This window comes from Verrucomicrobiota bacterium, assembly GCA_019247695.1.
Lineage (GTDB): Bacteria > Verrucomicrobiota > Verrucomicrobiia > Chthoniobacterales > JAFAMB01 > JAFBAP01.
This window is the reverse complement of the sequence record JAFBAP010000130.1, coordinates 1-41,037: the sequence shown is the minus strand read 5'-3', so window position 1 is coordinate 41,037 and position 41,037 is coordinate 1. Positions and strand designations below refer to the sequence as shown.

Here is a 41,037-nt window from a genome sequence, read left to right as displayed (position 1 = left end):
ACCGTATATACGGTCTGGGAGGTGTAACGCCGGCAGGGCGCTGGGAAGGAAGACGAAATTTTACCTTCATGGCCGCCGAAATGCTGTAACCGCTCCGAACCCAACACGGGGCCGCCATCATCGGTGCACCCTTATCGTGACAGATCTTCACGGACGGCGCCAACCGTCAAGTCAGGACGTGCTTCCGGCCGCACTCGCTCAAGGTACTCCGGCGCGGCTTGAAGGAAGCGAGTCAGGTGAGAGGAGGACACGATCGCCGCTTCATTCACTTCAAGCACAACGGCGTCTGCACGCGCAAAATCGCGCTCCCAGGGGATCTGTGCAACCTCCGGTCTTTGGACGAGCGATTGCTCGGGCCAATGCTCGACGAACGTATCAAAATAATTGTAGTAAGCAACGTGACCGGCGGCCCTGGAACGCTCGATTACCTCGATGATTTCATGGGTGAAACTGCCGCCGACAAACGTCAGCGAATGCGGACGGGCGGCCTGCTCGTCGCTGACCCTGAAGTCCGCATGGAGGTAGGATTCCTTTGGCCTTTCCAGAAGGTTTAACAGCGAGAAAAGGTCCTGGTCAACCCCTTCAGGCGAGTGATCAACCCGCAGGTTTCTCTGCTCGATCGAAGCGTACCGCGTTCCTTTCAACCGGCCAAGTTCATCCAAAACTGCCTGGACGGTGAAACAGGCAAGCGGGTAGGTCCAGTGGATCCCCGTTTTCGCAAATCCACGACCCGGAAGCTCGTGCACGCGTTGCAGGCTCAGCGCCCGTCCATCAACCAGCGGAACGCCTTTTTGCTGTAGAAGCGCGGCCAGACGACGATAGCCGGCCGGAGTCGCGGCATCCTTACCTGGATGCGCCCGAAACCGATCAGGTACATCCTCCGGATAAAGGCTGGTCTTGCTTGGGGTGATCATAACGATGATCTCAGAACCCAGCCGCCGGAAACGTTGCCGGGCCGCAACGATGTCGTCAGTAAGGTGTTGCAGGTATCCCTCCGAAGCGCTCGGGGCGAGGTGTCCGAAGTAAGCGAGGTAATGCAGTTGGAATAAGTCGCGGTGGTTGCCGACGATCAGCGTCTCGCCGCTCATGTACGATTTGCGGAACCCTCGATAGAGCACCTCATTCAGACTTCGGATCAGCATGTCGCGTCCGAAAAACGTTTCACTCGCTTTTTTCGTGGCGAATTCCTGAAACGCCGTCCGGAACCAGCTTTTCGAAGTAAGGCGGGTGGGCTTAAGCTCTTGCCGGACCCCTGCCAGGCTACCGTTTTGCAGCCACCTCCATTCCAGGGGCAGGCCGGGTATGCTGCTGAACGCCAATCCCAGGATGCCGGGGATTCCGAGCAGTACCAGAAACAGCGTCACAAGGATTTTCTCGATTAAACGCATTTCACGCGGGCCGGTTAAAACCTGAAGTAAATGAAACTCTGAAACGAACTCACTGAGACTTTGGCGAGTGCAATGAGAAACACCGGAAAGCACGCCAGGAGTTCGGCCAGCGGCCTCCACCGAAGAGCGCCATAGACGTTCTGCAACTGCATAAATCGCGGCAGCAGCGGCGCAAACGAAATCAGCAATCCCATCGTGAGCATAAGCGCGATATCCGGGCTCACCCAGACCAGGTTCGGAGCACTCCTGCCGGGAACAAACAGGGCGATGAAGTAGTTTTCAGCCTGACGGAACGAGTCGCAGCGAAAAACGACCCAGCTCATCATGACCAGGAAAAACGTTATGGCCACATTGGCCGGCCTCGGCACGTGCCGCTGAAGATCCCTCCAAAATAACCGGTCGGCCATAAGCATCATTCCGTGAAACGCGCCCCAGATGACAAAATGCCAGGCGGCGCCGTGCCAGAGCCCCGAAAGCACGAAACACGTGCAGAGATTTATATACGTCCGGGTCGAACCTTTTCGGTTTCCGCCGAGAGGAATATACAGATACTCACGAATCCAGTTCGACAGGCTGATGTGCCAGCGGCGCCAGAAGTCAGTAAAATTTTCGGCGATGTAGGGGTTGCAGAAGTTTTCCCTGAGGCGGAAACCAAGCATGCGACCGAGGCCGATCGCCATGTCGGAATAGCCGGAAAAGTCGAAATAAATCTGGATGGTGAAGCAAAGAACACCCAGCCAGGCCGTGCAGGTGTCGAGTTGCTCCGGCTGAAGCTGGAAGGCTTGATCACTGATTCGACTGACATAATCGGCAATCAATACTTTTTTGCCCATGCCCAGCACGAAGCGGGCAATGCCTGAACGCATCGATTCCCAGGAAATCGCCCGCGTGTGGAACTGGGGCTCGATGTCGTGATAACGAATGATCGGTCCGGCCAGCAGCTTGGGAAAAAAGAACACGTAGGTCAGATAGCTGAAGATATCGTTGGCCGGATTGGCCACCCTACGGTACACATCAACCAGGTAGGTGATCTTCTCAAAAACGATAAATGAGATCGCGATAGGCAGCGCAATGTGGGCCAGCGGCGGTGGGCCGATGCCGGCCCTGGCGCACATTGCCAGCAAACTCCCGTAGAGGAAATTGGCATACTTAAACCACAAAAGCAGGGCTAAATTAGCGGTGATGCCCGTCGTCAGCCAGGCACGTTTGGCGCTTTGGCGGGGTGCACCCGCGATCAGGCGGCTTAGCCACCAATCCAGCACCGCGGAGCTAAGCACCCAAAAAATAAACCGCGGTTCAGCCCAGGCGTAGAAAAACAGGCTGCCGGCCAGTATCACCGCGTTTCGTCGGCCGCGCAGCGCGAAGTAAAGTGCCAGGAACGCCGGCAGAAAGAAAAACAGGAAAACAGGTGCGGTGAACAGCATAACCAACCGAAAACCGGCCCCAGTGATCGCACAGCCCGTCTTCGCTGTCCAGAGTACAAGCACAACCACAATCTGCCGGCAAGCATCGGCGCAAACAGGTCGCCAAATTCAGGCTTTACAGGAACGGTTTTTGAAGGGTACATCGCCTCTGTACGCCTGCGAAAAGTTATGAGTCCAGTACCCGAGTGTCCCCGGATTTCCATCGACGAACGACGTCCTTCGATGGCGTCCTGGCCCAATGACAAATGAGCGTTCGAAAGCCGACTTATGTTGTCGATGCCGGCAGCCTGCTCAGCAGTCATCCGAGGGAGTTATGGAATTACCGCGAGTTGTTCATCCTCCTCGTCAAACGGGATTTTGTGGCGGCATACAAGCAAACCGTGCTGGGTCCGCTCTGGTTTTTCTTCCAGCCGTTCCTTGCGGCCCTGGTTTACGTCGTGGTTTTCGGCCAGATCGCCCGGCTCCCCACGAGCGACTTGCCGCCGCTCGTCTTCTACATGTCCGGGATTATCGCCTGGAGCTTTTTCGCAAACAGTTTGTCGCAGGTTGCCTATACCTTTCTCGGCAGCGGTGGCCTCTTCCGGAAGATTTATTTCCCGCGGTTGGTGATCCCGTTAAGCCAGATCAGCATGAATCTACTGAATTTCCTGGCTCAGTTGCTGACCCTTTTGCTGGTCGTTGCCGCCTGTAAACTCGGCGGCGCCAAGGTCGACCTCAGCCCCCGGATTGCGTTGCTTCCGCTCTGGCTCCTGGAAATGGCCGGCTTGGCCCTCGGCCTGGGCTGTCTGATCGCGTCGGCGACGGTCAGGTACCGGGACTTGAACATCATCGTTGGATACACGCTGCAACTCTGGATGTACGGCAGCCTGGTGATTTATCCACGGTCGTCGGTTCCGGACCACCTGCAAGGTTTACTCCTGCTGAACCCGATGGCAAGCGTGGTCGAGTGTTACCGGTCGAGCCTTTTCGGGACGGAACACGCCCCCGCCCAGCCCGCCTTGATCGCCGCGCTGATTATCCTCATAATTTTGGCGGCGGGACTCTGGCGTTTCATGCGGGCCGAAGGCACCTTCACCGACTCGATTTGATGCCTGCCATTATCGAGGCTTCTCACCTTTCGAAATGCTTTTTCCTGGGGGAGCGCAACCAGAAGGCGTTTTTTGAGGATATTACCTTGGACGCGATGCACAGACTCCGCCGGTTGCTTCATCCGAGCCAAATGATCGGCGACGTGAACCCGAAGCGCCACTTCTGGGCGCTTCGGGATGTCTCGTTCCAGGTCTCGCAGGGACAAACCCTGGCGATCATCGGTGAGAACGGTGCCGGTAAGTCGACGTTAGTAAAGATCCTGTCCAGGATCACCCAACCGACCATTGGCACCGTGAAAGTTTATGGCCGGGTGGCCAGTCTCCTTGAGGTGGGAACCGGGTTTCACCCTGAATTTTCGGGTCGGGATAACATTTATCTCAACGGCGCAATGCTCGGGCTTTCCCGAAAAGAGATCCGCGCCCGATTTGATCCAATCGTCGAGTTTTCCGGAATTCGCGAGTTCATCGACGTCCCGGTTAAGAACTACTCGAGCGGTATGTACGTGCGACTGGCGTTTTCGGTCGCAGCGCATCTCAACCCGGAGATCGTGATTTTAGATGAAGTTCTCGCCGTGGGAGATGCCGCATTTCAACAAAAATGTTTCAAGCGCATCGAGGAAATCATCAACGAGGGTCACGCGGCGATCGTGGTTAGTCATGGATTGGGGCACGTCCGGCGGATGAGCCAGGTGTGCCTTTGGCTGAAGCGCGGCCGCATCGAAATGTTCGGTCCGACCCCGGAGGTTGTCTCCGCTTATGAAAAGGAAACTACCCGTGCAACCGGGTCCCGGCAGGACGCTGCACGGGTTGACGATACTTGAAGAAACGAACATGAGAGACGTGATGATCGGGCGTTTGGGCGAAGAACTCACCAGTCAGTCCAGAATGATGCGGCGCCTCTTTCAGAGACTTCGAGTCGCCGGTGATCAACTCACCGGGGGCGGGCTACGGGCCCTGGGAAGGCGGGTATTAGTGAACCATCCGCCGCTTGCCGCTCTCGTGCCCAGGTTCGTGCGGTTATCCCCGAACACGGCCGCCTCTCTTCACGACGTCATTCCGGGCACGGCAATGCCTGCGGCCGGTGATGTTTCTGCCGATGATGACCACCCGTCCGAGGCCCGCTCTGCCGCCTCCAGCCGCACCGGCGGCGCGGGGCCGAATACCGGGATGGACGCCGATATCTCAGCGGTTTTGCCGGCCTCGGCGCGTCCGATCTTTCGCAGGTTAGAGGCTGCCGTGACCAGGAGCAAGGAGGTCAACTGATATCCGGTGAGAATTGTTCTGGACCTGCAAGGCGCACAAAGTGATAGCCGCTTTCGCGGAATCGGCCGATACTCGCTGGCCCTGGCGCAAGCCATCGTCGCCGGAGCAGGGCGGCACGAAGTCTGGCTGGCCCTGAGCGGCCGCTTCCCGGAGTCCCTTGATCCGCTCCGTGACGCCTTTGCCGGATTGGTTCCTCCGGAGCGAATTCGCATTTTCGAATTGCCTGGGCCGGTCGCTGAACTTGACCCCGCAAACGCTTGGCGCGCGCACGCGGCAGAACTGGTGCGCGAAAATTTTCTGGCCGGCTTGCGTCCCGACATCGTGCATGCCTCAACGTTATTCGAGGGATTTCACAACGAGGTTGTCGCCTCGATCGGCCGGTTGCACGCCGGGGTGCCTACCGCCGTAACCTTGTACGATCTAATCCCTTTGCTGAACCCGCAAAAATACCTGCAGAGCCCCGCCTTCAGGGCCATTTACGCGCGGCGTATGCAGTCGCTCAGGCGGGCCGATTTGATCCTGACGATCTCTGAGGCGTCGCGCAACGAGGCGATTGAAGCACTGCAAATCCCAGATGAACGCATCGTCAACATTTCGGCTGGCGTGTCTCCGTTTTTCAAACGAGTTGAAGTCTCCACCGAAGACAAAGCATCGTTGATGGCGGCTTTTGGCTTGCAGCGGCCGTTTCTCCTATACGCGGGAGGCCTCGAACCTCGCAAAAACCTGGAGGGACTTCTCGAAGCATATTCGTCATTGCCAAAATGCGTGAGAGCGGCTTGCCAGTTGGCGCTCATCGGCGACCTCCAACCCGACGAGGTCCGGCGCCTTGCCTTTTTGAAACGTAAGAGAGAATTGGCGCACGATGAAGTAATCAGCGTCGGGTACGTGTCAGACCAACAACTCCTTTTGCTTTATAGCACCTGCATCGCTTTTGTGTTGCCGTCGCTTCATGAAGGATTCGGACTTCCCGCGGTTGAAGCCATGGCTTGTGGAGCCCCGGTGATCGGCTCCAACCTTACGAGCGTCTCGGAGATCATCAACCGTGAGGATGCGTTGTTTGACCCGCACCGGCCGAAACAGATTGCAACCCGGCTCAATGAAGTTTTAACGGATAGCAAATTCCGGCAAAGCCTCTCCCTTTGGGGCTTAGATAGGGCCAGGGCGTTTACCTGGAACGCCAGCGCCGCCACCGCCCTGCAGTCGTTCGAAGCGCTGGCGGCAAAGTCGCAGGCGCAACGTGGGTCGAGAGTCTCATTTGCCGATGGAAAATGTCCCCTTCGATTGGCCTTCCTTTCGCCTTTACCTCCGGTCCGGAGCGGGATTGCCGGTTACGCCGCCCGCTTATTGCCGTACCTTGCCCGCCACTATGAAATCACCTGTATCGTGGATCAGGCCGAAGTCACCGACCCATGGGTCGTGGCCGGATTCGCCATTCGCGACATCCGATGGTTTGAACTGAACGCGGGTAAGTTTGATCGCGTGCTCTACCACTTCGGGAACTCGCCGGCGCACAAACACATGTTCGATCTGCTGGCCCGGCACCCTGGCGTGGTGACGCTGCACGACTTTTACCTGAGTTCGCTGTTAAAGTGGATGGAGGAGACCGGCTACGCCGGAAATGCCTTCGTCAACGCGCTCTATGCAGCGCATGGATTCTCATGCTTCGACCACCTGAAAGAGAATCCGGCCGAAACGGTTAACGCCTACCCGTGCAACGCGCAGGTCTTGCAGGAGAGCGTCGGCGTGATCGTTCACTCGCAACACGCCATTGACTACGCCCGGCAGTGTTATGGAGAGCAAATGGCCACGCGTTTCCGCCGGGTAGACTTCCTGCCTTTTCCTCCTGAGGCCTGCCAACGTAAAGCCGCGCGTGCGAGGTTGGGTTTACCGGACAGCGCCTTCCTCGTTTGCAGCTTCGGCTGGATCGCACCGTGCAAACTCAACGATCGATTGCTCAACGCCTGGCTTGACTCACCGCTTGCAGCGGACGAGACGTCTCGATTGATTTTCGTCGGCGGTAACGAGGGCGGCGACTATGGTAAACGGCTCTTGGAGCGGATTGCGCAGTGTGAGGCAGGTTCGCGGATCACGATCACAGATTACGTGGACGAGGATCGATACCGCGATTACCTGGCTTCCGCCGACATCGCCGTACAACTTCGAACCGGCAGCAGGGGCGAGACCTCGGCCGCTATCTTCGACTGTTTACGCGGCGGCGTGCCGCTCGTGGTTAACGCGCACGGCGCGGTACCGGAGCTTCCTGACGAAGTGGTCCTGAAGCTTCCGGACCAGTTCAGTGATGCCCGGTTATCCGACGCGCTGGTTTTGATGAAATCCGATCCCTACCTCCGGCAGAAACTCGTCGTCGAGGGTCAGCTGTACGTGCGCAGGACGCATCACCCGGAACGCGTGGCCGACCTTTACCGGGAGGCAATCGAGCACTTCTACGCAGACAGTCCCTCGGCGCGGGAGCAATCGCTGGTGGAGGCGATCGGGCATTATCTCGCGCCGATTCGGCCGGCCGCCACGGACCTGGCGGCAACCGCCGTCGCAATTGCGGGCAACCGGGAGCGGCTTGGGCGGCCCCAGATCCTGATCGACGTGACGCACGTTGCGGCGTCGGATCTCCGGACCGGCATCCAGCGCGTGACTCGAGCCATGGCGATGGCCATCATCGCAAACCCGCCGGACAAGTATCGGGTCGAGCCGGTTCGAGCGGTTGCTGATCAATACCTTTACGCTCGCCGGTTCACATCCCGGTGCCTTGATCTACCCGACGCGGGCCTGGAGGACGATCCGGTGGAGGTGGGCTCAGGCGATCTGTTCCTTGGAATCGATTGGTGCCCTGACGTCTTACCTACCTTGAAAGGCTGGTTTTCGAAGCAGCGCCACCGGGGATTACGAACCGTGTTCATGGTCTATGACATTCTACCTCTGCTTCGGCCGGAGGTCTTTCTTCCAGCCGTCGGGCCGCTGATGGCTAACTGGCTCAGCGCGCTGGTCGAAATCGCGGACGGGATCGTGTGTGACTCGCGCACCGTTGCCGACGAACTTTATGACTGGCTGGCTCGCGCGGACTCACCGCCCGTCCGCCGGTTCCCGATCGGCTTTTCTCATCTGGGCGGGGACCTGCGCGCCAGTCTGCCCAGCACGGAACTTCCGCCGGATGCGCCGGCGCTTTTTTCCAGGATTGCACGTTATCCCGCCTTTTTGATGGTAGGCACTTTGGAGCCGCGCAAAGGTCACCGTCAGGCCCTTCGGGCTATGGAGCGCCTGTGGGCAGACGGCGTCGAGGCAAGTTTGGTAATCGTCGGCAACCAGGGATGGATGATCGAGGACCTTGCGGCGGAAATCCGTGTGCACCCCCAACACGGCACGCGCCTGTTCTGGCTCCAGGCAGCAAGCGATGAGTTGCTCGAACAGATCTACCGCCGTGCTCGCGGACTGCTCGCCGCCTCAGAGGGGGAAGGCTTCGGCCTGCCGCTGATTGAAGCCGCCTGCTACGGGCTGCCAATTATTGCTCGGGCAATCCCGGTTTTTCAGGAAGTAGCCGGTGAACACGCGTACTATTTCCATGGCCGCGAGCCGGACAGGCTTGCCGATGCCCTGCGCACCTGGCTGGCTCTCGGCGAACGGATCCCCAAGCCTCACGGAATCAAATGGCTGACCTGGTGCGAGAGCAGCCGTCAGCTGATTAAAATGGTGCTCGACGCTCGATGGTACAAGTGGTGGCCTGGCGCGGACCACATGCCCCGGCCATGAGTCAGGTCCGGGCCAAATGGGCGGGCCTCGAACTTCGCGCAAAGCGCATTTCAAGGTAGATACGACCCCTTGATTGCGCACCCGCCTCGCACGGCACTGCGTTTTCGGCATCGGCGCTTGCGCCGTTACCATGCCCGTCAGGGTTTCACGCATTGATAATACTGCAAGTAAGAGTCTTCGACCTCATCAGCAATCGGATTTCCAAAAATGAAGTCTTCATACGAGAATTGTCCGGACCGCAACGTGCGCACCATGTGACAGAGGCCTTTCTCGACGGCGATGTCGAAGCCGCAGGCTTTTAGCATGCGACGGAGATCGGATGGCCCGTACTCGATCTTATGGTCGGGGTGAATCATCCTTTTCCCGGCGGTGGCTGCATGCATCGACGAGAGTAAGCCGTTTGGCGTATCGAGGCAAAAGGATCCACCACGACGCAGCACTCGAAAGACGTGCTGACTCATGCGGCGGCCGGTCTCAGGCGACAAATGCTCAATCACTTGACCGGCCCAAACCAGGTCGACGCTGCCATCGTCGATGCCTGAAAGTTCGCTCATATCGGCGTATAAGATCGAAATCTCGCCTCCGCGGCTGTGGCGTTCGAGTTCAACCCTTCTGAATTCCTGGTGCCGTCGTTCCGGAGGAAGATCAATCAGCACAAGTTTCTTGAACGGGTGAGGGTAACCCATCCGGTACAAAGGTGAATAGGCACCCCCTAAATCAAGGATGACATCCCCGGGTGGAAGCAACGTGCGAACGACTTTAAGGCGAGCGTTGTGAATAAAATGGAGATGAAGTTCAAGACTGAGATTGCAACAGCGTTCCAGTCCTTCTGCACTCAACAGGAGTTTCCAGGCGACGTTTTCGGGACTATCGCCGGAGAATTGTTGCAAAGCCTCTCGAGTCACCCAACGACCTCGCAACAGGCGGTACAGGAGGGCAGTCCTTGTATATGCGATCAGTCCTGTTAACATGGATTCGCTGCTTAGCGGACGGTTCAGCCCGTGGGGGAGCCCCGGTTTTTCGGCTTTGCCAGATCACGGACCGCCGCTAATACCACCACCAAGGCATAAATCAAGTCAAACCCAACCAGGAAAATCTGGCGAATTACACATCCGCCCGGGTGGCCGGCGGGTGCATCCGAAGCCTGTCTGAACGCATCCGCCAACGTTTGCACCTCCGACCGCCAGACAAACCGGGCCAATTGCCGCTGACCGCAGTGAGCCAGGCGTTGTCGCAGATCTGCGTCGCACGAAATCCGCCGCATCGCCCCGGCGAGTTCTTCAACACTGTCAACGTCAACATAAAGCGCTGCCGCACCCGCAACTTCCGTTTGGCTGCCGCCGCGACCGCAGATGATCGGCAGGCCAAAATGCATGGCTTCGAGTAACGGAATCCCAAATCCTTCGTAATACGATGGAAACACCAGGGCTGCAGCGCTTCGATAGTAACCGGCCAGTTGCTCTTCATTGACGTCTCCGGTAAAATCCACGTGGTCGCTCAGTTCCAACTCAGCGGCCAGTCGTTTGAGGTTAGCCGCACGTTGATCGTCGCCTGCAATCAACACCAGACGCCACGCATCGGTCCCGGCCCGTTCCCGATAAAGCCGAAAAGCGCGCAGGAGGGTTTGCTGGTTCTTGTGCTTCCACGGCCTTGCAGGGTAGAAAAAGAATGGCGCGGCTTGAAATCTCCGTCCGGGGCCAAGCCGCTCATGGATCAGCAAGTACGTCCGGAAGGTTCGTGCGTACGGAATCCGGTATACAGCCTTGAGACGTTGCCGGGTGAACTCGGACGGTACCTGAAACCGGGCGCGGCTGAAAGCTAATTTCCTGAGGTTCAATCGGCGCCAAAAACGATCCTTCCAGGTAAGACTTTTCGGGTAGTCTTCATGCAGCAGGTCCATAATCAAGGCAACCAGGCAGACGTTCGCCGGAACCGGCAGATGACGGCCGAACGGGGAATAAAGCACATCGAGTTTCTCGCGCCTCGCGAGTCGCCGGATGATCGACTGGCTTCGGACCTCCCGGCAAGCTTCCCGCAAGAGAGAACCCCGTCGTCGCCCGGCGCGAGTGCAGTGAAACCCCGTGCGGTTTTCAAAACGCGCCGCAAGTTCCTGGCGGGTGATTTCGGGCACAAACAGCGTAAGCCGGATCTGATCGCGATAACGCTCCAGCAGACCTTCCAGAAGTTGCAGAATTGCGAATTTAATGCCCCCGTTGGCCGCGCCGGGGAGCATTGGGGTTAGGTCAACGCCCACCCGTACGGGCCGATCCCGGCCGCATGAATGGCAAGGTTTACCTGGAAACGGTTCCACACGCATTGACTCTCCTCTTAACAAAGAAGGATTGATGATTGCCAAGCCAGCAATTCGCGCCCGGACTCAGACAGCATCACTTTCTTCGATCCTATAAGCGATCCGCGTTGATGTTTCCTTCCATATTGCGCTTATTTGCATTGTTGATTACCTAGCGTTGTATGAAACGGGCCTTGATCACCGGTATCTCCGGCCAGGATGGTGCCTATCTGGCGAAACTGCTTCTGGACAAAGGTTACTGGGTTTGCGGCGCGTCGCGTGATGCCCAGGTTGCCACTTTCCATAACCTTCATCGGCTGGGAATCCGGGACCGAATCCAATATGCCTCCGTTGCTTTGAACGATTTTCGCAGTGTGCTCCAAGTTCTGTTCAAGTTTGAACCGGAGGAGGTATATCATTTGGCGGGCCAATCGTCAGTTGCGTTATCATTTGAACAGCCGGTCGAAACGCAGGAAAGCATTTACGGCGCGACCCTCACCCTCCTGGAAGCCATCCGCTTTACCGGGAAACCAATTCGTTTCTACAACGCAGGCTCCGGCGAGTGTTTCGGGGATTTACACGGACAGGCGGCAGACGAAAATACACCGTTTCATCCCCGAAGTCCGTACGCGGTTGCCAGATCCGCCGCCTACTGGCAAGTGGCCAATTATCGGGAAGCGTACGGGCTCTTTGCCTGCTCGGGAATCCTCTTTAACCATGAGTCCCCATTCCGGCCGGAGCGGTTCGTCACCAAGAAAATTGTAGCGGCGGCCACCCGGATCGCCGCGGGCCGGCAAAAATCCCTCGTCCTGGGAAACGTCGAAATCCGACGGGATTGGGGCTGGGCGCCTGAGTACGTCGATGCCATGCATCGGATGCTCCAGATCGACACACCGCAGGATTTCGTAATTGCGACCGGCCAAAGTGAAAAGCTCGAGACGTTTGCCAGGGTGGCCTTTGAGCACGCCGGCCTGAAACTGGAGGATCACCTCGTCATTAACGGCGACCTTTATCGTCCCACGGAACTCATGTTTGGACGAGGCGACGCCGGCAAAGCCGCCGCCATCCTGAACTGGCGGCCGAGGTACCGGATGGCGGACGTTGCCCGAATGATGGTAGACGCCGTCCGGGCCGAACTGCAGGAAGCGGAGGGTGCCTCGCCCAACTGAGTAGTTAAGCTAGTCGCGGGCTCGGCTCTTCCGCGTGTTACCGGCTTTTGCGCGGCGGCCGGTCGGCGCGGTGCTCAATTCACGAGGACCCCGGTTTAACGCCTATCGGGGAACTCGAGGTTGGCTCTTGAATCCAGAGTCAAAGAAGTGAAGCGGTGACGCCATTTTGACCTTCCCCTGGAACCGCCCTCACGACTATGGTTTGTGTCAGGCATCAAACCACAACGACTGCCATGCCTGTTTCCGCTGCCCTTGTCATCGCGCATCCGGGTCACGAACTTCGTGCGTTCGGATTTTTGCGACGTTATCATCCCAAGGTTGCAATCTTGACGGACGGGTCCGGCAGCCAAGGCGAACCCCGGATCGCGAGAACGCAACAAATTCTGCGGGAGAATGACTGCCGGGAGGGTTGCTGGATGGGAGAGATTTCGGATACGGCAATTTACGGAATAATTTTGGCCGGGGAAGTCACACCCTTTGTCGAATGGACGATCCGCCTGGCGGCGATGCTGCGGGAGAATTTTGTCACGCTGGTCGCGGGAGATGCCCTGGAAGGGTTCAGCCCGAGCCACGATCTCTGTCGCTTCATGCTCGACGCGGCCACAGACCTGCTCGCGCGGGAGACCGGCAGACGAATTGTAAATCACGGATTCTTCCTCGATGGCCCCCCTGGGGTCGTTCCGTTCGCGAGGAAAGACGACGCTGTGGTGATGAATCTGGACGACGCGGAGTTCGCCGCCAAAAAAGCGGCGGCACATGGGTACGAGGAATTGCGAAACGAGTTGCAACGCGCGCTGGACAGGTTCGGCGAGGCTCCGTTTCGTCGCGAGGTCTATTTCCCCGCGCCCTGCCGGTTGCCGCTGGAAGCTATGTTCCGGCAACCTCCTGATTATGAGGTGCTCGGCGAACAGCGTGTGCGCGAGGGGGTATTTCCCGACGTAATTCGTTTCCACCGTCATGTTCGACCGCTCGTGGAACGACTCAGGGCGAGTCTAGGCCTTAAGCAAGCGTGATCTGAACGCCCGGCGGGAAGAAAAAAGTTCGAAATGCCTGAACCGCGGTGCAAAGCGCCGCAGCCCATCCGAAAAAGGCGGTCGCTGGCTAAGCCGGTCGGGCTTCGAGCCCCCGCTTTGCCGCGGCCTCCCGCTCCGTCTTTGTCAAGAGATTGTTACAATCGCCGCGTTGCCTTCCAACGCACGGTTTGGTCCAGTCAGCCAGAAACTTCCCCCCGGAAATGGCTAACGCGCGCCGTCAACCAAAGGAGCGGATCAGCACCACCGGACGGCTCGGGTCGAGACATGACGACAGGAAAAATAAAAAGATTCCTATGAAAACCGAATCGCCTACCAATCGGTCAAACGATGCAAATAAGACCTGCGCATTCTCCCGTCCGCGACCCCAAAAACTCCGGTGCACACCCGCGATGCTCGCTGCCGCCGTTGCCGGCATTGTGTGGGTAGGTCCGGCGGTGGCCGGCGGTTATGGCGACGGCGGCAACCGCGGAAGGGTCGATCACGTGCTGCTGGTGTCGGTCGACGGAATGCATCAGTCCGACCTGGCTTGGTACGTCCAGACCCACCCTAAATCCACGATGGCAGCGTTGATGGCGCAGGGCGTCGACTACTCCAACGCGAGCACGCCCTTTCCCTCGGACTCCTTCCCGGGAATGGTCGGCCAAGTGACGGGAGGCAATCCTTCTAGCTCCGGCATCTACTATGACGATACCTGGAACCATGCGCTGCTCCCACCAGGGACCACGGACTGCGCCGGGATCGCGCCGGGCACCGAGGTCACCTACTTCGAGGCCATCGACAAAAATCAAGGCGCCCTCGACGCGGGTCAGGGCATCGTGCCGGCCCCGGGCAATGATCCTTGGGCCAACATTCTGCAGATGACCCGCAACCCCGTGAACGTGATTGATCCCTCGAAGCTGCCCGTCGATCCCTCGACTTGCCAGCCGCTCTACCCCAACCAATACCTGCAGGTGAACACGATTTTCGAGGTGGCCCACCGGCACCATTTGCGGACCGCGTGGTCCGACAAGCACCCCGCCTACCTGATCCTGTCCGGTCCGTCCGGGAAAGGGGTTGATGATTACTTTACTCCCGAAATCAACAGCAGCGCCAACCCGGCCGCTCCGACCGACGCGAGTCAGCCGGATTGGACCACCGACAACCTCGCGACCCAGCAGTACGACAACTACAAGGTTCAGGCCGTCCTTAACTGGATCACTGGTCACAACCACGATGGTTCCGGCGACCCGGGGACTCCGGCGATCTTTGGCATGAACTTCCAGAGCGTCTCGACGGCCCAGAAGCTGCCTACTTCCAGGACGGAGGGTGATTTGTCGGGAACCGCTACAGGCGGCTACCTCGCCGATGGCGCGACCCCCGGGCCGGTCTTGAGCAACGCGCTCGACTTCGTCGATCAATCCCTGGGAAGCATGATGAGCGCCCTCGCGCGGCGCGGCATTCTCGAGCGCACCGCGATCATCGTGTCGGCCAAGCACGGCCAGTCGCCGATGAACCCCGCGGCCCTCAACCGGATCAAAGACGGCCAGATCATCGCCGCCCTCAACGCTGCGTGGAACAGCTCCAGCCAGGGCGGGAATTCGAGCGCCGCACCACTGGTAGCTTTGGGGACCGATGACGACGGCATGCTCCTCTGGCTCAACGACCGGTCCGAGGCCGCCACCGACTTCGCGCGCCAGTTCCTCCTAAACTACAATGATTCGTCCGCAAGCATCGACGGCAAGCCCGTCACGTCTGCCGGTCTTTTACAGGTCTACGCCGGCGCCGCTGCGGCGCAGCTTATCGGCGTCGATCGGAGTGATCCTCGGGTGCCCGACGTGATCGGCATCGCGCAGTATGGGGTCGTCTACACCAGCCACCAGAGCAAGATCGCCGAGCACGGCGGTGATCACCTCGACGATCGGAATGTGCCCATCCTGGTCGCCTGGCCCGGGGCGGCTGGCGGTACGGCCGTTACGGCGCCCGTCGAAACGACGCAGATAGCCCCAACCATCCTGGAGTTGCTCGGTCTCGACCCCAACGAGCTCCAGGCGGTCCGTATCGAGGGCACGCCGCCCCTCTTCTAAGCCGGCTCTACGGCCCTGCATGTCGCAGCATCCCGCGGGGGTGACTTGGCGGTCGCCCGCTGGAGGGCGGCCGCAAGCGAAAGCCTCGGCCGACCGAAACCCGACTGAACCACTCACAGGCCAAACGCCCCCGCTTCAGTCGGGTTAAGCCCCGCCCATGTCGAACTCCGCCGCGGACGCAGGCCGCGGAGTCGAAACGCGTTTGTTTTAGGTCCAGGACTGCCAAACCAGTGAGGGGGCTTCGACGACGAAAACCTCTCGTCTGACCGGAAATTGAGGCGCAAGGCCATCAAACCACACCAAACGTTCCTGTAGAAGCGTGAACTCCAGGGTGTAGGTGCCGGGTCTCTCCGGAGCGATGACCGTCATGCTGAAAGGCAGCGTGTATCCGGGCGGCACCGGCATCGACAAGAGGGCCCGAGGATTCTCGAACACCGCCATATGGTCCGTGCGCGTCTCCCGCCAATGGTAGCTGAACGCCACCGGGTTTCCGCCCATGCTGGAGAGAACGTGCGCGGTGCCGTTGTGCAAATGGCCTCGCACGGTGAAGCGGCCTGCGCACCCGACCTCGGCCGGAGTGGCATCAAGCACGACGCGGAGCTTCTCCACATCAGAGGCCTGAAGCACGACCATCGGCGAAGAGCTCGCTGCTCTGTCCCGCTGTTGCTGGCGCGATTGCAGTTGCAGCCGGAGACGCTCCGGCCAGGAAAGATTTTCAGGCTGAGCTTGCACGGCCTCGCCGTACAGATTGAGGTATGCTCGGAGCGCGCTCTCCAGTCCCGCGGTCTCACGGATGAACTGCGAAACGTCGGCGCCGTCGTCAGGGTCATACCGGTGAATTTCCTCGCGGATGCTTTCGACGAGTAATGAGCGCGTCATCAAGCGCGCGCCGAGATTCCAATCCCGCCAGGCTCGCACGTTTTTTGTCGTCACCAGGCCGGCAAGTCCGCGAGAATCACAGATCACGACCGAGCAACCAGTGGCAAGGGCCTCCAACGCACACCGCCCTTTGCCGAAAACCAAGTCATATTTTCCCAGAACCTCCTCCGGAACATGCGTTCCGCGGTTCGTTCCGGAGCCGATCACATCGACTGCAAGCGATTCTTGGGTGCAGGCTGCCTGCACGGTATCCAGCCAACCGCCCGGTTCAGCATAGTTACTGAAGACCAGCGCACGCGCCGGCTTTTTCGGTAATGGAGTGCGCGAGCGGAACCGCGCGAGATCCACCACGTTAGGAATGATTCGTACGCATTCCTCGCCGATGAATGCTTCCTCTACCAATCGCTCGCGACAGTTAAAATCTACCGCCACATAAGTCCGCAGGCGCGGATGTACGGGAGGGTAGTCATGCCAGGCAGTCCGATCGTGGCAGACGAAAATTGCGGGAGCCGTTGGAAAGGCGTGCAAGGCCATGAGGGTCTCGACGTGGTGATGCCCGTGGATAATCTGGGGCACCGCCGGCAGGTCGGTTAACCGGTCGACGACGGGGATTCCGGCGCCGGCGATCTCTTCCGCGATGGCTCCGAGAGAGGGACTGTAAACCATCGGTTGCTTACCGAGCGACTGAAATCCCCTGGCGAGATCCCGAGTTACGATCTCTGTGCCGGTTCGCATGCAAAGCTGAATGTTCGTGATCAAAATATGCTTCACGTCGGACATTTCGGGAACCATAACCGGCGGGAGTTATCAAACAATGAATTTGTGGGGACCCGGGGATAAGCGCGTTCCCGCTTGGAAAGGTGGTAATGTTTGGGAGCGGTCTGTTAAGATAGGAGACAGGTCCTATGAATACACCGAAAATCCTCATTGACCCCCAGCCGCGCACGATGGACATGATTTTCGATGCGGAGGCCCGGCGCAAGCTGTCGACGGTGGCCGAACTCACGGTCTTTGACGCCGGTCCCATGCCCGTCGAGATGCTTGAAAAGGCCCTGCCCGAAACCGAGATCCTGATCGGCCAGACCGACCTGCCCCGGGAACGGCTGGAACGTGCCCCCAGGCTGCGGGCCATCTTTAACGTGGAAGGTAACTTCCTGCCTAATATCGACTATGATTACTGTTTCACGCACGGCATCCGGGTCCTCGTCGCGAGCCCGGCCTTTGCGGTCCCGGTCGCCGAAATGGCCCTCGCTTTCGGCCTTGACCTGGCGCGCGACGTCAGCCGGAACGACCGCGCCTTTCGCGAACGCCACGAAGTTTATGGACTGCAAAGCAACCGGGATTCGTTCCTCTTTACCGGCTGCCGCGTGGGCATCATCGGCTTCGGCGACCTGGCCCGCGCCTTCCGGCCGCTGGTGCGCCCGTTCCGTTGCCCGGTGAAAGTCTATGACCCGTGGCTGCCGGAGCGCGAGATCCTGCTCCACGACTGCACGCCGGCGAGCCTGGACGAGGTGCTGTCTTCTTCCGACGCGGTGTTTGTCTTCGCGAGCGTTACGACGGAAAACCAGGGTTTTCTAGGCGAGCGTGAATTCGGGCTGATTCGGCCCGGCGGCCTCTTTATCCTGATGAGCCGGGCGGGGGTGGTGGACTTTGAGGCATTAACAGCCGCCGCCCGTTCAGGGCGGCTGAAGGTGGCGACGGACGTGTTTCCCGACGAGCCGTTCGTGAAAGACCACCCGATTCGCGATCTGCCCAACGTGCTCCTCTCAGCCCACCGGTCCGGCGGCATCCGGGAAGCTTTCCATGAAATCGGACGCCTGGTGCTTGCCGACTTAGAATTGCTGGCGCGCGGCCTGCCGCCGATAAGCTGCCGGGTCGCCCAGCCGGAGACGGTCAGCCGGTTCCGGAGCAAGGCCGTCAAGGTGTCGTGACGCCGCCTCATGGTCGCGCCGGTCTTTTTGCCGCTCCGGAGCGCGAAGGCCAGGTTAACCGGTTACAACCTGATCCCGGCGCGGGTGAACCCCGTTGCACCTCGTGCCGATCATGGCCGCCGGAAAATCGAAGCAGCCTTGACCGAAAATCCCGGTAGCAAGGAAGTGGTAAGTGTGTCATGCGGGTACAACACCCCCACGGGATCCGTTTGGTTTTGCACAAACCGGTGAATGGCGATGGTACCGGGTTCGGGATCAATGATCCAGAGTTCCTTTACGCCGAGCCGAGCATAAACCCGCTTTTTGTTGACCAGATCGAGTTGCCGGGTCTTCGGCGACAGGATCTCAACCACCAGATCCGGCGGCCCTTCCGCACCGGCATCGGTCAGGATGGATCGATTCGGGTTAAGGACGACCAGCAGGTCCGGCTGAAAAACATCCGTGTTCGTCAGGTAGACATCGAACGGAGCATTGTAAAAAACGCCGATCGGATTCGCTTCCAGATAACGATCAAGCGCACCCTGGAGGTTGCGCGAAACGTCCTGGTGAAAACGATTCGGTGCCGGTGCCATGTAAAGGTCTCCTTCGATCAACTGGTAACGAGGCCCGGTCTCCGGTAGGTTCTTGTACTCCTCGACGGTCAGAGGCGGCGCATGAGGTCGGACAACCATGCGTCAATTTTAACGAAAGTTGAGAGACGGACAAGAACTACGAATGCAGGCTCATCGCTCGACCATTTGGTTGCGGCGTTCCGCCAAGGCAGACCGGCCGACAATCTGACCGCCATTATCCGGCGGGCGCGCCGCGCGCGATTAACCGCGCGGACCATCGTTCGCCAGACGCGAGATGACATTTTCAATCTCCTGTTCCGGCAGCAGCGGTGGCTCCCCGACTGCGAGGCACGTTTGCTCCGGCTCAAAAGCGCAGTGACAGATCTCCTGACCTCGCGATAAAGGTTTTCAGGAGATTCCTCTGTACATGACTACTTCTCAAGCAACCCAACGCTCCCTCTGGCTTGCGCCGGACGGCTGGTCGGTGGAAATCATCGACCAGACAAAACTGCCTCACGAAGTGCGCATTGCGCGCCTGCGCTCGGTCGAGGACGCCGTGCGGTCCATCAAGACCATGCAGGTGCGCGGTGCGCCCCTTATCGGGGTTACCGCAGCTTATGGGCTGGCCCTCGCGCTTCGGGCCGATGCATCCGATCACGCTTTAGCCGCGGCTGACGCGTTGCTGCGTAGCACGCGCCCTACGGCCGTCAACCTTGGATGGGCCCTCGATGAAGTGCGGGCGCGAGTGTTGCCCCTGAGCCCGTCCGAGCGCGCCGCCGCGGCCTACGCCCGGGCGGCAGAGTTGGTCGAGGAGGATGTCGCGACCAATCGCGCCATCGGTGAGCACGGACTGGGGCTGTTCCGCTCGTTGGCCGGTGCGAAACCTTCCGGCGAACCGCTGCAGATCCTGACGCACTGCAACGCGGGGCGCCTTGCAACCGTGGCCCTGGGTACGGCGACGGCACCGGTGTATCTGGCCCGCGAAAATGGTTTGCCGATCCACGTGTGGGTAAGCGAGACCCGGCCCCGGAACCAGGGCGCCGCCCTGACGGCCTGGGAGCTCGGTCAGTCCGGCGTGCCGCTGACCGTGATCGCGGACAACGCCGCGGGGCACCTGATTCAGCGCGGCATGGTAGACGTTGTGATCGTGGGCGCCGACCGTGCCACCGCGCGCGGCGACGTGGCGAACAAAATCGGCACTTACCTCAAGGCGTTGGCTGCCCGCGCGCACGGGGTGCCGTTCTACGTCGCGCTGCCGGCCAGCACGATCGATTGGGCCATCGAGGACGGCATTGCGGAAATTCCGATAGAACGGCGTGATGCCCGTGAAATCACGCACTTGATCGGCGCAACCGGGTCGGGCAGGTGTGAAGAGGTGCGCCTCACGCCGGCGGAGATTTCTGCTCGAAACGACGCCTTTGACGTCACGCCCGCCGCCCTCGTGACCGGCCTCATCACTGAGCGCGGCGTCTGCGCGGCGTCTGCGTTGGGATTGAAGCGATTGTTCCCTGAGTCGGCTGAAGCATAGCGGAGCGGACCCGAGAACCGTACAAGTGTGCCGTCTTAGGAGACGGCACAGCGGCCCACGCCTGGTTGTCTGCGTCGCCGGCATTTTACCGGTTGTGGCGCGTCGCCGGCTCCGCACCCCGACCTCCGACCTCCGACCTCCGACCCCCGAACTCCGAACTCCGAACTCCGAACCCCGAACTCTTTCCCCCCTCTTCCCGCCGTGTTCGCCGTGGCCCGCCGTATGACCGTGTGAACTCTTACGTTGTGCCCGCCAACCCCGCTGTGCCCGCCGTGTGACCAAGCTCCGACTACCCACCAAAGCATTGACAGCGCCGGCCCGCGCCGATTTTAATCTACGGCCTGCATGTGCGTCCCACCTGATCTCCCCACCATCGCCGAGGCTGCGTCGCAGCCGCGCACCCTGGTTATTATGCCGGGCGAAGGCAAAACGCTGGCTGCCTACGGCGACACGGCGCAGATAAAGCTCAGCGGCGAGCAGACGAACGGATCGATGTCCGTCGTCGTCACCGCCACTCCGCCGGGCGGCGGTCCGCCGCCTCACCGCCATCACAATGAAGACGAGATGTTTCTGGTCCTGGAAGGCAGCGTCCGATTCCTGGCTAACGGCGAATGGACCGAACCACTGGCCCCGGGCAGCATCGTTTATACTCCCCGAGGCGCGGTTCACACGTTCCAGAACGCCGGTCGAACGCCTTGCCGCCAGTTGATCATCATCACCCCGAGCGCGTTCGAACAGTTCTTTGCCCGGAGTGCCGAAATTTTCGCGGAGGCGGGCGTGGGCGGGACTCCCGATCTGGCACGGCTCCTGGCGATCAGCAACGAGTACCGGATTGAGTTCGTTCCACCCCTCGGTATACCGGCCTGACGGCTCATCCTGCCTTGCTCAAAAACCACTTCCGGCACGATCCTGGACCGGACCAAGCCGCTTGACCGTCGCGCCGCTCAATCAATGCACACCCGGCCGCGCGGCCTCTCGGACCCGCGCGCGTACGCACGAACCTGCCGGCCGAGGCTGCGGCCCCGGCTCTGATACGTTGCGGAATCGGCTAAACCTGCCGCCTAACGCGCCGTTTAAATGCCTTTAGGGTACATTCCTGGTATTTCCCACTAACAGCGTATTTCCAATAAACAAGCGTACCCTGTCGAACACATCACGGTGAACAGGCATTCGAAAAAATTGCAGGCGGTGAGCCGCCTTCTCAGTAAGGCCGGTGCGGAGTTCGCGGGCGTTTTGCGGCGTGACGTGGAGTGCTGCATCGAGCGTGCACGGCTCGCCAAAGATTTAGGGTCGGCGTGGAGCGTGACCGAAGCGATGGATACCGGCCATGACGTCATTATCCGCTTTGACCAGGCGCTCGATATCCAGGACTGGGCCGGGTTCATCGTCCGGGTCAACAAAGTGACCGGCCAGATCTCGGCGAAGGCGGCTTGACCCTTTATTGACCCTTAAATTTCAGCCGCTCCGGGAGAGACCGGTCGCCGCCGGGTCCGGCACGGCTACTGGCTGATCAGGACGGCGCGCTTTGATCAGCATACGAAACGGCGACGGCCCTGACGTCAGGCCACGACGCACCGGCCAGACGGGCCGGTCATCAGCCTGCGCCAGCTCAAATCCCGACAGGATGGTGCTGAGTACCACTTTCATTTCGAACTGAGCAAACGCCATCCCGATGCAACGCCGCACACCCCCGCCGAACGGCAGATACTCAAAAGGGGAATAGCGTCGCTCCAGGAAGCGTTCAGGCCTGAATTCGTCCGGATCTGAATAAGTCTCCCGGCGGCGATGAGCCAGGTAGATGCAACCGAGAACGATGGCGCCCGGTTCAAGAGAGCACCCTTCCAGTTCGACGGGCGACCTCGCGACCCGCGCGAATGTGAGCATGGCCACCGGATAAATCCGCAGCGTTTCAGAACAGACGGCATTGAGGTAGGGCAGTCGAAATAGGGCGGCCTCATCCGCCGCGCCGTCAACGCCTTGAAGTTCACCCAACAGTTGTTTCCGGACTGCCGGAAGTTTGTGAATCCAGTATAACGCCCAGGTGAGAGCGGTGGCCGTGGTTTCATGACCGGCCACCAGCAGGGTCATCACTTCGTCGCGGAGTTCCGTCTCCGTCAGCGCGTCGCCGTTCTCATCGCGCGCCGACATGAGCAGAGAAAGGATGTCGTCGCGGGGAACGCCGGGATCCTTTCGGCGTTCAGCGATTTCCGCATAGAGAAGGTCATCGACCTGGCGCCGGAGGCGGACGAAACGACCCCAGGGACTCCACGGGCCGAAGTCCTGGCGCAGAATCGGGAAGAAAAGCAGGCTTACACCGACCGGACTACCCATCGCGTCGAGCATCGATCCGAGGAGCCGCTCGAACTGCCGATAACGGATGCCCTCATGCAGACCAAAGACGGCCCGCAGGATCACGCGCAGCGAGAGGGTCTGCATGACCTTCCGGACGGGAAAGCGTTTCCCGATTCCCTGCTGTTTGATGACTTCTTCCGTGATCGCTCGAATGAGTTGTCCGTAAGAACGCATCCGTTCTCCGTGCAAAGGCGGCATCAGCAACTGCCGCATCCGCCGGTGGCGATCGCCGCTTAATCCCATCAGCGACTGCGTGCCCAGGAGAGGTTCAAGGATCGCGTTCAACTCGCCGGGTGAATCGAACTGTCCGGAATTATCGTTCGCCAAAAGAACCTGCAATGCCTTCGGATGGCTCAACAAGACAATCGGAGGGAACCTCCGGCTCAGGCTTACCGTGAAGCAATCGCCGTAGCGATCCCGGCAGCGTCGCATCAGGGAAAATGGCGCGGCGATCCATTGGAGCATTTGCCAGGTTCGGGGCGACTTCGGTCCATCGGGAAGCGGCATAAGGGGTTCCTGCTTTGCAGTCAGTGTCCTTGCCACGAAATGCCTCGAACGGCAACTCGGCTCCCTCCGCGCCAAATCAAGGGTAAATCGTACCGGCCAGGGTCGGCAGGGTCGAGGCCGGACCGGAAACAAGGCGGACGGATCCGGCGCTCAGCAAGGCCGATACCCCTTCCGGGTACCTTAAACTCGCGGCTGTTGGCAGATGACCTCAAAGTGGTAACGTTTACCCTGCATAAATCTTTTCCATGAGAGCCCGGTCTTACGCTTATGCCATTGCAACGCTTATCCTCGCCTTTGAGTTGGAGGCCGCCGGCCAGCAACCGGCGCCTTCTCCAACCCCGGTAGGCACGGGCGTGGAGACGATCGTTTGCTTGCGGCACGGCGAAAAACCACCCCGGGGCCTGGGCCAGTTGACGTGTCAAGGCCTGAACCGCGCGCTCGCGTTGCCCGCGGTGCTGCTGGGCAAATTCGGAACGCCGGACTACATCTTTGCCCCGGACCCGGCGGTGAAGGTGTTCGACGGAACGGTTACCGGCTACGACTACGTGCGGCCCTTGGCCACGATCGAGCCGACGGCTATCCGCGTTGGCCTCCCGGTCGATACCGATTTCGGATTTCTGGCCATCAATCGTCTGGAACGGGAACTGACCCGCCCGCGTTATAATGGCAAAACCATCTTTGTCGCCTGGGAACACCGGATGCTGGACGAAATGGTCAAGCGACTCATGATCAGGTTCGGGGGCAATGGCGCAGAGGTGCCTCCATGGCCGGCTGACGATTACGACAGCCTTTACGTGCTGCGGATTGACCGGCATAACGCTGCCAACCCGATCTCGTTTACCCATGATCACGAAGGGCTCGACGGTTTAAGCGCCGACTGCCCCGAGTCGAAACGCCCGTAGGCGGTCGCGTTCGGAGTTCGGTCACACGGCAGGCACAGCGGGTTTGGCGGGCGCAACGTAAGAGTTCACACGGCGAACACGGCGGGAAGAGGACAGAGTTCGGGGTTCGGCACTTGGAGTTCGGGGGCGTCGTAGAACCGGGTCCGATCTTTCCACCGGCCACGCGGGCAAAGGAGAGACCGGTCCATAAACCCGAAGCCCGACGCCGGAAGGAGGTCCCTGGGATGCCGGTCCGAACCCCGAATGCGGAACGCCGGACTCCGAACGCTGCTACCAAGGTAGATCGTCCAGATCCACGTTACCGCCGGTCAGGATGATTCCCACCCTCGCGCGGTCAACCGGCATCGCGATTTTTCCTTCCATCAGCGCGGCGATCGGCACTGCGGCGCTCGGTTCAATGATGATCTTCAGGGTTTGCCACGTCATGCGCATCGCCTTGATGATGCTCTCCTCGGCAACGGTGACTACATCATCCACCAGCGCGCGGAGGATGATAAAAGTCTTATCGCCCAACGCTGTTAACAGCCCGTCGGCGATGCTTTTCGGCCCGAACGCAGGCTGAAGCACGCCGGCGGTGAAGCCGCGCGCAGCGTCGTCAACTGCCTCGGGCTCGCAACCGATGACCCGTGTCCCCGGACTGAGCGCCTTGACCGCGACCGCGACGCCTGCCAGCAACCCTCCGCCACCTACCGGTGCGAGCAGCACGTCGAGGCCGGCCGGGCCCGCTTGCTCCAGAAATTCCAACGCACAAGTGCCTTGGCCGGCGATGATGCGTTCGTCGTTGTAAGGCGGGATCAGCGCCGCGCCCGTGGCTTGGCGGATGGCCTCGGCCGTGCTTTCCCGGGCCGCCTGCGTCGGTTCGCATTCGACAATGTGCCCGCCGTAGGCAGCCACCGCTGCCTTTTTTACCCGGTTGGCGGTGCGGGGCATGACGATGTGCGCCGGTATCCCGCGACGGCCCGCAGCCAGAGCAACCGCGGCCGCGTGATTTCCTGAGGAATGGGTCACCACTCCTCGGACGGCTTCTGCGTCGGCCAACTGAAAAATCGCGTTCTGCGCGCCTCGCGCCTTGAACGCACCGACCTTTTGGAAGTTTTCGCACTTGAAAAGAAGGTGCGCGCCACCGCCGATCCCCGCGTCGAGCGTTTCACTGGTAAGCACCGGGGTACGATGGATAAATCGATAAATGCGTCGGTGGGCAGCCCGCACGTCGGCAAGCGTCGCAATTGTCGCGGCAGCCCCCGGTTCAGGTCGAAGGACGGAACTCACCTGGGACAATGCCACAAATGGAAGAGAGTGTCGGGTGTCGGGTAGAGTTCGGAGTTCGGAGTTCGGTCACACGGCGGGCACAGCGGGTATGGCGGGCACCACGTAAGAGTTCACACGGCGAACACGGCGGGCCACGGCGACCACGGCGGGAAGAGGAGGGAGTTCGGAGTTCGGTCACACGGCGAACACGACGGGTATGGCGGGCACAACGTAAGAGTTCACACGGCGAACACGGCGGGCCACGGCGAACACGGCGGGAAGATTAAATCATCCGCAGAGCACGCAGAACACGCAGAAAAGGGAAAGCATCCACAGATTACACAGATCAAGAGGACCCGGCGGCGACTCCAAGGTTGACGCTCGCACCCATCCCCAGGATGCCGCTCCGAACTCCGAACTCTTTCCCCCTCTTCCCGCCGTGGTCGCCGTGGCTCGCCGTGTTCGCCGTGTGAACTCTTACGTCATGCCCGCTCGATCGCCGCGCCCGCCGTGTGACCTTAATCTGTGTCAATCTGTGTAATCTGTGGATGCTTTCTCTTTTCTGCGTCCGTCTGCGTGTTCTGCGGATGATTCTGTCTTCCCGCCGGGGGCCGCGGAAAGATTGGATCCAGTTACCGGACGCCTCCGAACGCCGAGCGCTTTCCTCGTCGTCGACGCAGTCCGGAATCCCTCAACTCTGCGCCTGGGGACGGTCACGCCGGGGGGTGGGCATCGCGCCAGGCTTGTTAGCCGCCACGCTCTTGCCCCCGCGATCCGGCCGCTGGCGTGCCGTCAGTTGCTCCAGAAAATAGGCCTGCGCGTTAAAACGTTCCTCGCCCGCGCCGGTCAGCCGGTCATAGGTAAGGCCCTCTCCCTGCTGCCGGGCCTTGACGTTGTCCCTCCAGTAAACCTCAAATAAATCCTCCAGCCGCGCCCTGAGGACTGGCTCGTCCACCGGAAAGCAGGTCTCCACCCGGCGGAAAAAGTTGCGCGGCATCCAGTCGGCGCTCGCCAGGTAAAGTTCCGGCTGGCCCCCATTCTCAAATCGGTAAATGCGGCTGTGCTCGAGAAAACGGCCGACAATGCTTCGCACGGTGATCCGGTCACTGACGCCAGGGATTCGGCTGCGCAGGCCGCACACCCCCCGCACCAGGAGCCTGATGTCCACGCCGGCTTGCGAGGCCGCGTACAGCGCCTGAATGACATCCGGGTCCACCAGGGAATTGATCTTGGCGAAAATCGACGCCGGCCGTCCGGCTTTGGCGTGTTCGGCTTCCCGATGGATGCCTTCAAGCACAAAATCGTGGAGGGCTTCAGGCGCAGCCTTGATCTTCTGAAGCTCTGGAAAAACCGAGACCCCGGTAATCCAGTTAAATAGCTCGGCACAATCATTGGTCAGGACCGGGTCACACGTCAGCAGACCCAGATCCGTGTAAAGCCGGGCCGTGGACGGGTGATAGTTCCCGGTCCCGAGATGCAGGTACCGCCGAATCCCATCCTCGTCCTTACGCACGACCAGGGCCAGCTTGGCGTGGGTCTTGAGGCCCACGAGCCCGAACACCACATGCACGCCGGCCTCCTGCAGCGTACGTGACCATTTGATGTTCGCCGCTTCGTCGAACCGCGCTTTCAGTTCGATTACCGCCGTGACCTGCTTGCCGCCCTGAGCGGCATCGGCCAACGCCGCCGCGATCGGCGAGTCGCCGCTAGTGCGGTACAGCGTTTGTTTGATGGCCAGCACGTTTGGGTCTTCGGCCGCCTCCTTGATAAAGTCGAGCACGCCCTGGAAGCTTTCGTAGGGGTGATGAAACAGAACCGGCCGGCGGCGGATCTGGGTAAATATGTCCTCGTCATGCGCGGGCGCCGTGACGGCCCGCGGCACAAAGGGCCGGTACTTGAGGTCCGGGCGGTCAAAGCCGCTGATGACGGGCATGAGCCGCATGAAGTTGATCGGGCCGTTTACCCGGAACAGCTCGGCCTCGCTTAAACCGAAGGTTTGCAACAGCTGGTCGGTAATGTGTTGCGGGCAGTCTTGCTGGACCTCGAGTCGCACCGCGTCGCCGCGGCTGCGTTTCCGCAGCTCGGTTTCAATCGTCTTGAGGAGATTGGCGATTTCTTCCTCGTCCAGGTAAAGGTCGCTATTCCGGGTGACTCGAAACGGGTATGCCCCCCGGACCGTGACGCCGTGAAATAGACGGTGCACGTGGGCCTGGATGAGGTTGCCGATAAAGATGTACCGGTAAGTACCGCTCTCGGCCGCACGGTACGGCAGCAATCGCGGCAGAATCCGCGGCACCTGGACGACCGCCAGATTGGTGGTCAGTTCCTCGCCTTCGAGTTCCACCGCAACGTTAAGGCTCTTGTTCAGGAGTTGCGGAAAGGGGTGCACCGGATCGACCGCCAGCGGCGTCAGCACCGGATACACCGAACTTTGAAAGTAGCCGGTGTAATACTCCTTTTCCTCCTTGGTCAACTCGTCCCACTGCAGGAAAAAAATGTTTTCGCGTTCAAGCGCCGGCAATAAGTCCTCGTTCCAGAGCCGGTACTGGTCGGCGACCATTTTTTCGGCCCGCTGCGAGATGGCCCGGAGTTGTTCGCCGGGGCTCAACCCGTCCGGGCCGGTTTCGCTGATATTGTGCGACCGTTGCTGGCGCAAGCCCGCCACGCGCACCTCGAAAAATTCGTCAAGGTTGGAACTGACGATGCAAAGGAATTTGACCCGTTCCAACAGGGGATTGGTAGCGTCCAGGGCTTCTTCGAGCACGCGCTGGTTGAATTCCAGCCAGCTGAGTTCGCGGTTGACGTAATGCGCGGGGTCACGATTGGAAGGCTGCATGGTCGTCGGGCGTAGCCTTTCACCAGGGGGGAGGGATACCCTCCTCGTGATGCGGCCAGCATGCGGGAACTCTAGTGCCCGCTTATAACCCCGGTCAACACCCTTGCCTCCGGTGAACGCCCCGGCGGCCCGGCTGTTACGACAGCGGGGAGAGATAGCGGATCGCCATCGACGACAGGAGTTCCGGGTTGATCAAGCCGGTGATCTGCAGCCCGTGGTCCTGCTGGTACTCACGGATTGCGCGCCGGGTCTCCGCATTGATCATCCCGTCCATCGGACCATCGTAGTACGCCTGGCGCGTCAATCTGGTTTGGACCGCGGTTACCAGCCCGGCGCCGGTCGCCACCGGCGGCACCGCAGCCGCATCTACAGCCGGGTACCCGTACCCGGGAGGGCCGATGTAGGCATCGTAGTTGCCCGCAGAAGGATAGTTGTCGGCGTAACCATAGCCGTACGGCGCGTCTGCGTAGCCGTACGGGGCCGCATAACCATAGTACCCGGAGTCGTTCGGGTAACCATCCCGGCCCCGGTCGAATCTATCACGGTAATTCCAGTGACCGTTACGGGATTGATAGGCATACGGGCCGAACCTCACCCCATTGAGGAAGGGGCCCACGCGAGTGGCGTCACGGATGAGTGCGGTCCGGCCCAACGCGGCGGTCCGGCTGGAAATCGTAGCATCACGAACGAGGGGGTTGCTGCGAAAGGCAGGAGCGATACGCACGTTGCCTCTGGTAAAAACTACACCTCGATACGCTCGTCCCGGATTCGCCACGGCCGAAGACGCCAACCAGACGCCGAACAAGACTAGTCCGGCCCACGTGTAAGCCCGTTTCATGGAGAAACTACTAACATAGGAGCGGCAGTTTTACCAGTGTCCCCGGGCCCGTTGCGCACAAAGTTAGGCGAAACGAATGCTAACCGTCCTGGCGCGCCTTACGATTGGTAATTGCCGTAACTCTTGCGACATTTGGAAGTGGTCCGGAACCGCGGCCCATCCGCGGAGGGCGGGCCTCCTGGTTTCCGGCTGCACCGCTTGACAACGGTGAATGCCTCACGACGTTTATGGCGCAGTGATGCCGCATCGCTTCCGGTGGTTAATCGATTGATGAAAACACCTTTCCTTGTTGCCGGCGTGCTGGTCACCGGTATGTCCGTCCTTTTGGGTGAAGCCCGCGCGGGCCCTTTTGGTGGCGGCTTCCGAGGCGGGGGCCGGGCCGTTGCGAGGCGGGGGTTTGGTCTTTCGAGCCGCAGCCGTTTCATCGGCCGGCATCGCCGGTACCCGGTGTTTCCGGTGCTTGGCTACAACACCTTTGCCTTACCCTGGGTATATCCCCCGACGGACGGGTACCTGTACGATTACCCGGGCGGGGACTACGCCGCGGTCGATGCAGGCCCTCGAGTGAACCCGGTTCCGGTGGTGGTGCCACAGGGGCCGGTCCCGGGCGCATATTCCCCGAATCCGGTTTACATCATAATTAACCCCCCTGGCGCCGCGCCCGCAGCCCCACCCGATGGCGGTCCCGGTACAACCGCCGCCTATCGTGCCGGCGGTTCGATCCCCGACCAGACCGGGCGCTCACCCGAAGTCCAGGCGCCGGCCGTGCCGGTTCCGGATCATCCGGCGCCTTTACCATCACCGACCCCGGGCCCGCCGGCGGGCATCTTTGATAACCTGGCTCTAGTCAGTTGGTCCAACGCGAATGGCAAGGACACGGTTCTGCTTGAAAATACCGAGACGAAGGCGGTCCGGCAAATAACCTCGGAACCGGACAGAGACAACCTGCGCGTCGTCGAGGTGCGCCCCAGCGTAAATCCGAATCTCTCCGAGGTGGTGATCTCCAACGGCACGGACCAGCGGGCGATCAGGTTCCGTTCTCGAGGCGGACCGTAACGCCCTGTCCGGGGTTGACAAGATCATCCGCAGAACACGCAGAAAAGAGGAAAGCATCCACAGGTTACACAGATTGACACAGATTAAAAGGACCCGGCAGGAACAGGAACTTTAGAATTGATATGGGCATCTCGCACCCATGATGCCGCTCCGAACTCCGAACGCCGAACTCTTTCCCCTTCTCCCTCTTCCCGCCGTGGTCGCCGTGGTCGCCGTGTGAACTCTGTCATTGTGCCCGCCCGATCGCAGTGCCCGCCGTGTGACGTTAATCTGTGTAATCTGTGGATGTTTTCTCTTTTCTGCGTCCTTCTGCGTCCTTCTGCGTGTTCTGCGGATGATTTTGATGCCGGCACAATTGCGCCGGTGGCCGAGTTGGGCTAAGCGAGTGCATACGAGTAATTTTGTGGTTCAGAACCGGGACATCGGGTTTTTCGACGAGTCGTCCGCTGTTCGACGGCGTGGAACACTCCGGCCAGGCAGTTTTCGAAGCGGCAGGTTGAAGCGGCTCTTTTGCGGTTTGGCGTGCTTTCTCGTGGCCGGCTGCGCGGTTGGCGGCTACCGCGTGGACGATCGGAACTTTGCCATCGATACTTACCGTCCGAAATCGAACGAGTTACGGCTGGCTGAGGCGCGCGTCAGGAGTTACCAGGGCCGGAACCCGGCCGGTTCGAAATCTGCGCCCCCTTACCTGGCGGTCGCGGCAGGCACGATCCTCCCGAGTGAAGTTCAGAACCTTTGGCCCAAGCTCATCAGCGCCGAAACTTCGGCGGGCGTGCTTGCGCATGGGGGTGAGGACCTTGCCTATCACGATTTCCTGCTCCACGGCGTCCTGATTTTCGACGCCAGAACCGGTCGTCTGGCAAATGATTTCGGTTACGTTACGGCAGAGACTCCGCAGCTTGGCCGGATCGCGCGCTTCGGAACCTGCTATGCAAGGTTCATCGGGACCGGCCACTGACCCTATGATGGGCGGAGTGCCCGCGCAAAGCCGCACAGCCCGTGAACGATTCACCTCATGCCGTCCGGACCTTTGCGGGCACGCAGCCCGGTGCGCGCGGGGCCGATTGCCGCGGCGACGATCGCTGGCTGCTGCTGTGGGCGGCGTTGATCGGCGTCGCCGGTGCGCTGGCTACGGTGGCATTCCATGAGGGCATGACGTTCACCGAGCGTCTCGCCACCGGCCATCCCGGCAGTCTCGTGACCGCGGCGGATGCGCTCGCGCCGTGGCGTCGCACCATTACTCCGGCGCTCGGTGGGGTCGCGGCCGGTGTGTTCCTGTGGTGGGCGCAGCGGATCACCCAGGGCAAAAAGCGGTCCGATTACCTTGAGGCCATCGCGGTCGGCGACGGCCGCCAGGACGTGCGCGGCACCCTGGTGCGTTGCGCCTCGTCCCTTTGCACCATTGCGTCCGGCGGCTCGATCGGACGGGAAGGCGCAATGGTACAACTGGCGGCGGCCACCGGTTCCTGGATCGGGCGGTTGGGCCGCTTCCCCCGCGATGATCTGCGCCTGCTGCTGGCCTGCGGCGCGGCAGCGGGCTTTGCTTCTGCATACGACGCCGCACTCTCCGGCGCGATTTTCATCGCGGAGATCGTTTACGGTACATTGGTGATACGCCGGTTGGGACCCCTGATGGTGGCCTCCGTGACGGCCAATGCCACGGTTCACCAGGTGCTGGGCTACGAGCCGGTGTACAAAATCCCGCCGCTGCACGTCACTTCGCTCTGGGAACTGCCGCTTTTCCTGCTAATGGGGTTGCTGTTGGGCGCGCTGGCCCCCCTGTTCATGGGCGTACTGGATGGCGCGCGCCGGTTGGCCAAACGTCTCCCGCTGGCCCTCCCTCTGAAGCTCGCGCTGGGCGGGTTGCTGGTCGGCGCAATCTCGGCTTGGCGGCCTGAGGTCTGGGGCAACGGCTACAGCGTGGTTAACGGTGCGCTGCATACGCCCGGGCCGCTGTCGTTGATTCTGTTGATCTTGATCGCCAAGGTCCTCGCCACTGCCGCCACCGCCGGATCAGGCGCCGTCGGTGGGGTGTTCACGCCGACCATTTTCGTCGGCGCCATGCTCGGCCTGCTCACCGGCAGCGCCGCCCATGCGCTTTGGCCCGGTTCATCGCTGCCCACCGTCTATTCGGTGATCGGGATGGGCACGTTTCTGGCCGCCACCACGCACGCGCCGCTGATGTCCTTCCTCATCGTGTTCGAGATGACCCTGGAGTATCAACTGGTGCCGGCGCTGATGCTGGCCTGCCTCGCCGCCTACCATGTCTCGCGCGCGCTCCGGCCTGAGTCGATCTACTACGACGTTCTGCATCGCGGCACCGCGATCGAGGAGGATACCTCCACCGAGGCTGCCGCCCAGCCGCGGGCGCCATGATTGAGCCCTGAAGAGGCGGTAGAACGCCGGAGGCCGCCTTCTGCGACGCCATGGCGTAGAAAAGAAAACGTTGTCTTTTTTGCAAATCGTACTTACGACTCACTTGCCTGATGAAAAAAACATCCTTCTTCGCGCTTGGCTTTCTGACCGTGGTGCCACTCTTGACGTTAACGGCATGCTCCGGCTCTAACGGCCGGATAACCCAGAGATCCGGTGGAGCTGACGTTAACTCAGTGGCCAGCGGAACGCCGCCGCCATACAATGCCGGCGCGCAAAACCCGGTCCGCCAGGCGCCGTACGGACCACAGCGCAACAACACCGGCGGCCGCTAGATCAAAGGGCCGCCCCAGGCGCACGCCCCGGACGCCCGAACAACCAATGCCACCCGCCCAGATCAGGGTCGGGTCTGCCGGCACCAGAGCTCCGCGTCCGCGGGTGTAAAAACTTAGAAGTTCACCAGGAAATCTACCTGCAGCACGTCAACGTGGTTAAACGGCGCGATGCTGTTATTGATGGTCGAAGCGGGAATGGTGCCGGTGGCTGCACCGCCAAAGAGGTTGCGGGTCAAAGCCCAGGAGTGGTACCAGGTTACGGCGAACGTCGCGTAGTCGGTGACATTGTAGGCCAGACCTAACCGAATCCCTTGAGTGTTAAGGCTGCTCAAGGCGAAGTCGGGCGTATTTAGGTTCGGGTCGACCGACGTCAGGCCAACTTGCCGCCAATCACCAAAGATCGCAAAATCGCCCTGCTTTTTGTTCTCACCGATTTTGACTCCGACCTCATAGGCAAAGTTGTCGGAGAACGAAGGTCCGATGCGATTTGCTGCGGGAAAACCCGTGATTGCGGTCCCGGCCCGGTTGAAGGTTACGTTGCTGTACAGCGGGCCGTATTCGTTATTCCAGCGGTCGTCGCCGCTGAAGTTGTAGGCCAGGTCCCAGTAGGCCTTGACGGGGATCTTGCCGATCAGGAAACTCACGTCGCCGGGGGCCAGGAGGATGAGTTGGTCACGGGTCGGTCCCTGGAAAGGCTGCGTGTTCTGCAACGCAATGGGTGGGTTGCCGGCCAGGCCCGCCACCGAATCGTTGGTGACAAACAGGGCGGGAGCCACCGTGATGGCGAGCGCTTTGCCGAGCTTCAGCCGGGTCAGCAACTGGGTTTCGAACAGGTAGGCGTCCTGATTAACGCGGCCCGTGCCGCTCGTGACCAGGTTAGACTCGTTATTGTCGAAAAAAATGAACTGACCGGCGATCAAACTGACTTCGAGCGCGTTGGCCGGTTTCTCAGGTGGCGGCGCGGCCGGTGCCTTACCGTCTTTGGCGTAACTCGATTCACCGAAGCTCAAATTAAAAAGTTTGTGAAAGTCGATGCGCTCGACCAGCCCTTGGGGGTTAACGTTCGGATCCCAAACCATTTCGGTGGTGTAAAAGGGATTTGGCTGCTTGCCGCCGACGAAGGTTAAACCATCCGCCGGTGCCCATCCAAGGAACGCGCGGGTGATGTAGATGCTATAATTGTCGAAGCCTTGTCCCAGGGTCTGATTGGAGGAATCGGTCGCGCCGTTTTGGGAAGTGCTCAACTGGACACCGCCGAAAAAGTTGCCCTTGAGCTTGAAGTCGGCATTCAGGCGCAGGCGGAAGCGCCACCGGTCGCGCTGCGAGTGGTTGGTATAGGTGGTCTGCCGGGGCGCCTTCGGCAGTTGGGGAGTGCTGTCGTCCCACTGGTTGCGGAGGCGAATTTCGCCGGAAAGTCTCAATTCGTCGACCCAGTCGCCGATTTTGATTTTGTTCTGTGGAGGCGCAGGGGTTTGATCGGCCTCCTTTTCGACTTCGGCCTGGATCTGCTCAGCCTCCTTTTGGGAAAGGATCCCCTTGCGGACAAGCGCATCGATCAACGCTTGATCCTGTTGGGCGTGCAGGGGAGGGGCTGTCAGGGAGAGCAGGGCCAACAGCGCCCATGCAGGGATACTCTTTCGGGTCATCGGTTTTCTTCTCTCGTTGGTTCAGGCGCCGCGGCGTCCGGCGCCTGCGGGACGGGTAAACACCGCCGGCGCCTTCAGAAATGGCTACTGAACCAGTAGAGTATCGGAGCCGTGCGGGTCAACGCGAAAATGTTTCCCGCCCCGCCTGCGCAAGACGAATGAATCAGATTGCGCCGATCCGACGAATATGCGATGAAGCATCCCGGCGACCCATTTCGGGATCGACCTGCAAACGGCAACCGGCTTAGATTCGTTCGGACGTCTTCGCATGAAACCACTCACGCTTCCGGCAGCGATCCTTTTGGTCTTCACGCTGGGCTTGTCAGGGGGTTGCGCCAACCGTTCCGGCACCTATCCGAGTGCGGCGACCAGCCCGGAGGCGTCAAGCACGCCACGTCCCTATAGCGCGCCGCTTCGGGAGTTTCAGGACCCGAGCGCCGCGAGGTAGCCGCACCCGCGCGCTTGCCATGCCATGCCATGCTGTGCTCAGGTGTCCTCAGAGCCGCCCTGACCGCGTGGGTGCTGAAAAGCCTGGTGGCTTGCGCGGCTGCCCAGGGTGTCGCAGGCCCTTTCCACCCTCCCGAAGCCGCCTGGTCGCCGCCGCCGGAACTGAGCGGGGTTCGCGTCCGTTGGGATTGTGCCCACACCCGGCACGGCATCGGTGTAGCGATCCAGCCTAATTTCGTCTACCCGCGCGGGGCCATCTTTTTGTGTCCGGAGCGAGCCCGGGCCATCGAGGCAGCCAACCCGAGCGCGTCCCGATTTTTCCTGGTGCATGAATACGGCCACTTAGCACTTTGCACCCGCGATGAGGGGGCCGCCGATCGTTGGGCGGCAACGCAGCTCAAGGGCACTCGCGGCGGCCGGCAAGTGCTCTCCGCCGCGGTAGCGCATTTTTTGCGACGGCCCGAGATGTTTGATCCCCTTTACGGGTCCAACCTGGACCGGGCATTACGGGTGGCGGAAAGCGGGGATCTACCGCTGCGGGACTGGCCCGCCAGGCTGATCCTTTACCGGCGCCGATGTGAACTTGCGGCGGCGGAGCGACCGGTCGCCCGCGTGCAACTCGCACCGGGCTACATCAATCGGGCTGAGATGATCCTTGTCGTGGATGGCCACGCCGTCGGCTACCTCTCCACTCAACCGCCAAGCACCGGCCTGCTTTGCCCGCCGTTATCCGCCGGTCCTCATGAAATCAAAGCCGTCGACGTCTGGATTTACCATGACGAGCCCGGAGAGCGTTCCGTCATGGTTGCCCGCAGCCTTGCAGCGGATTGCAAACTGGAAGGTCACGCCGGGAAAACCGTGCTCCTGAGCCTCGCATACGACGAGGACCTCGACCTCCGGGCTGAGCTGCGATAGAAGTGATCGGAATCCCGCGGAATCGGAGATCCGCTAACTATCCAACATCCGTTTTAATGTCCATCGAGCGGGCCGAATGGCCATGGCCGTTCGTAATTCCGAGCGGTGGGATTGTACGTGTAGGGACCCATTGCGGGTGCTGAGTTGTCGCCCCGGTTAGCTTGCCGGTCGCGATCGGGATGCCCCGTGCAAGCCGGAAGAAACAGGGCGAGAGCGAGCAGGCCGGCTTTGAATGGCCCGCCGGCCCGAGCCCACCGCCATCGAACCATGCGGGTATAAACAGACATTTTTACCGCGTTCCTCTCCAGGGGCGATCGTAGCAGTTTACCCGGTCACTCGCCACTTATACCATCTCGACGGCTATGGCGGCAAAATTTTTGTCTTCCTTCTCAGGTGCCCTGTCAGCTTTACACCTATTAGACCGTATAAACGGCCCAGGCCCACAGGGCCGGGGGACCTTAGCCCCGGGGTCTACCCCGGGGAAGGCGTTTCCCCCCCCGGCCCAGCCCTCCTAAGGCGTCACGCCTGTACCTTGGGTCGCGCGCCCGCAATCGCCTGCTGCCTCCTCCAGGTCACGAAGGCCTGTTCCGGTCAGAACTGCACGTTCAGGTCGACCTGTACGGTGTCAGCCGTGGTGTCCTGGGCGATGCCGGCCCGCAGGTTGCTCGGGGTGTTCGCCGCCCCGCCGTAGAGGTTCTCCGTCAGGTTCCAGGTGATGTAGCCGGTCACGGCAAACACCGCGTAGTCCGTCAGGTTATACGCCAGGCCGAACTTGAACCCTTGCATGTTCAGGTTGCTTAGCGCGAAATCCGAGTCGTTGATGTTCGGATCGATCGACGTCAGACCGATCTGGCGGAAGTTGCCGAAGATCGACCAGTCACCTTGCTTCTTGTTCTGGCCGAACTGGATCCCGATCAGCCATGCGAGGTTATCCGAGAACGAAGGACTCCACCGGTTGGCTGCCGGGAAACCGGTCACGGCGGTACGCGCGGCGTTGTACGTCACGGCGCTGAACAGCGGCCCGTACACGCTGTTCCAGCGGTCGTTGCCGTTCGTGTTATAGGCAAAGTCCCAGTACAGCTTTACCGGCAGCTTGCCGATCTTGAAGCTGATATCACCAGGCGCCAGCAGGATGAGTTCGTCGCGCTGGGTGCCGTTGAACGCCAGGGTGTTGTTGAGCGCGATGGCCGGGTTGCCGGCCGAACCGACTTCGGCGTCATTCGTGATGAACACGGCGGGCGCCAGCGTGACGCTGAAGCCGTTGCCCAGTTTCAGCCGCGTCAGCAACTGAGTCTCGAACTCGTACGCGTCGTTTTTGATGTTGCCGGTTGCCGCCGTAACCTCGTTGAACTCGTTATTGTCGTAGAAGATGAACTGCCCGGCAATCAGCGACAACTCAAGCGCGTTCCGGGGTCCCTCAGGCGGCGGAGCCACCGGGGCTTTGCCCTCCTTACTGTAATCCGGCTCACCGAAACTCAGGTTAAAGAGCTTGTGGAAGTCTATCCGCTCGACCAGCCCTTGCGGGAAAATGTCCGGGTCCCAGAACAGGTCGGTGGTGTAGAAGGGGTTGGCCTGCTTGCCGGCGATCGCCGTGATGCCGTCAACCGGGCTGTAACCGATGAAGGCTTTGTTGATGTAGATGTTGTAGTTGTCGAATCCTTGGGTAAAGGTCTGATTGGCTGAATCGGACGCATTATTCGTCTGCAGGCCGAACCCGGCAAACCAGCCGCCGGCGAGTTGCACGTCGGCGTTGAGCCGCAGGCGGAAACGCCAGCGCCAGCGTTGGAACTCGTTGGGATAGTCAGTCTGGCGCGGGGCGGAGGGAATCTGCGGCTGCTCGACATCGTACTGGCCACGTAGCCGGATGTCGCCGTAGATCTTGAGCTCCTTGACCCAATCGCCCAGCTTGATCTTGCTCCCGAGGTCAGGAGCAGGCGTCGCAGGTTCCTTGGAAACCTCCGCCTCGATTTGCTGGGCTTCTTTGTCGGTTAACACGCCTTTGCGGACCAAAGCATCAAGCAGGGCTTGATCGGTCGCAAACGTGGGGCTGACCGCCAACGCGGTTAGGAACCCAGCCACGGCAAGGCCCTTTCGGGTGGATAATGTTATCTTCACTCTCTCGTTGTTCGGTTGAAGCGCGTCCCTGGAGTCCGGCCCTAACGCCCCGGCATCGCCGGTGCATCTGCAGCGGGACGGAATCGCGCATTGGTTAAGGCTGAGCCCGACTTTCAGCCGCTGCCGCGAGCAAAGACAAGATTTATCTCTGTGACAAATTCTTTACACGGGTCGTCCCCGTGAATGCCGGGAGGCTATGAGTCGTCCTGACCGGGGTGGCGCAGGGGGAGGACGCAACCCTCCCGGCGGACGCAGCCGTTTCGCGCCGGCAGGACCGGCCCCGCACGGCGCCGGCCTGAAGCGGGAATTGACGATCTACGATAAATGCGTAACAATCTACGCAAAATGCGTACCTCCCCGCTTCTCAATGCGCTTTTTCCCGCCGGCCGCCGGCGCATCCTCGCAGCCACCCTGCTTCAGCCCGATAAATGGTGGTACCTGACCGAACTGGCGGCCCACCTGGATACCTCGCCTTCCAGCTTGCAGCGGGAACTTGAATCCCTTACCCGCAGCGGCCTCCTGGAGCGCAGGCAGGATGGACGCCGGATTTATTATAGAGCCAATACGGCCTCACCCGCGTTTGCTGACTTGGAAAGCTTGTTCGCCAAGACCGCGGGGCTGGTTCCGGCCCTGCAGGGTGAGCTGAAAGCTTTTGACCACGGCATCACCTGGGCCTTCCTTTACGGATCGGTGGCCCGGGGTGGGGAAGGAGCGCACAGCGACGTCGACGTGATGGTGGTCGGCTCGGTCACCACTGCGGAGTTAGTCCCCGTGCTCAAGCGCTTGGAACGGCGATTCGGCCGTGAGATTAACGTCACGCGCTATTCCGAAGACGAATTTTACCGGAAAGTTCGCCACGGGGACCATTTTCTAACCTCCCTCCTGAAAGGTGAACGGGTGATGCTGAAAGGTTCTGCACATGAGTTGGCGACAGTTGCTGGCGCAACGTAGGGTCCACCCGCACACGACCGGCAAGCAGGAACTGGATGGCCTGCGCGCGCTGATCGACCGGGATCTGGCGGATGCCGCCCTGCCGGCCTTATCCGCCGACCGGCGCTTCGCCACCGCCTACAATGCGGCTCTCCAGATCGCTAAAATGGCCATCGCCTGTTCAGGGTACCGGGTCGCCGCGGTTCCCGGTCATCATCGATTGCATTTTGAGGCCGCCCGTCTGGCGCTCGGCCCCGGCTCGGACCGTTTCCTGGATTATTTCGAGGCGAGCCGGCGTAAGCGCAACGTCATTGACTACGATGCTGCGTTTGTCGCGACTGAGACCGAGGCGGCAGAACTTCTGGCCGAAGCCGAATCGTTCCGAACATACGTCGAGCGCTGGATTGCTTCGGTCAATCCGGCCTTTGCCTGGCTCGCACCCGAATGATGCTGCGCCGGTAACAGGCTCGTCTGGCGCACCACTACTCCAGATTGCCGGCGCCGGAGGATGCTCGGTAGATGGTTGAATCGGTTTTAGGCCCGGCGGGCCGGCAGACGGTTTGATGGCCTGAAGGGCCAAGGGAACTTAGCCCAGGGTTTACCCTGGGTAACCGTAAAATCACGATCGAGCCCTGAAAAGGCGGCAGAACCCACCGGCAACACCTTCTGCCGCCCCTTCAGGGCCCGGTCGGGGGAGGGAAACGCCTTCCCAGGGTAAACCCCGGGCTATGTTCTGCCGGCCCGTCGGGCCTAGGCCGTTTATACGGTTTAATAGGTTTAACCCTGGCAGGGTACCTGGGAAGGACGACAAAAATTTACCTCGATGGCCATCGAAATGGTATGAAACCGAGGCGGCAGAACTCCTGGCCGAAGCCGAATCCTTCCGGACACACGTCGAGCGCTGGGTTCCGGGGATGATCCGAAAGCGGAAAACGAGAATACGTACCGGCTTATCCCAAGTATACACCGGCTCCGTCACGTCCCGGGCGGTTTTTGTTACCCGGAGATCACCCCCGGCCACCGGCTCCGCACCCGCCACCCGCCACTCACCGGCGCGTGGGTGTCCCGACAAGGTCCCGCAACTCAGAGCGCGCCAGGTCGACGTGGCTTTCGAGGTAGTGCATCGTATTGTCCAAGCTCCGGCGACTGCCTTCACGACCTGCATGGATGGCCTCCGGGCTTAGCGCCGCCAGTTGCTGGACGGCGTACTGGCGCATTTGCTCGAGGGCGGCCAGCAGCGTTTGCAGATACGCGCGGTCCGGAGCCACCGCGGCCGACTGCTGCCGGAGTTGGGCGACTTCACCGCCGAGTTCCTGGAGGGTGTTGGCCGCGCCTGCCCGATACGTGGCGGGGTCGTCGGACAGGTATGCCTGGCTCTTGTCCCAGGCCTGGGTCGCCCCTTCTGCGACCGCATTGGCGCCCCGGCGCAGGGCATCACCTGCCTCGCGTGCAGCTTCTTTAAGGCGCTCGGGAAGGGAGTTCGGATCATCCGCGGCGGGAGCGGGTTGGCTGCAAAGGGTTATGGCTACGCCTAACGCGGCAGCTACAGTTTTTCTCATGTCAACGGTTCGGCAGCAGATGGGCCGATGGTTTTTCCATGCACAGCGCAACCCGCCGCCATCCCGACCGTCCGAAGCCCAACGTTGCGTGCGTGACCTGCCGCGAACGGAAAAGATTTGAGGTCACGGTCCAGATACCGGCGTCCCGTCCGTCGTATGGTTGAAACCAATCCCTGAAGGCACGTCACAAAAGACCATGGACACCATTACCTACGCATCCGTCACCGCACTTTCATGGAGCATTGTTAAAAGCAGTAAACGGCCCCTGGTACCCGAAGTGGAATTCGTTCCGTTGAAACTGACCTACCTCGTCAACCGCTCATGGCTCCGCCTGTTTCAGACCACGGGTCCCTGCAATGATCTTTAAAGCCCTGCCGCCCTTGCGGAGCCGTGGACCGGTCCGGGCGAATCACTGGTGATCCGCGCTTTATCGGGCGAGGCGTAAGGCTTCCTCTTGAGCTTTTGACCAGAACGCGCGGCAAGCCCCGCCATTGATGGCGGGGAAGGATAGCGCCGCTCCTGAAACGGCGTTTCCGGGTTCGTGCTTAATCGGGCGTCTGTTGCTGTTCGATGTATTGCCGAATGATGCTAATCGGCGCGCCGCCACA

At 60.7% G+C, this 41,037-nt stretch carries 33 protein-coding genes; 20 read left to right on the top strand and 13 right to left on the bottom strand.

Going from position 1 to position 41,037, the window contains the following annotated elements; all coding sequences use genetic code 11:
* Positions 1-131: 131 nt before the first annotated feature.
* Positions 132-1,388 carry a hypothetical protein gene (locus JO015_15360; GenBank protein MBW0000476.1) on the bottom strand — a complete coding sequence of 419 codons (1,257 nt, stop codon included), beginning with the start codon at positions 1,386-1,388 and terminating at the stop codon, positions 132-134.
* 14 nt (positions 1,389-1,402) lie between these two features.
* Complete coding sequence (locus JO015_15355; protein MBW0000475.1) at positions 1,403-2,812, bottom strand: MBOAT family protein; 1,410 nt, start codon at positions 2,810-2,812, stop codon at positions 1,403-1,405.
* Positions 2,813-3,057: 245 nt separating this feature from the next.
* Between JO015_15355 and JO015_15350 the strand changes: the two genes are divergently transcribed.
* The 4 genes from JO015_15350 to JO015_15335 are packed head-to-tail and all read left to right on the top strand — an operon-like array spanning position 3,058 to position 8,925.
* Complete coding sequence (locus JO015_15350; protein ID MBW0000474.1) at positions 3,058-3,900, top strand: ABC transporter permease; 843 nt, start codon at positions 3,058-3,060, stop codon at positions 3,898-3,900.
* On the top strand, positions 3,900-4,721 hold the full coding sequence (locus tag JO015_15345; protein ID MBW0000473.1) for an ABC transporter ATP-binding protein: 822 nt from the start codon (positions 3,900-3,902) through the stop codon (positions 4,719-4,721). Before JO015_15350 ends, JO015_15345 begins: the two co-directional genes overlap by 1 nt.
* A 22-nt stretch (positions 4,722-4,743) precedes the next feature.
* Positions 4,744-5,163 carry a hypothetical protein gene (locus JO015_15340; GenBank protein MBW0000472.1) on the top strand — a complete coding sequence of 140 codons (420 nt, stop codon included), beginning with the start codon at positions 4,744-4,746 and terminating at the stop codon, positions 5,161-5,163.
* A 6-nt stretch (positions 5,164-5,169) separates the two neighbouring features.
* Positions 5,170-8,925, top strand: a complete 3,756-nt coding sequence (locus JO015_15335; GenBank protein MBW0000471.1) for a glycosyltransferase — start codon at positions 5,170-5,172, stop codon at positions 8,923-8,925.
* A gap of 137 nt (positions 8,926-9,062) precedes the next feature.
* Here the strand turns inward: JO015_15335 and JO015_15330 are convergent, their stop codons facing one another.
* The gene (locus JO015_15330; protein ID MBW0000470.1) at positions 9,063-9,830 is read right to left on the bottom strand and encodes a class I SAM-dependent methyltransferase; all 768 of its coding nucleotides are present in this window, start codon (positions 9,828-9,830) and stop codon (positions 9,063-9,065) included.
* Positions 9,831-9,919: 89 nt separating this feature from the next.
* On the bottom strand, positions 9,920-11,158 hold the full coding sequence (locus JO015_15325) for a glycosyltransferase family 4 protein (protein ID MBW0000469.1): 1,239 nt from the start codon (positions 11,156-11,158) through the stop codon (positions 9,920-9,922).
* Between the two features lie 239 nt (positions 11,159-11,397).
* On the opposite strand from JO015_15325, the gene JO015_15320 reads away from it, so the two are divergent.
* The 3 genes from JO015_15320 (at position 11,398) to JO015_15310 (ending at position 15,481) form a co-directional block, all read left to right on the top strand.
* Positions 11,398-12,384, top strand: a complete 987-nt coding sequence (locus JO015_15320; protein ID MBW0000468.1) for a GDP-mannose 4,6-dehydratase — start codon at positions 11,398-11,400, stop codon at positions 12,382-12,384.
* A gap of 233 nt (positions 12,385-12,617) precedes the next feature.
* The gene (locus JO015_15315; GenBank protein MBW0000467.1) at positions 12,618-13,397 is read left to right on the top strand and encodes a hypothetical protein; all 780 of its coding nucleotides are present in this window, start codon (positions 12,618-12,620) and stop codon (positions 13,395-13,397) included.
* A 410-nt stretch (positions 13,398-13,807) separates the two neighbouring features.
* Complete coding sequence (locus JO015_15310) at positions 13,808-15,481, top strand: alkaline phosphatase family protein (GenBank protein MBW0000466.1); 1,674 nt, start codon at positions 13,808-13,810, stop codon at positions 15,479-15,481.
* 207 nt (positions 15,482-15,688) lie between these two features.
* Here JO015_15310 and JO015_15305 read toward each other — a convergent pair whose 3' ends face one another.
* Entirely contained in the window at positions 15,689-17,131 is a 1,443-nt protein-coding gene (locus JO015_15305; GenBank protein ID MBW0000465.1) for a hypothetical protein, read from the bottom strand.
* Positions 17,132-17,265: 134 nt separating this feature from the next.
* Here JO015_15305 and JO015_15300 point away from each other — a divergent pair, with 134 nt between their 5' ends.
* Positions 17,266-18,291, top strand: coding sequence for a hydroxyacid dehydrogenase (locus JO015_15300; protein MBW0000464.1), 1,026 nt, complete (start codon positions 17,266-17,268; stop codon positions 18,289-18,291).
* 110 nt (positions 18,292-18,401) lie between these two features.
* Here the strand turns inward: JO015_15300 and JO015_15295 are convergent, their stop codons facing one another.
* A complete protein-coding gene (locus JO015_15295) occupies positions 18,402-18,962 on the bottom strand; it encodes a Uma2 family endonuclease (protein ID MBW0000463.1) in 561 nt (186 codons plus the stop codon).
* Between the two features lie 307 nt (positions 18,963-19,269).
* Here JO015_15295 and mtnA point away from each other — a divergent pair, with 307 nt between their 5' ends.
* From mtnA to JO015_15280, 3 genes are all read left to right on the top strand, one after another.
* Positions 19,270-20,370: an S-methyl-5-thioribose-1-phosphate isomerase gene (mtnA, locus tag JO015_15290; GenBank protein ID MBW0000462.1), complete on the top strand. Its 1,101-nt coding sequence runs from the start codon at positions 19,270-19,272 to the stop codon at positions 20,368-20,370.
* A gap of 345 nt (positions 20,371-20,715) precedes the next feature.
* Positions 20,716-21,237, top strand: a complete 522-nt coding sequence (locus tag JO015_15285; protein MBW0000461.1) for a cupin domain-containing protein — start codon at positions 20,716-20,718, stop codon at positions 21,235-21,237.
* 291 nt (positions 21,238-21,528) lie between these two features.
* On the top strand, positions 21,529-21,804 hold the full coding sequence (locus JO015_15280) for a hypothetical protein (protein MBW0000460.1): 276 nt from the start codon (positions 21,529-21,531) through the stop codon (positions 21,802-21,804).
* A 21-nt stretch (positions 21,805-21,825) separates the two neighbouring features.
* On the opposite strand, the gene JO015_15275 is transcribed toward JO015_15280, so the two are convergent.
* The gene (locus JO015_15275; GenBank protein MBW0000459.1) at positions 21,826-23,229 is read right to left on the bottom strand and encodes a cytochrome P450; all 1,404 of its coding nucleotides are present in this window, start codon (positions 23,227-23,229) and stop codon (positions 21,826-21,828) included.
* A gap of 245 nt (positions 23,230-23,474) precedes the next feature.
* Between JO015_15275 and JO015_15270 the strand changes: the two genes are divergently transcribed.
* Positions 23,475-24,131, top strand: a complete 657-nt coding sequence (locus JO015_15270) for a histidine phosphatase family protein (GenBank protein ID MBW0000458.1) — start codon at positions 23,475-23,477, stop codon at positions 24,129-24,131.
* A 270-nt stretch (positions 24,132-24,401) separates the two neighbouring features.
* On the opposite strand, the gene JO015_15265 is transcribed toward JO015_15270, so the two are convergent.
* The 3 genes from JO015_15265 to JO015_15255 form a co-directional block, all read right to left on the bottom strand.
* Complete coding sequence (locus tag JO015_15265; GenBank protein ID MBW0000457.1) at positions 24,402-25,358, bottom strand: pyridoxal-phosphate dependent enzyme; 957 nt, start codon at positions 25,356-25,358, stop codon at positions 24,402-24,404.
* Between the two features lie 712 nt (positions 25,359-26,070).
* Positions 26,071-28,215 carry a polyphosphate kinase 1 gene (gene ppk1 / locus JO015_15260; GenBank protein ID MBW0000456.1) on the bottom strand — a complete coding sequence of 715 codons (2,145 nt, stop codon included), beginning with the start codon at positions 28,213-28,215 and terminating at the stop codon, positions 26,071-26,073.
* A 136-nt stretch (positions 28,216-28,351) separates the two neighbouring features.
* On the bottom strand, positions 28,352-29,053 hold the full coding sequence (locus JO015_15255; protein ID MBW0000455.1) for a peptidoglycan-binding protein: 702 nt from the start codon (positions 29,051-29,053) through the stop codon (positions 28,352-28,354).
* 270 nt (positions 29,054-29,323) lie between these two features.
* On the opposite strand from JO015_15255, the gene JO015_15250 reads away from it, so the two are divergent.
* The 3 genes from JO015_15250 (at position 29,324) to JO015_15240 (ending at position 32,485) form a co-directional block, all read left to right on the top strand.
* Entirely contained in the window at positions 29,324-30,109 is a 786-nt protein-coding gene (locus tag JO015_15250; protein MBW0000454.1) for a hypothetical protein, read from the top strand.
* Positions 30,110-30,494: 385 nt separating this feature from the next.
* Positions 30,495-31,067 (top strand): hypothetical protein, encoded by a 573-nt coding sequence (locus tag JO015_15245; GenBank protein MBW0000453.1) that lies wholly within the window; start codon positions 30,495-30,497, stop codon positions 31,065-31,067.
* Positions 31,068-31,108: 41 nt separating this feature from the next.
* Positions 31,109-32,485: a ClcB-like voltage-gated chloride channel protein gene (locus JO015_15240; protein MBW0000452.1), complete on the top strand. Its 1,377-nt coding sequence runs from the start codon at positions 31,109-31,111 to the stop codon at positions 32,483-32,485.
* A gap of 445 nt (positions 32,486-32,930) precedes the next feature.
* Here JO015_15240 and JO015_15235 read toward each other — a convergent pair whose 3' ends face one another.
* The gene (locus tag JO015_15235; GenBank protein MBW0000451.1) at positions 32,931-34,463 is read right to left on the bottom strand and encodes a putative porin; all 1,533 of its coding nucleotides are present in this window, start codon (positions 34,461-34,463) and stop codon (positions 32,931-32,933) included.
* A 268-nt stretch (positions 34,464-34,731) separates the two neighbouring features.
* On the opposite strand from JO015_15235, the gene JO015_15230 reads away from it, so the two are divergent.
* Both JO015_15230 and JO015_15225 read left to right on the top strand, forming a co-directional pair.
* Positions 34,732-34,911, top strand: a complete 180-nt coding sequence (locus JO015_15230) for a hypothetical protein (GenBank protein ID MBW0000450.1) — start codon at positions 34,732-34,734, stop codon at positions 34,909-34,911.
* 29 nt (positions 34,912-34,940) lie between these two features.
* Entirely contained in the window at positions 34,941-35,825 is an 885-nt protein-coding gene (locus tag JO015_15225; protein ID MBW0000449.1) for a hypothetical protein, read from the top strand.
* A 591-nt stretch (positions 35,826-36,416) separates the two neighbouring features.
* Here JO015_15225 and JO015_15220 read toward each other — a convergent pair.
* On the bottom strand, positions 36,417-37,904 hold the full coding sequence (locus JO015_15220; protein ID MBW0000448.1) for a putative porin: 1,488 nt from the start codon (positions 37,902-37,904) through the stop codon (positions 36,417-36,419).
* A 360-nt stretch (positions 37,905-38,264) separates the two neighbouring features.
* Between JO015_15220 and JO015_15215 the strand changes: the two genes are divergently transcribed.
* Together JO015_15215 and JO015_15210 are read left to right on the top strand one after the other, a co-directional pair.
* Complete coding sequence (locus JO015_15215) at positions 38,265-38,891, top strand: nucleotidyltransferase domain-containing protein (protein MBW0000447.1); 627 nt, start codon at positions 38,265-38,267, stop codon at positions 38,889-38,891.
* Positions 38,860-39,318, top strand: a complete 459-nt coding sequence (locus JO015_15210) for a hypothetical protein (protein MBW0000446.1) — start codon at positions 38,860-38,862, stop codon at positions 39,316-39,318. The genes JO015_15215 and JO015_15210 overlap by 32 nt, the downstream gene beginning before the upstream one ends.
* Before the next feature lie 598 nt (positions 39,319-39,916).
* Here JO015_15210 and JO015_15205 read toward each other — a convergent pair.
* The gene (locus JO015_15205) at positions 39,917-40,429 is read right to left on the bottom strand and encodes a hypothetical protein (protein ID MBW0000445.1); all 513 of its coding nucleotides are present in this window, start codon (positions 40,427-40,429) and stop codon (positions 39,917-39,919) included.
* A gap of 196 nt (positions 40,430-40,625) precedes the next feature.
* On the opposite strand from JO015_15205, the gene JO015_15200 reads away from it, so the two are divergent.
* Complete coding sequence (locus JO015_15200) at positions 40,626-40,796, top strand: hypothetical protein (GenBank protein ID MBW0000444.1); 171 nt, start codon at positions 40,626-40,628, stop codon at positions 40,794-40,796.
* Positions 40,797-41,037 lie beyond the last annotated feature (241 nt).

Coding starts and splice junctions, on each gene's coding strand:
- JO015_15215 (MBW0000447.1), top strand. CDS start 38,265: ATGCGTAACAATCTACGCAAAATGCGTACCTCCCCGCTTCTCAATGCG.
- JO015_15210 (MBW0000446.1), top strand. CDS start 38,860: ATGAGTTGGCGACAGTTGCTGGCGCAACGTAGGGTCCACCCGCACACG.
- JO015_15225 (MBW0000449.1), top strand. CDS start 34,941: ATGCTGTGCTCAGGTGTCCTCAGAGCCGCCCTGACCGCGTGGGTGCTG.
- JO015_15340 (MBW0000472.1), top strand. CDS start 4,744: ATGATCGGGCGTTTGGGCGAAGAACTCACCAGTCAGTCCAGAATGATG.
- JO015_15320 (MBW0000468.1), top strand. CDS start 11,398: ATGAAACGGGCCTTGATCACCGGTATCTCCGGCCAGGATGGTGCCTAT.
- JO015_15345 (MBW0000473.1), top strand. CDS start 3,900: ATGCCTGCCATTATCGAGGCTTCTCACCTTTCGAAATGCTTTTTCCTG.
- JO015_15270 (MBW0000458.1), top strand. CDS start 23,475: ATGAGAGCCCGGTCTTACGCTTATGCCATTGCAACGCTTATCCTCGCC.
- JO015_15355 (MBW0000475.1), bottom strand. CDS start 2,812: ATGCTGTTCACCGCACCTGTTTTCCTGTTTTTCTTTCTGCCGGCGTTC.
- JO015_15310 (MBW0000466.1), top strand. CDS start 13,808: ATGCTCGCTGCCGCCGTTGCCGGCATTGTGTGGGTAGGTCCGGCGGTG.
- JO015_15360 (MBW0000476.1), bottom strand. CDS start 1,388: ATGCGTTTAATCGAGAAAATCCTTGTGACGCTGTTTCTGGTACTGCTC.
- JO015_15250 (MBW0000454.1), top strand. CDS start 29,324: ATGAAAACACCTTTCCTTGTTGCCGGCGTGCTGGTCACCGGTATGTCC.
- JO015_15300 (MBW0000464.1), top strand. CDS start 17,266: ATGAATACACCGAAAATCCTCATTGACCCCCAGCCGCGCACGATGGAC.
- JO015_15325 (MBW0000469.1), bottom strand. CDS start 11,158: ATGCTCCCCGGCGCGGCCAACGGGGGCATTAAATTCGCAATTCTGCAA.
- JO015_15295 (MBW0000463.1), bottom strand. CDS start 18,962: ATGGTTGTCCGACCTCATGCGCCGCCTCTGACCGTCGAGGAGTACAAG.
- JO015_15350 (MBW0000474.1), top strand. CDS start 3,058: ATGAGCGTTCGAAAGCCGACTTATGTTGTCGATGCCGGCAGCCTGCTC.
- ppk1 (MBW0000456.1), bottom strand. CDS start 28,215: ATGCAGCCTTCCAATCGTGACCCCGCGCATTACGTCAACCGCGAACTC.
- JO015_15285 (MBW0000461.1), top strand. CDS start 20,716: ATGTGCGTCCCACCTGATCTCCCCACCATCGCCGAGGCTGCGTCGCAG.
- mtnA (MBW0000462.1), top strand. CDS start 19,270: ATGACTACTTCTCAAGCAACCCAACGCTCCCTCTGGCTTGCGCCGGAC.
- JO015_15235 (MBW0000451.1), bottom strand. CDS start 34,463: ATGACCCGAAAGAGTATCCCTGCATGGGCGCTGTTGGCCCTGCTCTCC.
- JO015_15230 (MBW0000450.1), top strand. CDS start 34,732: ATGAAACCACTCACGCTTCCGGCAGCGATCCTTTTGGTCTTCACGCTG.
- JO015_15315 (MBW0000467.1), top strand. CDS start 12,618: ATGCCTGTTTCCGCTGCCCTTGTCATCGCGCATCCGGGTCACGAACTT.
- JO015_15275 (MBW0000459.1), bottom strand. CDS start 23,229: ATGCCGCTTCCCGATGGACCGAAGTCGCCCCGAACCTGGCAAATGCTC.
- JO015_15255 (MBW0000455.1), bottom strand. CDS start 29,053: ATGAAACGGGCTTACACGTGGGCCGGACTAGTCTTGTTCGGCGTCTGG.
- JO015_15200 (MBW0000444.1), top strand. CDS start 40,626: ATGGACACCATTACCTACGCATCCGTCACCGCACTTTCATGGAGCATT.
- JO015_15205 (MBW0000445.1), bottom strand. CDS start 40,429: ATGAGAAAAACTGTAGCTGCCGCGTTAGGCGTAGCCATAACCCTTTGC.